This window comes from Streptomyces sparsus (assembly GCF_054776295.1).
The window spans coordinates 2,377-60,047 of sequence record NZ_BAAHCA010000001.1; the positions used below are offsets into that span (position 1 = coordinate 2,377).

The following is a 57,671-nucleotide window of genomic DNA, read 5'->3' on the forward strand; positions in this document are numbered from 1 at the left end:
CCCCCCCCCCCCCCCCCACGTCTGTCCCCGTCGTCCCGGAACGCTGCGCCGGCCGTCGCGTCCCGGCACTGCGCCGTGCTGCCGGAGCCGTGTCGCACCCGGCGGAGGTGCGACACGGATCCGGCGGGGCCCGACGGCCGGCAGTCCACGCTGCCGTCCGACGGAGCGACCCCGCGCTCCCGAGGCTGAGAGGCACGTCGAGTCCACGCGCGGCCCTAGACCTCCTGCCCGGGAAGGCTGAGACGCTGGTGGACCAGGCGGGCGAAGTGGCTCAGGGTGCGTCCGGTGGCCAGGTCCGCCGGCGCGAGACGGACGGCGAAGAGATCACGGGCGCCGACGAGGAACTGCATGCCGAGCAGGGAGTCGAGTCCGAAGTCGGTGACCGGGCGGTCGGGATCCAGGTCTGCCTGATCGGTTTGCAGGACTCCCGCGAGGAGCCGACCGAGCGTGTCGGTGATCTTCTGTACCGCCTCGTCCGCCGGCAGGTCCGCCAGCGTCCCCAGGAGCTCGTCCCGGTCGTTCGGGGAAGTGAGGGAGGAGGACGGCACCAGGCGGGCGAACCGCGGTGTGGCGAGAGCCGGCAGGAGGTGACGCACGGTTCCCCAGCGGTAGCGTCCCGCTCCGGCGACGTCGGTACCGGCGGCGACAAGGCGGCCGGCGGTCGTCAGGGCCTCTGCGGGGGTGAGGAGATCGAGGCCGCGTTCGGCCATGGACGTCCCCATGCCGCTGCGGGCGACGTAGCCGGTTTCGCCGATGGGGCCCCAGGCCGGCGCCGTACCCGGCTTGCCTGCGCTGTGCCGGACCCGTGCGAGTGCTTCCAGGTAGGCGTTGGCCGCCGCATAGGCGGCCTGACCCGGGTTGCCGATGGTGGCGGAGACGGAGGAGTAGGTGAGGAAGAGGTCCAGGTCGCGGTCCCTGGTGAGCTGGTCCAGCAGTGCCGCGCCTGCCGCCTTGGGCGCCAGCACGGCGGCGAACCGGTCGTCGGTGAGTTCGGACTGCGGTGCGTCGTCCATGTGCATCGCCGCGTGCACGACGCCGCGCAGGGGGTGTCCCGTCGCGTCCACGTTCGTGATGACCCGGCGGAGTGCGGTCTCGTCGGTGACGTCGGCGGCGTAGGCCGTGGCGTGTACGCCGCGGTCGGCGAGTTGCCGGAGCAGGGCGGATGCCTCGGGGGTGTCGGGTCCGCGGCGTGAGAGCAGGGCCAGGTGCCGGGCGCCGTGGTCGGCCAGCCAGAGGGCGGTGGCGGCGCCGAGTCCGCTCAGCCCGCCGGTGATCAGGTAGGTGCTCCCCTCGTCGAGGGTGGGGGTGCCGCGGGCGGGTTCGACGGGGACGGGTTCGTCCAGGGTGTCGAAGGTGATGATGACCTTGCCGGTGTGCCGGGAGTGTTGCAGGAGGTGGAAGGCCTCCTCGACGCGGGCCGCGGGGTAGCTCGTGTGGGGCAGCGGCCGGTAGGACCCGCAGCCGATCTGCTCGTGGAAGACCGAGACGAGACGGGAACGGAGGGCCGGGGACTCCATGACGGCGTCGAGGTTGAAGGCGGTGAAGGTGAGGCTGCGGTGGAAGGGGCGCAGCGTCATCGGGTTGTTGAGGTAGATGTCCCTCTTGCCGAGTTCGACGAACCGTCCGTTGGGGCGCAGGAGGTCGAGGTTGTGGGCGATGGCTTCGCCGCTGAGGGAGTTCACCACGACGTCGACGCCCTCGCCGCCGGTCAGCTCTCGGACCTGGGGCACGAAGTCCAGGCTGCGGGAGTCGAGCACGTGTTCGGCGCCGAGCGTGCGGAGCAGGTCGCGTTTGGTCTCCGTGCCGGCGGTGGCGATGACGCGGGCCCCCTGGTTGCGGGCGCATTGCAGGACCGCCAGGCCCACGGCTCCGGCTCCGCCGTGGACGAGTACGGTCTCCCCGCGTCCGAGGCGTGCCTGGTCGACCAGGGTGTGATGGACGGTCAGGAACGCGACGGGAAAGGTCGCCGCTTCCGCGAAGCCCATTCCCTCGGGGATCCGGACGAGGGCGGCGGCGGCGGTCGTCGCGTGGGAGGCGAGGGCCGCGGGCACGAGGCCGCAGACCCTGTCGCCCGGTTCCAGGCCCTCCACGCCTGGCCCCACGGCACGGACGACGCCGGCACCGTCCGTACCCAGACCCCGGCTGAGGGGGCTGTTCTCCACCGCCTCGGCCGGCAGCAGGCCGTTGGCCCGCAGGGGGTCGCGGTAGTTCAGGGCCACGGCCCGCATGTCGAGGGCCACTTCCCCCGGCCCGGGCTCGGGCACGTCGGTCTGCCGCCAGATCAGCCGTCGGCGCAGGCTCGGGTCGCGGGCTTCCAGGATGAACGGTGTGTCGGCGGGGACAGCGGGTGGTTCGTCCTCCGCGTGCTGGACGTGCCGAGGCACAAAACGGCCGTGCGCGGTGAGGACGATCTCGTCCTCCTGAGCGCTCTCCTCGCTCTCCGCGGCGAGGAGTTCACCCGCGAGACGGTGTGCGTCGGCGCCCGTCGCACCGCTGCGCTGCCAGGAGAGACGTCGCACGCGCAGGTCGGGTCGCTCGTTGGCGAGTGTGCGGCAGGCGGCCCAGACGGCCGCGTCGGCCGGGTGTGTGGGCTGCTCCGGGGCCGGGAACAGGCCGGTCGGGCGGGTGACGAGCCACAGCTTCGGACTGGTGCGGCCGTGCAGGCGGTCGCAGGCCGCGGTCAGGGCCCGCAGGAGGGCCGCGCGACGGGTGGTCAGGGTGACGACGCTCTGCTGCGGTCGGGATTCGGCCAGTAGCAGGACCACGTGCGGCTCGCGGTCGGTGGTCAGCACTCCGGCCCAGGCGTCGGCCTCTTCGGACGCGGTGACGACGGTGGCCTCGCCGAGAAGGTCGGCCAGCGCCAACGCGGTCTGCTTCTCGGTGTCGTCCTCGACGGCGATGACCCAGGAGGCACCGGGAACCGGCGCCGGTACCTCGGCCTCGGCGGCAACGCTGTGGGCGGCTGCGGCGAGCAGCACGGAACGGTTCTCGGGTCCGATCTGCACCGGGTCGGGAAAGCCGCACCGGCGCAGCAGCGGTACCCACTGGTCGCGGGCGAGGATGCGGGAGAGGGGACGCAGGGAATGGTCACCACGCTCCCAGAAGTCCTCCATCGTGCCGAACAGCAGGGCCTGTAGCTGAGCGTGGTGCTCCTCGGTGGCCAGCAGAAGCCCGCCGGGAGCCAACAGCGTGTGCAGATGCCGCAGGGTCGCGGCCAGGTCGTGGGTGGCGTGCACGGCGTCGCCGGCCAGGACGAGGTCGAAACCGGCTCGGGGCAGGCCCTGGCCGCTCGGGTCGGTGTTGAGGTCCAGGGTGCGGTGGTCGACGAAGTCGTAGCCGGCGAAACGGTGTTCGGCGCGGGCCAGACCGGCGGCGGTGGCGGCCGTGCAGGTGTAGCGGGTCCGGTCGGCCGGCAGCACGGGCAGTGCGGCGGCCGTCAGGGCCCGGGTTGTCGCCCCGACCTCCAGGACGCGCAGCGGACGGTCGGCGGGCCACCGGGAGACGATGTCACCGAGCAGGGCCTGCACGGCACGGTGGGTGAAGCGGTGGGCCGGGCCGGTCTCGCGGAGTTGGTCGTACGCGCTGTCTCCCGGTGGCAGCAGGTCGTGCGCGTCGACGCTGCCCCGCACCAGCTCGGCGAGGTGCCGCAGGTGCCGGTTGAGGAGCAGTGTCTCGGCACCGAACGCGGGGTGGTCCTCCACGAGGCCGCGCAGCAGTTCCTCGGGGCGGATCCCGGTTCCGGTCAGCTGCCATGCCTCTCCGGCGGGCCGGGCGAGGCCGTGCTCGACCAGCAGGGGCATCATCAGCCGGACCAGGCGGCGGTGCTGGGGCCGAAGGCCTCCGCTCACCAGTTCACGCGTCGAGAACGGGGCCGCCGGCTCGGCGAGTAGGCCGTGCAACGTCTCGGCCCAGCAGTGGGCTCCGGCCCGTTCGGCGGCGGCGGCGAACCGGAGGTGGCCGGTGTCGTCCAGGGCGGCGCGGGCGGCGGTGATGCGGGGCTCGGCCGCGCACGCCACCTCGGCGGGAGCGGGCAGTGGAGAGGGAGGTGCGGGTGTGCCCGTGCGCGGGGCGGCCCGCAGAACGGTGCGCTGGACGGCCAGGGGGGAGCTTTCCATCAAACCGCCGCGCCGGGTACGGCAGCCGTCGATCTCGACGGTGACCGTGCCGTCGGCGTCGGCGTAGGTGATGTCCCAGCAGATCTCGTTGGCGCTGCGGCAACGACGGCGCAGATGCGCGACCCCGGTGGTCGCGGGGGTGCGCCACACGCGCACGGACCCGAACACCGTCGGCAGGAAGGCGGCGGATTCCGTCGTGCGTTCGGAGAGGGCGACGGTGGCCTGCAGTGGTGCGTCGAGAAGAACGGGGTGGGCGGTGTAGGCGTCGGCGGGGTGTCGGAGCCGGTAGGAGACCAGTGCCTCCCCCTCGCCGATGTCCAGCTGCTCGATGAGCTGGAAGGCCGGTCCGCCCTTCAGGCCGATGCGCTCGCACGCCCGGTAGAAGTCCGCACCGCTGAGGCCGTTGCCGCAGCGTGCGCGGACGGCGTGGACGTCGAGGGGGGACGGCGCCGTACCGAGCAGGGTGCGGACCTGGGCCCGTACGACGGGCCGGCACTCGCCGCCGTGTTCTTCGCGGACGCTGATGGCCAGGGCGCCGTCGTCGGGGGTGACGGCGGTCTGCAGGGCGATCGGGGTCGGATCCGGCCAGGGAAGAGCCAGCGGGCGGCTGATCTCCAGGTGTCGTACTTCGACCGGGCGCTCCATGGCGCGCAGGCCGGCGCTCAGAGCCATCTCCACGTAGGCGGCGGCCGGCATGAGCACGTCGTCCCCGATCTTGTGGTCACCCAGCCAGGGCACCAGCTGCGGCTCGACGGTGCCGTGCCACACGGGGTGCGGGGCGGGCATGCGTTCGCCCACCAGCGGGTGGTCGAGCTCGCCGGAGCCGCTGGTGCCCGCGATCCGGTCGTGCGCGGTGCCGTGCCAGTACCGTTCGTGCTGCCATGGGTAGGCGGGCAGCTCGGCCACCCGGCCGGCACGGGGGAAGTGGCGCTGCCAGTCGGTGGACGTGCCGACGGCGAGCAGCGCGGCGACCGTCGCCGCGGCCTCGCGGAGACCGTCGTCGTCCCGGCGCAGGGTCGCGACGTAGGGGAGGTCCGGGTGGCGCAGGTAGGGGCGCAGCACCGGGTGCGGGCCGATTTCCACGACGCTGCCGGCGCCTTCGGCCACGAGGTGGGTGACGGCCTCCGCGAAGCGGACCGGTTCGCGGACGTTGCGCCACCAGTAGCGCGCGTCCAGTTCCGGCCCGCTCAGCGGTGTGCCGGTCACTGTGGAGACGAAGGGAATACGGGCCGTGCCGGGGGTCAGCTCGGCGAGAGCGGTGCACAGGGGTTCCTCGATGGGGTCCATGGCACGGCTGTGGAAGGCGTAGTCCAGGTCCAGGTCGCGGAAGAAGACTCCCCGGCCCTCCAGTTCCCGCCCCCATGAGGCCAGTTCGTCGGCGGAGCCGGCGACGGTCACGGCGCGGTCGCTGTTGATACCCGCGATCTCCAGGGCGTCGCCGTAGCGCAGCAGTTCCTCGCGGGCCTGTTGCTCGCCCAGTCCGACGGCGGCCATGCGGCCCCGGCCCGCGGTGGTGGCCTGGGTGCGGCTGCGTTCGGCGATGACCAGCGCCGCCTGTTGCAGGGTCAGGGCTCCGGAGATGTAAGCGGCGGCGACCTCCCCGACGCTGTGTCCGGCCACCGCCCGCGGCCGCACGCCGTGCGAAGCCAGCAGCGCGGTCAGGCCGACCTGTACGGCGAACAGGGCGGGCTGGGCGATCTCGGTCCGCTGCCAGGAACGCGGGGTGGGGTACGCCAGTTCCTTGGCCACCGACCAGCCCAGGTGCGGGGCGAGGGCGGCGTCGGCCTCCTCGACGGCCGCACGGAAGACCGTCTCGTGCTCCAGCAGGTCCGCGCCCATGCCCGGCCACTGCGAGGCGTTGCCGGAGAACACGAAGACGGTGCCGCCCTGCGCGTTCCTCCGCACGATCGCTCCGCGGGCGGGCTCCCCGGCCGCCAACCGGTCCAGCTGGCGGGCGGCGTCCTGCGGGTCGGCGGCCATGACCGCCGCGCGGTGCGGGTGGGCGCTGCGCCGTACCGTGCTGGTGTAGGCGAGGTCGTAGAACTCCTCCGGTCCTGTGGCCCGCAGGCGCTCCGCCATCCCGGTGGCCAGTTGCTTCAGCGCCTTGGGAGAGCGCGCGGAGACGACCAGCGGCAGCGGGCGGTGGGCCGGGGCCTGCTCCGGGTCGGGCCGGGGGTCGGAGGGCGGCGGGGTCAGGACGGCGTGGGCGTTCGCTCCGCCGAAGCCGAAGGCGTTCACGCCCACGGCCGCCGCCTGCCCCCGGGGCAGGCGGACGGGCTCGACCGTCGGGGACAGCCTGAGGTCGTCGAAGTCGATCGCGGGGTTGAGCGGAAGGGCGTGCAGCGACGCGGGCGCGACCCGGTGGCGCAGGACCAGGATCGCCTTGAGCAGGCCCGCCATTCCGGAGGCGGGCTCCAAGTGGCCCAGATTGGTCTTCACCGAGCCGACCGGCAGGGGGCCGCTGCGCCGGTGACGGGCCAACGCCCGGCCGATGGCCTCGGCTTCCGCCGGGTCCCCGACCTGGGTGCCCGTGCCGTGGGCCTCGAAGTACACCAGGTCGTCCGCGCTGATGCCGGCTTCCGCGTAGACCGCGCGCAGCAGCGCCTCCTGGGCCTCGGCGCTGGGCACGATCATGCCGGTGCTGCGGCCGTCGGTGTTGTTGCCGGTGGCCGCGAGCACGGCGTGGACGCGGTCCCCGTCGGCCACCGCGTCCGCGAGCCGCTTGAGGACCAGCACCGCGCCGCCTTCCGCGCGGACGAAACCGTCGGCGTCCGCGGAGAAGGCCGAGCAGCGTCCGCGTCGCGACAGCATGTTCGCGTAGGAGAATCCGGCGAAGGAGTAGGGGCTGCTCAGCACGTTGACGCCGCCGACCAGCGCGACACGGCTGGAGCCCTCGTGGAGGGTGCGGCAGGCGCGGTCGACGGCGACCAGCGCGGAGGAGCAGGCGGTGTCGACGGCCATGCTGGGCCCGCGCAGGTCGAAGGCGTACGACATCCGGTTCGCCGCGATGGAGAGCGTGGCACCGGGCATGGTGTGCGGGCTGGTGTGGTCCTGCAGCAGTGAGAGCGTCGTGCCGTAGGCGGGGTCGGAGATTCCCACGTAGACGCAGGTGTCCGACCCGGCCAGCGATTCGGCGGGAATGGCGGCGTCGTCGAGCGCTTCCGCGGCCATCTCCAGCAGCAGCCGCTGCTGCGGGTCGATGTGCCGCGCCTCCGCGGGTGAGATCCCGAAGTAGGCGGCGTCGAAGGAAGCGACGTCCGTGAGGAACCCTCCTGCGGCGGTGTAACTGCGGCCGGGACGTACGACCCCCGGGTCGACCGTCCTGTCCCTGGGCAGCCGGTCGGCGGGCATCTCGCCGACCATGTCCTGCCCGTCACGCAACGCGGACCACAGTCCGTCCAGGTCGGTGATCCCTCCGGGAAGCCGGCAACCGACCCCCACCACCGCTACGGACCGCTCACGCTGCTGCTCTGCCACGTCCCCCGCCTTTTCACTCCGATTGCAGGCTTTGCCTGAATTGAAAGACATGACGGAAGCGAAAAGCCAATATCTGCCACTCTTTAGGGTGAAGGGTGCTTCTCGGGAGGTTTTTCCGGTTCGGCACGCGACAGGTCACCGTTACGGTGACGCGGTGCCCCAACCCGCCCGTGCCCGCGTCGCAGCCGTCGCTGCCCACTTGCCGGCCCGCTACCGAACCATGGACGAGGTCCGCGAGAAGATCGCGAAGAGCGGAGCCTACGCTCCGCCACCCGGCCTACTCGAAGACCTCACCGGAGTGCGCGGCGTCCATGTGCGAGGAGACGGGGAGAACGCCTCGGACCTCGCTGCGGCCGCCGCCCGGGAGGCCCTCGACGAGGCGGGCCTGCGCATCGGCGACATCGATCTGCTGCTGTTCGCCGCCACCGCCTCGGACCTGATCGAGCCCGCCACGTCACACCTGGTGGCGGCCAAAATGGGCGCCACCTGCCCGGTCTTCGACGTGAAGAACGCCTGCAACAGCGTGCTCAACGCCATGGAGACCGCCGCCGCGTTCATCGAGACCGGCCGCTACCGCACCGTGCTCATCGCCTGCGGGGAGGCCGGCTCCCTGGTGACGCGCTGGAACGTCCCCGACCGGCAGGCACTGCTCAGAGCCCTGCCCGGATACACCGCGTCCGATGCCGGCGCCGCGATGGTGCTCACCGCCGGGCCCGCGGACGAGGACGGCCCGGGCGTCATGGCGATGCGGTTCGTCAGCAACTCCGCAGCCTGGGAGGCCTGCACCGTGTCCGGCGGAGGAACCATGCACCAGCGTTCCGTCCACGACGACCACACCACGCTGCGCCTGAACGGGGACCTGCGCCAGGGGTTGCTCGACGTACTCCCCGAAACCCTCGCCGTCGCCGGCGGCGAACTCGCCGCGGCACGCGCCGGATCCTTCGTCGCCTTCCACCAGATCGCCATGCCGCAGTACCGGCAGATGCTCGACGTGTTCTCCCTGCCCGAGAGCCTGTGCATGCCCGCGGTGGCCGAGCACGGCAACTGCGCGGCGGCTTCGCTCCCCTTGCAGTTGGTCAAGGCGCGTGAGGCCGACCGCGTCGAAGCCGGGGACGTCGTGGCGATGATCGGCGTGGCCAGCGGCTTCAGTTTCGGCCTGGCCCTCGTCCGATGGTGACCGCACGGGCCGGCCGTGCCCCGGCACTCAGCGCGACGGACCGCGCCGCGGCGCTGGAGAGGTTGTTGCCGGGCTATCCCGCGCCCAGGCACTGGCGGCGCGTGCCGGCCACCGGACAGCACTACCTCGATCTCGGCTCCGGGGAGCCGGCGCTGTTCCTGCACGGCAACCCGTCGTGGAGCTACGCGTGGCGCGGACTGGTCGACCGGCTCTCCCCGCATGCCCGCTGCCTGGCGCCGGACCTGCCCGGCTTCGGCCTGTCCCGGCATCTGAGGCCGGCCGGCGGCGTCGCCGACCCCTACCGCACCCAGCTGGAACATCTGGACCTCCTCCACCGGCACCTGGTGCGGGACGAGGGACTGCCCGAGCGCGGCTGGACGCTCGTCCTGCACGACTGGGGTGGCCCGCTCGGCATCGCCTGGGCGTCGCGGAACCCCGGGGTCGTGGCCCGTCTGGTCATCTGCAACACCGTGGCCTTCCCCTGGCCCGGCGACTTCCGGCTGCCGTTCTACCTGCGCTGGATCCGCGACCACCGCCTGGTGGCCGACGTCGTGCACCTCACCAACGGCTTCGCGCGCACCGCTGTGCGCGCCGGAGTGCACCGGCCGCTGCGTCCGGCCGAACGCCGTGCCTACCTCCGTCCCTACGCCAGGCGCTCCGAGCGACGGGCCGTCACCGACGCCGTCCGTGCCATCCCGCGCGACGACGCCGATCCCGTGTGGCGGCTGCTCGAACCTCCCGGCGCCGGCCCCGACCCGACCGCGCTGCCCATGCTCATCGGCTGGGGCATGCGCGATCCGGTGTTCACCCCGAGGCTGCTGGAGGAGTGGGCCCGCCGCTGCCCCCACGCGGCCGTCCACCGATTCCCCGAGGCCGGACATTTCGTGATGGAGGACGCCGCAGCCGAACTCGGCGACCGCATCCGTGACTTCCTGCGAGGAACCCGATGACCGTGACCGCTCCGGGCGTCATCGCCCGCCTGGCCGACCGGCCTGACGCCACCGCGCTCATCCGCTGCCGGAGGGGAACCTCCCGGACGACCAGCCACGGCGACCTGGTGCGGGGGTGCCACAGCCTCGTGCGGGCCCTGCGCCAGGCCGGTGTCCGGCCCGGCCACAAGGCCGTCGTGATGACTCGCGACGCGTACGACCTCACCGCCGTCGTGTACGCCCTGTGCTCCCTCGGTGCCGTCCCCGTCCTGATCGAGCCGCGCGCCGAGGTGCGCCGCTGCCTGCGGGAGATCGCACCGGACGTCTTCATCGGCGAACCGCTGGCCCAGCTCGGGCGGCAGGCCCTGGGGTGGGGCCGCCCCCACGTCCGCATCCCCCTGGTCACCGGCCGACCGCCGCTCGCTCCGGGCCGGCGCCTGGCGACCCGGGCACCGGGCGGCGGTGTCCCGACCCTGCGACCGCAGGAGCCGGACGGTGACGAACTGGCCATCATCGCCTTCACGTCCGGCTCCACCGGACGTCCCAGGGGCGCGGAGTACCGCTACGCCACCCTGGCGGGCCAACTCGAAGCGCTCACCACACTGCTGGACCCCCGGCCCGACGACGTACTCCTCGCGGGGTTCCTCCCGGTCGCGATGCTCGGCCCGCTCCTGGGCCTGACCACACTCGCCCCGGCCGTGAACCACCTGTCCCCGGCACGGACACCGCCGAGGGAACTCGTCGAGCCGATCCTCCAGCACCGGGTCACCAAGATCATCGCCTCACCCGCCGTGCTCACCCTGATCGCCGGCCACTGCCTCCGCCACGGCGTCACCCTGCCCTCGGTCCGGCAGGTCCTGTCCTTCGGCGCCCCGTTGCGTCTCCACCTCGCCGAAGCGTTGCGCAAAGCCGTGCCGGACACCGCCGAGATCCTCAGCGTCTACGGCGCGACCGAGTGCCTGCCCGTCTCCGCGATCGACGACCACGACCTTCGGGCCGCACGCATCCAGCCGCCCACCGGGCAGACCGGTACGTGCCTGGGCCGGCCGCTGCCCGGCATCCGGCCCCGGATCCTGGACGCGGACCCCACCGGACTCGGTGAGATCGCCGTCGCCGGCCCCACCGTCAGCCCCGCCTACCACGCACGTCCCGACGCGGACGCCGCCACGAAGAGCGTCACCGGTGACGGGGTCCTGCACCGCACGGGAGATCTCGGCCGGCTCGACGACCAGGGCCGGCTGTGGTTCCTCGGCCGCAGAGCCCACCTGGTCACCGGTACCGGCTTCACGATGACCACCGAGGACGTCGAGGCCGTGGCCGACACCGCTCCCGGCGTGCGCCGCACCGCTCTGGTCGGCGTCGGCACGGCCGTGTGCCAGCTGCCCGTCCTGTGCGTGGAGCCCCTGCCCTCGACCCCGCACGCCGCGGCCTCGGCAGCCGTACGCACCGCGCTGAAGGGCCATCCGGAAGGGCACCGCGTCGACGTCCTGCTCATGCATCCCGGCTTTCCCACCGATCCCCGGCACAACTCCAAGATCGACCGACTCCGGCTGGCGGGCTGGGCCGCCAAACGACTGCGCGGGAGGACACGATGAAGGTACTGGTCACCGGAGGAAGCGGATTCCTGGGACTGGAGATCTGCCGCCAACTGACGGCACGCGGCATCACCGCGTCCTCTCTCAGCCGCCGCCCCAGCCCCGCCCTGGAACAGCTGGGAGTCCCGCAGCACCTGGGTGATCTCGCCGACGCGAACGCCGTCTCCCGCGCGGTCGCCGGGTGTGACGCCGTCATCCACAACGCCGCCCGGGCCGGGGTCAGCGGTCCGATGCGGCTCTACCGGGCCACCAACGTCGACGGCACCCGCAACGTCATCGAACAGTGCCGTGCCCACCGGGTGCGCAGGCTCGTCCACACCTCGACCGCCAGCGTCGTCTTCCGGCCCGGTGGACTGGAAGGCGTCACCGAGGAACTCCCCCGCCCCGCCCACCACTCGGCCGCCTATCCGCAGACCAAGGCCATGGCGGAGGCCATGGTCCTCGCGGCCCACAGCCCGGAGCTGGCCACGGTCTCGCTGCGTCCGCACATCATCTGGGGACCGGGCGACCCCCACTTCGCCCCCGCCCTCGCCCGCGCCGTACGGGCCGGGCGCCTGCTGATGCCCGGTGACGGCGGCAACCTCGTCGACACCACCCATCTCCGCACCGCCGCGCACGCCCACCTTCTCGCCCTGGACCACCTGCGGCGGTCACCCGAGGCCGGCGGCCGCGCCTACTTCGTCAGCCAGGACGACCCGCGCCCCCTGCGCGAGATCACCCACCACTTCCTGCGGGCCGCGGGCATCAGCGCCCGCTGGTGTGCCGTCCCCCCACGCCTCGCGACGACCGCGGCTGCCGTCAGCGACACGTACCTGCGCCTGGTCCGCAGTACCCGCACCTTGGCACTGAGCCGCTTCCTGGTGGCGGAACTGCTGGAACCGCACTACTTCGACCTCACCGCCGCGCGCCGCGAGCTGTCCTTCGAACCGCCGATCGGCTTCGAGGACGGCCTCGCGGAACTCGCCCGGACCGCCCCGTCCGCCTTCGACAACAGCGAGGACACTCCGTGCCCGAGACCTACGACACCCTCTGTTCCGTCCTGACCGGCTCCTTCCGTGTACCGGAGGATGCCATTCACCCTCAGGCGACGCTGGAGCAACTGGGCCTGGACTCCCTGGCCCTGACAGAGGTGGTGCTCATCCTGCACGAACGCTTCGCGGTCAGGATCAGCAGCGACCACGCCGCTCTCGGCAGGACCGTCGCCGAGGTCGCCGACCACCTCGACGCGCTGCGCGCGGCCGGCCGGACGGCGGTGCCGCCCTCATGACGACACCCGTCGCCGTCACCGGTCTCGGGCTGGTCACCCCCGCCGGAGCAGACGCCGAAACCACCTGGACCGCGGTCTGCCGGGGGGTGGGCACCGCGGCCCCTGATCCGGCGCTCACCGGCCTGCCCGTGGACTTCTCCTGCCGCGTCCCCCTCCCGGCCGGCACACTCGACCAGCGCATCGGACGCGCCGCCTGGCGCATGTCGCGGAACGCGAAACTCGCGGTGCTCGCGGCCCGCGAGGCCGTACACGACGCCGGCCTCGATCCCGCGACCTGGAACGGCGCCCGGGTCGCCGTCGTCATCGGCTGCGGACTCGGCGCAGGCGCGGTACACGAGGAACAGGCCGGGCGCCTGGAGAACCTGGGCGCCGACATGGTGTCCGCGCTCACCATTCCCCAGATCCTCCTGAACATGGCGGTCGGTGAGGTCTCCATCGATCTCAGGGCCCACGGCCCCAGCCTCGCCCCGGCCTCCGCCTGCGCCTCCGGCGCCACCGCCGTCGCCGTCGCCCGCGACCTCCTGGTCTCCGGCCAGTGCGACGTCGCGGTGGCCGGAGGCACGGAAGCGACGGTCAGCCGCACGACGACCACCGGGTTCTGGCGGCTGGGCGCCCTGTCCCGACGCGCCGACGCGGTCGCCGAGGCGTCCCGTCCCTTCGCCGTCGACCGTGACGGTTTTGTCATGGCGGAAGGCGCAGGCGTCCTCGTCCTGGAACGCGAGGAGCACGCCGCCGCTCGTGACGCCCGCTCCCGCGCCCGGCTGGTGGGCTGCGGCAGCGCCTCGGACGCCCACCACCCCACCGCACCGGACCCGGGGGCCAACGGCGCCGAGTCAGCCCTGCGCACCGCCCTGGCAGAGGCTGGGCTGGCCGCACACGACGTCGACCACGTCAACGCGCACGGCACCTCCACCCCGCTCAACGACGCCGGGGAGGCCGCGCTGATCGCCCGTGTGCTGCCGCACCGCCCCAGCGTCACCGCGCCCAAGGGCGTGCTCGGCCACAGCCTGGGCGCGGCCGGAGCCGTCGAGGCCGCACTGACCGTGCTCGCCGTCGAGCACCGCACGGTGCCTCCGATCGCCAACCTGCAAGCCCCGGCACCCGGGTTCGACATCGACTGCGTCACGAAACGTCCACGCCGGCAGGACATCCGCGTAGCTGTCAGCCATTCCTTCGGTTTCGGCGGCCACAACGTCGTCCTCGCTCTGACCAGGGCTTCCTGACCGACTCCGGTGAGGCCGGAGAAGACGGCGGCAGGAGCGTTCCCGCCTCACCCCGGTCGGCCGTGACTCGGAGTGGCCCGTGATCGTTCTGTAACCGGGCCGTCTTTCGTGCTCGTCCGGAATCGACTTTCCCCCCAAGGAGTACCCCCACCATGATCTCCTCGCGTATCGTCCAGCGCGCTGCTCTCACCGCGGTGATCGTGTCAGCCTCCACGCTGACCGTGCCCGCTTCCGCGCAAGCCGCCGAGCTGCCGCCCGCGTGCCAGACGGCCCTGCTCGAGACACTCGACAAGTTCCCCGTCGTGGACTTCACGGTCCCCACGAAGGTCCAGAACACCGTGCTGGTCGAGGTCCTCAACCTGAGCGACGCCGACCAGGCGGCGTTCACCCAGGATGCCTGCACCGCCTGGAACAACTGGGCCACCGCGAACGGCAAGGCGGTGGCCGGTGACCTGGACGCCGGCTACCGGAACGCCGCCGGCCCGGTGTGCAACAAGTTCGCCCGGTCCGCCCTCGCGACGATCAAGAAGCACGCGCCCAACATCCCGGCCGCGACGCGGGACCTGGAGAAGGTCGCGAAGAAGGTCTGGTCGACCTCCATGCAGAAGCTGGAGAACCAGGCCACCAACGCCGACTGCAAGCGGGCCTACGGTGCGGTGAAGGCCGGCTGGTAGAGGTCGTCCCGGACGCGCGCCCGGCAGGGCGCGCCCTGTCCGCCGGGCGGTCCGCGTCCTTCGTCAAGCGGCAGCGTGAGCTTGGAAGAGGCTCAGTCACACGACCGCGCCGAACCGCTGGTCTCTACGGCCTCGGACGCGGGGAACCGGGACAGCAGGGCCTCCTGGAACCGGTGCACTCAACCACGCACTCGCTTCCAAGGGGCCCTGCTGCCATGCCTTTTCCCAGCCTCTTCCCACAAGAACCACCGGTCCGGGCTCGACGTGCGGAACGTCAGGTCGGCCAGCGGGCCGCATGATTCGGTTGAACCACGGCTTCTCAGGGCTGCGGAGTCCGGGTCGACTCCTCCTCGGCCGCGAGGACACAGGCCTTGATCCGGTTGCGGTCGACCTTGCCGGTGGAGGTCCTGGGCAGCGGGTCCGTCACCATCTCGATCACGCTGGGGATCGCCGCGCGTACCGTTCGCTCGGAGCAGTGCTGCCGCAGCGAGAGGCTGTTCACGCTTCCCGCTTCGGTCAGCCGGAGGCGGGCATGCAGGCGATGACCGGCGACCGGATCGGGAAGGGCGATGACGGCGGCCTCGGCGACGGCCGGGTGCTCCAGGAGGACCTGCTCCACGCCCTCGGTGCTGACCCGGAAGCCACGTACCTTCACCAGGTGGTCGGTCCGGCCGATCACGCTCAGGGCGCCGTCCTCGTGCAGGGTGACCATGTCGCCGGTGCGGTAGTAGACGAGGCCGGGCACACCGTCCGGGTGCGGGGCGAAGGTCTCCTCGTTGGGCGCGTTCACATATCCCGTGCTCTGGAACGGGGTGTTGACCAGGAGCTCGCCCTGACCGGGGCCGGTCAACGCCCGGCCGTCCTGGCCGATGATCAGCCAGCGCACACCGGCCAGCGGCCGGCCGATCGGCAGCGGGGTGCGGAGAGGCCGGCCTTGGTCCACTTCGTGGAGGAAGCTGTTGTTCGTCTCGGTACAGCCGTAGTTGTTGTACCAGCGTGCTTTGGAGAAGGTGGTGGACACCCCGGCCAGCACACGAGCGGGCATGCTGTCACCGGCGAAGATGACGTGCTCGGGCGTGTCGAGAGAACCGCTTTCCGCTGTCGCCTCTGCGAGCAGCTGGAAGAGCATCGGCACGCCCTGGACCACGGACACCGCGTGGTCGGCGACCAGATCACGCAGATAGCCGGCCGAGGCGCCCCTCCCCGGGTCGACCAGCACGACGGTGCCGCCGTACGCCAGCGTCGTCCACACGTCCAGCATGCACAGATCGAAGTTGAGGGGCGCGTAGTTGAGGACGGTGACGCCGGTCGTGATCCCGAAGGTCTCGGCCGCCCACTCGGTGAAACGGCCGACCGCCCCGGACGACAGCGGAACGACCTTGGGCAGACCGGTCGAGCCGGACGTGGTGAGCATGAAGGTCGCGGCTTCGTCGTCGACGGCCGCGGCTGGAGGGTACTGCTCGCAGCCCCCGGGAGGCCCGGCCGGGTCCACCACCCGGTCGACGGGTGGAGCGTCGGCGAGGCCGAGCACCACCGCGCATCCCGCCTGCTGGTAGAGGGCTTTCAGGGGCGCTTCGGGCAGCTCGTGCGAGGGCAGCAGGAAGGTCCGCCCGGCCATCAGGCAGCCGAGCACCAGGGCCACGGCTTCCGGTGACTTGCGTACCAGCAGACCGACGGGACGGTCGGCGTCCGGCGCGGCCTCCTCGACCTGAGTGCGTGCCCTGGCGGCCATGGCGTACAGATCGCCGTAACTGACGGGCTGGTCCTCCCAGATGAGCGCGGGGGCATCGGGGTGGGCAGTCGCGCGAGCCGTGAACGAGGCCACGAGCGAGCGGGTCACGCCGCGCCCCCCGCTTCCGCCCGCTCGGCCGTCGCCCGGATGGTCCGCACGGAACGGAAGTTCCCGGCTGTCAGCTCGGGGCCGGTCACGGTGATGCCGTGCTGCTTGCCCAGCCAGCTCGCGATGTGCAGCACCCCGAGACTGTCGATCACTCCGGTCGCCAACAGGTCGTAGTCCCGGTCGAGTTCGGACCGCTCAACGCCGGAAAGAAAGCGCTCGACCACGAACTGGGCGATCTCGTCCTCGGAGATCCTGAACGGTGTCCTCGGTTCGGTCCCGGACTCGGTGGTCATTCTTGTTTCCCCTCCTGGTGCCATGACATGGGGAGCACCGCCTTGTCTCAACGTTCGGTCTCACACTTCGACGAGCGTGCAGAACCAGTGCATGCCGGGGGAGGCGACACCCGCGAGGGCGACGAGGTCCCCCGGGACCAGCTCTCCGGCCTCCGCGTGCAGTCGGAGGGACACCAGTTGATCGGCGGCGCCCATGTGCCCGAGTCGGCGGGCGAGTTCGGCGTTGGTGCGGTTGACGGGGACACCGATGGCGTCGGCGGCGCCGTGGATCGCCCGTTGGCTGTCGTTGAAGTAGATGAGCCGGGCCAGTTCGCTCCGGTCCCGGCCGGCCCTCGTCAGGGCCTGATCGACCACGTCGGCGAACCGCTCGACGACCTCCCCGATGAACTGGCCGAAGCGCTCGGGGTCCGCGCCGAAGTGTTCGTAGACAGCGATCATCGGATCCAGGTCCCGATGCGTCCGGCCCGGGGGCGGTACGGGGTGGGCGGAACCGCCGATCTCGATACGGAACAGATCCGCGAACTCGGGATTGGTGAAGCTCGCGGAGGAGAGCCGACGGAAGCGTGGGTGCCCACGCCGCAGGACGGCGGCGGCGGCTCCGTCACTGGCGACGGTGCCGTTGAAGTCCATCCGGTTGGTGTGCGTCTCGCTGACCACGTTGACCATGGCCACCAGTACGGTGCCCGTGTCGGGCGAGAGCGCCATCGCACCCGCCGCGTGGTCGAGGGCCGTCGACCACGCGGCACAGGACTGGGTGAACAGCACGGTGGGGGTGCCATGGGCGCCGAGCGCCCTGGCCACCGCCGCGGAAGGGTCCCAGCCCAGGTACTGCGGGATGTCGGAGTGGCCGAGGACGATCAGGTCCACGTCCTCGATGCCGAGGCCGGCGTTCTCCAGGGCGGCGCGGGACGCCTCGGCCGCCAGGTCGACCGCGGTCACACCGTCGGCCACCCGGTGATAGCTCTCGTAGCCCAGTTTGGTGACGGCCTCGGGATCGGGAAGGTACTCGCCCGCGGTCCCGGCCACATCGCGTCGGGTGCCGAACGCGGTACCGGTCGCGACGATGCCCATCTCCACCGGAGTCTCCACTCGTCGTCCTTCAGGTCTCACGGGTGTCGCTTCCCCGCGCGGTGAGTACTGTTTCGAGGTCGAGCGCCCAGTGCAGCAGCCGCTCGTCATCGCCGTCACGGCCGACGCACTGGAAGCCGAGCGGCAGGGCGCCCTCGGGCCGGGCGGTGGGGATGGTGAGGCACGGGAGGCCCACGCCGCTCCACGGCAGGGACATCACCGAGTCTCCGGCGCTCTCCAGACCGAGCGGAGCCGGTCCGGTGGCGGCGGGGGTGATCCACAGGTCGACGCCGTGCTCGGCCGTGGACGCGGCCAGCCTGTCACGGAACGCCTCGCGTCGCGCCAGTGAGTTCGCGTGGTCGGACGCCTGGGCGCCCTGGCCCTGGCGGATGGCCTCGGCGGTGCGCGCGTCGTAGAGCTCCTCGTAGTTCGCGAACCAGTCGGTGTGGGCCTGGGACAGCTCGTAGAGGTTGATCACGAAGAAGTCGAAGACCTCTTCCTCGAAGTTCTCGAACATGGGGACGCTCACCACGTCGTAGCCCGCCGTGCGCAGCGCGGCCACCTGCTCGTCGAAGGCACCACGGGCCTCCGGTTCGGCGAAGCCCATGTACGGCCCCTCCGGGATGCCGAGCACCGGCCGGCCGGCGGCCGCCCGGTCGGGCCGCCAGTCGTCGCACAGACAGCTCGCCGCCAGCGCGGCGTCGGCGACCTTGGCGGTGATGACACCGACGGTGTCGAAGGTCGGGGCGACGGGGAGGACACCGTCCAGCGGAACGCGTCCGTGGCTGGGCTTGAAGCCGACCACACCGCAGTACGCGGCGGGACGGATGAGCGACCCGATGGTCTGGGTGCCGATGGCGAGCGGCACCAGACCCGCGGCGACGGCCGCGGCGGAGCCGCTGCTCGTTCCGCCCGGGGTGTGCTCCAGCCGGTGGGGATTACGGGTGGGCCCCGGCGCCGTGACGGCGAACTCGCCCGTCACCGTCTTCCCCGCGATCAGCGCCCCGGCCTTGAGCAGCCGGTCCACGACCGTGGCCTGTGCTCCTGCCAGGACCTCGGGCGGCAGCGCCGAGCCCGCCCCGGTGGGCAGCCCCTCGACGTGGATGATGTCCTTGATCCCGACTGGAACTCCGTAGAGCGGAGGCCGGTCCGCCGGCTCCGTCCCGCGCTGGGCGGCTTCCCGGGCCGCGTGGGCCAACCGGTCCGCCCGGCCGGGCTCCGCCACGAAGGACTGGACGGTGCCGTCCACTTCGCCGATGCGCTCGATGGTCCTGGCCGCGTACTTCTGCGGCTCGACGGCACCTGTCCGCAGGCTGTCGGCGGCGCCTGTCAGTGATACGGGCTGAACAAGATCTTCCATGACTTCCTTCGTGTGGTCCGGTCGGTGGGCCGAGGCCCGTCATCGCTGCTGTGTGTCTCCGAGCGTCTTGCTCCCGGGCACCGGGGTGAGGATGTCGTCCTCCGGAGGGGCCGCCGGCTGCTCGCTCTCCTCGCCGGTGGGCACGGCCCCCGGCGGGGGGAGTTCCTCCACGTCGGCCAACGGGGTGTCGAGCACCCTCAGGTACCGCCGCGCCGCGTGCAGGGTGATCGCCAGCAGGGCCATGGCTGCCGCCAGCACCAGGATGGCCCGCTCCACGCCCGCCGCGTCGGCGAGGATGCCCGCTCCCAACGGGCCGATCCACTGGACCCCTTGGATGAAGAAGCGGCTGGTCGCCGCGACCCTGCCCTGGTACTCGTCCGGGACCAGCCGGACCTCGTACGACTCGGTCACGACGTTCATCGGCACCATGCTGACCATGCCGACCATCACGACCAGGCCGATCTGCCACGGCTGGGAGACCCACACCACCACGGCGAACGAGGCCATGAAGACCCACGCGGAGATGATCAGGACCCGCCGTGCACCCAGCTTGCCCATCAGCAGCGGGCCGAGGACCGCGCCGATGACACCACCGGTGACCGCGAGCGAGGTGGCGAGACCGACCGCCGTGGGCCCGCCTCCCCGGTGCTGCACCAGCACCACGAACAGCAGGATGAAGCCCTCGGCGACGGCGTTGAGCACGGCGCCCCAGATGAGCGTGAACACCAGGTAGTTGCTGCGCCTGATCATGCGCAGGCCGTCGCCCACGTCCTTGGCCAGGCTGGGCCGCGGCCCGTCGCCGGGGCGCCGGTCCGGGCCGAGGGGCCGGCGGATCAGCAGGGAGCCCAGGGTGACGAAGAGGAAGGAGATCGCGTCGAAGAGGAACGGGATCCAGCGGCCCATCGCGTACAGCAGGCCGCCGAGCGGAGCGCCGATCAACTGGGCGACCATGTCGCGGCCCATGCCTTGGGCCGTAGCGGTCGCGACCTGCTCCTTGGGAACGATCCTGCGGAGAACCGGCATGGAGACACCGACCCGCAGTCCGGCCGCCATACCGCTGAGCAGGGCCATCGCGCCGATCGGGGTGATCGAGGGGTCGCCCCTGTACACCAGCAGGGCGACGACGCCCATCGCCACTGCCTGGACCAGCGGTACCAGGCACACGATGGCGCGGCGGGACACCCGGTCCGCCAGCGCCCCGCCCAACGCGAGGGTGGCCAACCTGCCGACCATGTGCAGGACGGTGATGACGCCGGCCTGGGCGGCGGATCCGGTCAGGTGGAGGATGAGCAGGGGGAAGGCGAGTGTCGACACGCTGGTGCCCAGCGTCGACAGGCCGTTCCCCGACCACCAGTACATGTAGTCGCGATCCCGCCACAGCGACGGGGGGCTGACCGAAGCCGTCTCGGTCTCTTCGGGACGCGCCTGCGCCATGGCTAGTCGTCCTCTGTTCTTGGTCTCCGCACTCGTCCGGGCGTGTGCCGCCGATCTCCGATGCATGCTGGTCGATGGGGATCGGGCCGGGCCAGGCAGCGCACCGGCAACTCGCGGGGCGGGAGTTGCCGCTCGATCGACCGGACTACGGTCGTGGACCTCGATGGTCCCGGCACGGGACCGGCCCGCCACGCCGTCGGATCAGCCGCCGGCGGCCGGATCGGGGCGCCGCAGCCGGAAGGGTCGCGGCATCCGCGCAACCCCTTGTTCACCAGGAGGAGGTGAGGCGTGATCGCTGAGGTGGTGCCCGCCGGGGTGCGGGCGCGGGAGGCGTTCGACGACGACGGCCCGGACTCCTCCATCACCCTCTTCGCCGCCGAACAGGCGGTGGTGGAAGGGGTGTACGACGAGCGGCGCAAGGAGTTCACCACGGTCCGCGGGTGCGCCCGCGCGGCACTGGCCGCCCTCGGGGTGGCCCCGGCGCCCCTGGTGCCCGGCCCGCTGGGCGCACCCGGCTGGCCTGCGGGGGTCGTGGGGAGCATGACCCATTGCCGAAGCTATCGCGCGGCCGCTGTCGCGCTGACCGAGGACTTCGCCGCTCTGGGCATCGACGCGGAGCCGCGGGAGCCCCTCCCCCGCTTCATGGCGGAGCGGATCGTCACGGACGTCGAGGCGGGCTGGCTCCGGCAGGACTTCCCCTCGGCTGTCGGTCTGCCACTGGACCGTCTGCTCTTCTGCGCCAAGGAGGCTTCCTACAAGGCGTTCTCGCCATGGACGGGACCCCGTTTCGGCTTTCGGGACTTCACCGTCCGACTGCGACCCGACGGCACGTTCCGCGCCATCCCCCCGGCGCCCGAAAAGCCCGTTTCATCCGCCGTTCCAGCCGAGCTCACAGGGCACTGGGCGGCGTCTTCCAGCCTCCTCCTGTCCGTAGTGGCACTTTCAAGCCACCTACATACCCGGTAACCACCTGGGTGGTTTGGCGCCGAAAGCAGGGAAAAATTAGGACAATCAGAAGCAATCACCCCGGCGAGACGCGCGAACTTCACCATCCGACAATGTCGTTTTAAGCCAATCTTTCCTGTCCGAGGGCAAATCGATGCGGTACTTTTGAGCCGTCATGAGCGTTCGTCGACTTGGCCGATGCCCCTACGGGGCCGGCCGCGCCGATCGGCCTCGGGACAGTACGGCGTTTCCTGTCCGGGTGCCCGGAAGGACGACATGACGGGGGATCCGCCGGGAAAGGGGGATGTCTCGTCGAATCCGATTCGACGCCCGGAACCGTCGACCGCCTGGCGAGCTGCGTGGGATCACGTCCCACCCCACAGCTCAGGTATCGGCCGTACACCAGACATGAAAGGCGACCGATCAGTGCAGGACACCTTGAACGCTGGTTTCCCGCCTCTTCGAAGAGGGCTGCGCACGCTACGCGGACAAGCGGGTCCATGCCGCGCCCCTACCTCCACACGCGCTCACTCCGCAAGGAACGAATAGGTACGTGCTGATGAATTCAGCACGTCCGCCGGCAGCCCTCGGCCCTGCTGGCGAGTCAAGCTGACCAGAGCCGGAGCGGTCGGAGCCATGCTGCTCAGCCGAGTTTTCTGCCGCCTTCGCATCTCCCACTCGGATGAACTTTCGAGTAGGGTCCTCCATGATTACACGGAGAGGCTTCACTGAGCCGCTCGTCAGCGCACACGCGGACATCCTGGCGCCACAAGTGCCACCGCTCGCCTGTCGGTACCACCGCTCTCACAAGAAAGGCGGCGACCGGATTTCGCATTTCGCGGATGCGCCCGACTGGCACTGTTAATCATTCACGGGGGGCTTTACATGCCGATTACGAAAGAACTCTACTCTTTCGACAGAACAGACATTCACCAACTCCGCGACTTCCTTCTCAACCAACGCAGGCTGTCCGGCTGGACGCAGGAGGAGCTGTCCGACCGCTCCGGTGTCAGTGTCCGAACCATCCGCAACCTGGAGACCGGCTCCAACACCAATCCACGTCGGACCTCCGTGAACCTGCTGCTCACCGCGCTCGGCGCAACCGCCACCGCGTTCTCCGAGCCGGCGCCATGGGACAGTGGGCGTCGGCCCGCGCTCGGGCAGCCCTCAGACCCCCGCTCCGACACGGCAGCGCTCCCGCCGTGGCAGGGCCCCCGGCCCCTGGGTGACGCGTTGGTGGGCCGTCAGGCCGACCTGGAGCACGTCCTCTCCGCCATGCAGCGCAGTCGGCTGATCGTTCTCACCGGGCCCGGTGGCGTGGGCAAGACCCGCATCGCCCTGGCCGCGGCATCGCGGCTGCGCCCGCTGTTCCAGGGCGGAGTGGCCGTCGCCGAACTGCACGACATCCCGCCCCAGCATCTGCAACCCGCCACTTCTGCAGCTGAGTTGACGCGTGTAGTGCGGCGTCTGACCAGCGACGAAGGCGGTGCGCGTGCCGGGCTCGGACGGCGGCTCCTGGTCCTGGACAGCGCCGAGCACGTCTCGCAGCAGACGGCACGGGTCGCGCGGCAGCTCCTCGACGAGCATCCCGGACTCCAGATCATCGTGACCTCGCGCCGCGCCCTGGCCGTCGGCGCCGCCGAGACCTGGGAGGTCGAGCCGCTTTCGTGCGACCAGCGGGACAGCTCGGGCACCGAGCTCCCGAGCGCGGTGGAACTGTTCCTGCGCCGGGTACGGGCCAGTCTGCCGACACTCGACCTCGGCAACCGCCTGCCGCTGGTGCAGCAGCTCTGCCGACTCCTCGACGGCATGCCACTCGCGATAGAGGTGGCCGCGCGAGGACTCAGGTCCCTCCCCCTCACCACCCTCCTGCACGACAGGACGCTGTTCCAGTTGCTCGCACACGTCGACGCCGGGGACCTGTCGCGGCACCGCACACTGTCGGACAGCGTGCGGTGGAGCTACGACCTGTTGCCTCCGCCTCACCGCGAGCTGCTCCGTGAACTGTCCTCGCTGCCCCGCACGTTCTCCCTGGACGCGATACCTGCCCAGTCGGGCGGCGGATACGGAAGCACACGCGTCGCTCATCTCCTGGCCGAACTCGCGGACGTCTCGCTGGTCCAGATCAATCGGGGGCAGCAGTACAGATACGGGGTCCACGCACTCGTGCGGCACTGGGTCACACAGGAGGAGTGCTCGACGGACCTCGGACGGTCCGCCGAGCAGGGCCGCGAGTGGCCCGCACTCGCGGGCAGCGCCTGGCGCCAGGCCATCTGACGTGCTGTCGGGACGGCGGTACGCTCATGCCGACGCCGTCCCGGCAGCCGACCTGACGGCCTGGAGTGAGAAGTGCCGCGGGCCGTCGAGGCTCGACAGCATCAGCTCCTCCAGCCACGGCAAGCAGCTCTCCTCCAGCTCGGTCGTGTGGTCCAGCCGCCGCAGCAGTCGCTGAAGCACCAGCACCAGCCATCCGCTGCCGCCCTGCGCGGCACGCTCCCGCTCGAAGGAGTAGAGCCAGGTGTAGAGGCAGGAGGCAGCCGCGTGGTGGACGCTGTGCTCGGTGGCCTGATCCTGCCCGTGCGTGGAGGCGGCGTCAGGTGCCTCGGCGGCGATCCGCGCGTAGAAGTCCGTCCGGCGCACGGAGAACTCACCGAGGACCTTGACGAGCGCGGCGCCCTCGGGCCCGGCGAGTTCGCTTTCCGCGATACGGCGGGCCTCGGCCGCCGCCGGGCCCCAGCCCCGGGTGATCTCGTCCTCACTGGCGTTGGTCAGCCGCAGCGCCCTGCCCGACGGATGCCACTGCGGGGCGTCCTCGGAACAGTCGAAGAGCTGTCGCAGTACCTCTTCCCCGCCGACGGCGGGACGGTCGGCCACCCGCGCCACCGCGGGAAGCTGTGAGGCGATGCTGTGCAGGTTGACGTGCGTGGTCCCCTCGAAGATGCTCGCGATCGCGTGGTCGCGCTGGAGCTTCTGGAAAGCGCCGGAGGCCACGCCTTCCCGCAGGTAGCTCCGGGCTCCGAGAACCCTGGCGGCCTCCTGCACCACCTCCTCGCCGAGGGTCGGGACGAGGTACTTGACCACGGACGACCACAGGCTGAGCCGGGACGGCACGACGGAGAGCGAACGCGCCACCGGCAGCGCCGTGCATTCCGCGATCAGCAGGTCCACATGGGAATCGACCAGGTGCCGCCGGATGACGGGGAGTCTGTAGATCTCCTGTCCGTAGAGCACCCGCTCACGCGCGTGACGCAGAGCGATCCGCAGCACCGAGTCCATGGTGCCGATGGACAGCGCTCCGATCGCCGTACGGGTGATCTGGAGCACCTGAAGGATCTGGACCAGTCCGGCACCGGGCCGCCCGAGGAGTGCGCCGGCGGGCACCCTGGTGCGGTCGAAGGTGATGCCGCTGAGGTCGTGGCCGCGCAACCCGACAGTCCTCACGAACGGGTGGTTGGTCCAACTGCCCTTCTCCATCTGCTCCTTGTCGAGGAGCAACAGAGAGGACCGCGAACCGCCGAGCGCCGCGTAGACCGTGACGAAGCGGCCCCGGGTCGCGTTGCCGACGGGCCACTTCTCTCCGGTCAGGAGGAAGTCGTCACCGTCTGGCTCGGCAGTGGTCTCGTTGGTGCCGAGATCGCTGCCGTGGTCGGGTTCGGACACCGCGAAGCAGGCGAGCTCCCCGTCCAGGAGGGCACCCGCGACCCGCGCGCGCTGCTCGTCGTTCCCCCACAGCCACACCGAGTTGGCGCCGAGGAGCGCGGAGCCGAACATCACCGCGAGCGTCAGGTTGCGGCGCGCGAGCGTACGGGTGAGCAGGAAGAGGTCTTCGAGATTCCGAAGCCGACCGCCGAACTCCTCGGGCACCAGGTACCCGGAGAAGCCCCACGACCTGAGCAGCTCCACCGCTCCCGGCGGAAGGCTGTCGTTCTCCTCGTGCGCGACGATCTCGGCGAAGCTGAAGGGGCCGCCCTCCGCCCCCGGGTCACCGAGCGTCCGCTCCAGATCGGCGACCAGCGCGTGAACCGGGCGCTCCACCGCGTGGCCGCTCATGCCAGGGGGCTGTCGACGCCGTAGCGGCTGAACATGCCGCTCAGGGTGTCCGCGTCCGGCAGCTCCGCCCGGCCCGCGGCCACCTCGGCGCTGACCAGCTCGATCACGTCGCTGACCCGCTCCAGCTTCATGGCGGCCTCGGGATTCAGCGCCTGGAGCGTGAACAGATCCTCCAGGTTGTAGCCGAGCTCCGCGAGGACCAGGGAGTGGAAGCCGAGGTCACCGACGAGCCGATGGTCGAGTTCGATCCGGTCCAGCTTGCGGGGCGCGACCACCTGGACCATACCGATCACCACGGGAGCGATGGCCGCGGTGCCGATGGCTGCGGGAGTGTGAGTCATGACGTCGACGCTAGGACCCGGCGATCACCGAGCCCAGGCAACGGTCCCGGCAAGCGCGCGGCAACTACGGGCTTCGTCGGGAACGCGGGACCCCGTGCGTGATCCCCACACAGCGCACTGCTCCGGCGCCGTCTCCCTCTCCCTCTCCGTCCGGCGTCTCCGCCGAAGTTGCCGCCCGGCTGCCTTGCCGGAACCGGGCGCGGCGGTGAGGCTGACCGCCATGAGCACAGCGGACAGTACACCGGCAGTCGACTGGATCAGTGCCCGGTTCACCGTCGGAAACCCTCACCTGAGGCTGATATGCCTTCCGCCCGCAGGCAGTGGCGCGGGCGCCTTCGGTGCCTGGCGACCTCACGTCCCCGAGCACCTGGAGCTGGCGCCGGTGGAGTTGCCGGGCCGCGGCTCGCGGATCACCGAGCCCGTACCGGACGATCTCGACGCACTGGTCGAGGCTCTGTTCCACGGTCTTGAGCCCGAACTGACCATGCCCTACGCCCTGTTCGGTCACAGCTTCGGTGCCGTGCTGGCGTACGAGCTGACGCTGCGGATCGAGCGGGCGGGGCTGCGGCCGCCCAGCGCCCTGCTGGCCTCGGCGTCCCGCGCGCCGCATCTGGCCCTGAGCCGGGAGCCGATCGCGGCCCGCCCCGACGACGAGTTGATCGCCTGGCTGCTGAGCAACGGCGGGCTGCCGCGCGAACTCCTGGCCTTCCCTGACTTTCTGAGCGATCTGCTGACGGCCGTCCGGGGCGACCTGGCCCTCGCCGAGGGCTACCTCGTTCCGCACCCGGTCGGCGTGAGCTGCCCGCTCTTCACCTTCGCCGGCGAGGACGACACGGTGGCCCCGGTGGCGCAGGTCAGGCCGTGGGCCGCGTACACCCCGGCGGAGCACCGGACCCGGATGCTGCCGGGCGGTCACTCGTTTCCGGGCACCCACCCACGGCAGACGATGTCAGCGGTGCTCGACGCGCTGCCGGCTCTCCGGTGAGGCTCACCGGCTGGGACGAGAGGCCGCTCAGGAAGTTCGAGTACACATGGCTGGGCGGGCCTGTCGGACGGGCCTCGGCGACCAGGTCGCACAGGCTCTCCAGGAGGGCCGTCAGCTCGGCGCGGGCCAGGAAGGCTCCGAGGCAGAAGTGGGGCCCGTAGGCGAACGACAGGTGCTTGTTGGGGGTCCGCGCCAGGTCGAACTCGTCGGGCTCGGCGAAGACCCGGCCGTCGCGGTTTGCGGAGGCCAGCCAGGTGGTGACGATGTCGCCCTCCTCGACGAACTGGTCACCGAGGAAGAGGTCCTGGGTCGCGGTCCGCCCGCTGTGCAGGGCAGGGCTCGTCCAGCGCAGCACCTCCTCGACCGCCGAGTCCGTGGTCACCTCGCCGGACTTGAGCGCCCGCCACTGGTCGGGCCGGTCCATCAGCGCCTGGAGCCCGCCGACCATCGAGAAGCGGGTCGTCTCGTGGCCGCCCATGATGATGCTGTAGCAGTTGAAGACGATCTCCTCGTGCGTGAGGGGCCGCCCGTTGATCTCCCTGGTCACCAGCAGGCTGACGACATCGTCGTACGGCTTGGCGTGCCGGGCGGCGGCCAGCTCCGAGAAGTAGAGCAGCAGTCCGTTGCGCGACGCCCAGGTCGCCTCCTCGTTGGGAAGCCCGTCCTCGGTGGACAGGGCGGAGGAGGTGAGCTCGATGATGTGCTGCCGGTCGGAGGGCGGCACGCCGAGCAGGTCGCAGATGGCGGCGAGCGGGATGTGCGCGGCCACGTCGGCGGCGAAGTCCACCTCACCCCGCTCCACCGCCTCCTCGACCAGCCGCCGGGTACCGCGCCGCACGCTCTCGACCACCACGTTGAGGGAGCGCGGTGAGAACGGCTTCAGCAGGGCGCTGCGCAGCGCCTTGTGCGGCTGGCCGTCCGTGACGGCCAGCATTCTCCCGGCCGCCGAGTCACCGCCGGCGAGCAGGGTGTCCAGCACGTTTCCCCGCTCCGAGGTGAAGCTCCCGCTGTCGCTGAGTACCGAGACGACGTCCGCGTAGCCGCTGATCACCCAGAACCCTGGACGGCCGCTGCTTTCGGGCTGCCAGTGCACCGGCGCCTCGTCCCGCAGGCGGCGCCACAACGGCCCCAGGTCGTGGTGGGCGTGCAGCAGCGGGTCGGCGAGATCAACGGCGTCGAGCGGACCCTGATCGAGTGCGGGACGGGTTTCCATGGGGCGGTTTTCCTCGGACTCGGCTACGGGCGGGCGACTACGGAACGGGGCAGAACAGGGCGGGGCGGGCTGGAGCGGACGGTGCGGGGCGGACGCCGGCGGCTGGGCGCCGTCCGAGTCAGCGCATCGGCTCGGTGGGGCCGGGGAAGAACGCCGTGGTGGCACCGGCTGTCTCCGCGCCGTCCACGGTGAACTGCTGACCGGAGACGAAGGACGCCTGCGGCGAGGCCAGGAAGTGGAACACGTCCGCGATCTCCTCGGGCAGGGCGTGCCGCCGGGCCGGGATGCGTTCGTTGACCTCGTCGAGCATCGCGTCGGTGTACTCGGCGCGCTGCATGGGTGTCAGTACGGCGCCGGGGGCGACACACGCCGTCCTGATCAGCGGGCTCAGCTCCACGGCGAAGGTCTGGCACAGCGAGGCGACACCCGCCTTGCTGGCGTTGTAGTCCGCGTAGAGGGGGTAGCCGCGCGAACCGTTGACGGACGCCGTCGCCAGGAGCACTCCGTGCCCCTCCCGCAGCATGTGCGGGACGGCGTGCCGCCACAGGGCCAGGACGCCCATCAGGTTGACGTCCAGGGTGCGCCGGGCGTCCGCCTCGGTGAGGTCGAGGATGGAGTGCCGGACGCTGATGCCGGCGTTGGCGATGACGACGTCGAGGCGGCCGCGGTCGGCGTGCACCTGGTCGACGGCCTCGGCCACGGCGGTCCAGTCGGCGATGTCGAGTATGACCGTCCGGATCTCGCCTCCGCCCTCGCGGGGGCCGTCCGCCGCGTCCCCGGTGAGTGCCTGGATGTCGAGGTTGACCACGTGGTCGCCCGAGCGGGCGAACCGCTCGGCGGTGGCGAGTCCGATTCCGCTGGACGCGCCGGACACGATGACTGTGCGCATGGTGCTTCTCCTGCTCCTTCCGCCCGATCGGCTCAGACGATGACGCGGTGGTTGCCGAGTACGTATCCGCTGATGTTGCGGCGCAGGTTGCGGCTGACGGTGAGCTTCTTCAGCCAGCGGTCGGTGCCGTCGTAGCGGGCCCTGAACGGCCGGCGGCCGTGCACCGCACGGTAGTTGTCCACGATGAGCAGGGAGCCGGGGCCCACGGCGACGTCCTGCTGCACCCGGTGCAGCTCGTCCATCAGCCGGTCGAGCGCGCCCTCGGCCTCGGTGTCCCCCGGCGCGACGTCCATGAAGGGCCGGTCGATGCGCAGGTAGGGGTTGAACCGGTCGCCGGACAGTACGGTGGTCGGGACGGCGCCGCGGATCATCCCGTACAGCTTCTCCAGCGCCGGATGGGCGGGGTCCTGGGCCTCCAACTGCCGTATGTGCTCGGTGTCCGGCATGATGCGGAACCGGTCCTCGGCGAGCACCGCGCGGTCGTGGTCGCTCAGCCGGACGTCACGGACGGAGGCGACGATGGTCGGCACCCGGTCGGGGTTGCGCAGTCCGAACAGCATGAGGTAGTCACAGCGGTTCGGGTGGAAGCCGTCCTCGGTGTGGAACTCCAGCAGGCTCTCGCTGCCGTAGCCGCTCTGCCGCCGCTCGTCGCCTCGGATCGGCAGGATGTTCTGGATGATGCGCCCCTCCTGGAGGGTCGCCCAGCCGAACGGGTCCCCCAGCACCATGCCGCACATCGCCAGCCACAGCTCCTGGGTCCGGGCCGTGTCGGAGCGGATGGCCTCTCGCCAGTGGTCCGGTGTCGGTCCGAGCAGCGCGTCGTCCACCGGGAAGCCGTGCACCAGGCACGCGGCGGACTGCTCGGTCCTGCGGTAGGAGAGGAGGAACCTGCGCAGACCGGCGGGCAGCAGTTCCTCGGCCGTGTGGGCCTGGTCGTAGAAGTCCGGCAGGTCCGGCGCCCCGTGGGCGCCGGCGAGTTGTGCGGCGGCCTCCTCGAGCTGGGTGATCTCGGTGGTGTCGAGGTGGTACTCGGCAGGAGTGTCGCCGGAATCCCTTCCCGGCGTGACCGCCGCGGTCACGTCCGGGCAGGGCACGTCAACAGTCGGGGTACTGCTTGGCATGTCGGGGGTCCTCACCTGGTCGTGACCGCTTCGGTCGTCCGTCGTTCGGTCCTGTGCGGTCCGCGCCGGGTGGCCGGGCCGCGTGGTGGTGCGCACCGGACCGGCCTGGCAGGGTCCCGGCCGTTCGTGGTCCAGTGGTGGTGCTTGGCGCGCTGTCGGTGCGGTGGTGCGTTCGGTGGTGCGTCGGCTCCGCGGGCGCGGGGCCGACTACCGCCAGTCCTCGGCGAACTCGTCGAGCTCGCCCTCGTCCAGGGTGATCAGCGGTTCCTGCGAGTCGGCCGCGTCGGCGTCCGCCGCCGGGACCAGGTCCTTGACCGCGGTGGCGAGCGCCGCCACGGTCTTGTGGGCGAACACGTCGCGCGGGGCGACGTCCAGGCCCTCCGCGTGGGCCATGGTGACGAGCTTGATGGAGACGATCGAGTCGCCGCCCAGGTCGAAGAAGCTGTCGTCGATGCCGACCCCCTCCACGCCGAGGGCCTTCTCGAACAGCGCGCACAGCAGCTTCTCGCGCTCGGTCCGTGGTGACCGGCCGCCGCCGGCTCCCGAGAAGTCCGGCGCGGGCAGAGCGGCGCGGTCGAGCTTGCCGCTCGGCGTCACCGGCAGGCGGTCGAGGGCGACGACGGCCGCGGGCACCATGTGCTCGGGCAGCACGGCGGCGACCCGGTCACGGAGCGCCACCGGATCGAGCGAGCCGGCCGCCACCGGGGCTGCGTACGCCACCAGGCGTGGTGAGCCGGGCGTGTCCTCCCGTAGGACCACCACGGTCTGCCCCACCGAGGGGTCGGCGGCGAGCACCGGCTCGATCTCACCCGGTTCGATCCGGAAGCCGCGTACCTTGACCTGCTCGTCGGCCCGGCCCAGGTACTCCAGGCCCCCGTCCGCCGTGCGGCGCGCCACGTCGCCCGAGCGGTACATCCGCGCCCCCGGCGGCCCGTACGGGTCCGCCACGAAGCGTTCCGCGGTCAGGCCGGGCTGCCGCAGGTATCCACGGGCCAGGCCGTGGCCCGCCAGGTAGAGCTCGCCCGCCACCCCGACGGGCGTCGGCCGCAGGGAGTCGTCCAGCACGTGGACCCGGGCACCGACGACCGGCCCGCCCATCGGCGGAGTGGTCCGCCCGGACAGCGGGCGGCTCATCGTCGCGATGACGGTCGCCTCGGTGGGACCGTACGCGTTGACCATGCGGCGCCCGGTCGACCAGCGTGCGACGAGCTCCGGCGGGCACGCCTCGCCGCCCACGACGAGGGTGACCCCTGGGGGCAGGGCGTCCTCGGGCAGCACGGCGAGTGAGGACGGCGGCAGCAGCAGCGCGGTCACGCCGTGTCGCGCCACCGTCCGTGCCAGGGCCGGGCCGGGCAGCAGCTCGTCGGGGTCCGCGGTCACCGCGCTCGCCCCGGTCAACAGCGCCGTGGCGAGTTCCCATACGGACGCGTCGAAGCTCGGCGAGGCGAACAGCAGCACCCGCTCCTCCGCACGGAGCGCGAGCCCGTCACGCTGCTGGGCGATCAGAGCGGCGATCCCGAGGTGGGACACCAGCACGCCCTTGGGGCGGCCGGTCGACCCGGAGGTGTAGATCAGGTAGGCGGAGTTCGCGGGCCGCAGCGGCGCGATCCGGTCGGCGTCGGTGAGACCGGCCCCGGACAGACCGGCGGTCAGCTCCGGGTCCGCACCGAGGAGTTCGGTGCCGTTCCCGGCAGCCGGTCCGGGCCCGTCGAGGCACAGCACCTCTCCCGCACCGGCCTCGGCCATGACCGCCGCGCCCTCACCGGTGGTGAGGACAAGATCCGGCCGCGCGTCACCGATCAGGTAACGGAGCCGGTCCGGCGGGTAGCCGAGGTCCAGCGGGAGGTAGGCCGCACCGGCCTTGAGGACGGCCAGGACCGCGAGGACGGACCGCGCCGACTTCGGCATCGCGACCGCCACGACGCGCTCCGGGCCCACGCCCCGGCCCACCAGCGCGCGGGCGAGCCGGTTGGCCTGGGCGTCGAGGTCCCCGTAGGTGAGGGCCAGGTCGTGGTCGTACACCGCGACGGCGTCGGGCCTGGCCCGTACCTGCTCCTCGAAGAGCTCGGGGAAGGTGGCCGTCCGCTCGTGGGCCGCCCCTTCCGCCGCGGCCAGAAGCTGACCGCGTTCCCGGTCCGTGAGCAGGTCGATCCGGCCCAGCGGTACGGTCCGGTCGTGCGCGAAGCAGGCGAGGACCTTGCGCACCCTGGCCAGGAGCGCGCCGGCTGCCTCAGCCGTGAACAGGTCGGCGCGGTAGCTGAGTTCGAGACTGAGCCGCTCGTCGGGCATGACGACCAGGCTGAACGGATAGTGCGAGGCGCCGGGGACGGGCTCCTCGTCGAGGGAGATCCGCAGGCCCGGCACCTGCTCCTGGATGGCCGCCCCGTCGAAGGGGGTGTTCTCGAACCCGATGACGGTGTCGAAGAGATCGCCCATGCCCAGGGCCCGCTGTACGTCGGGCAGCCCGAGGTGGTGGTACGGGCGCAGCTCGGCCTGGTGCGACTGGAGGTCGGTCAGGATGTGGTCGAGCGATCGTGCGGGGTCCAGCCGTACCCGTACGGCGACGGTGTTCATGAACAGGCCGACGATCTCCTCCACGCCCGCCAGCTCCGGTGGGCGCCCGGCGGTCGTCGCGCCGAACACGATGTCGTCGCGTCCCAGTTGGTGACCGAGTGCCACCGCCCAGGCGCCTTGCACGACCGTGTTGAGCGTCAGGCCCGCGCCGCGCGCCGCGGCGGTGAGCGCGGTGGTCGCCTCTTCGTCCAGGACCTCCGTCACGAGGTGGGGCACGGCCGCGGTGGCCGCCTCGGCGCCCGGGGCGACCAGCGTCGGTTCGTCGATGCCGGCCAGGGCGTCGCTCCAGGCCCGCGTCGCCCGCTCGTCGTCCTGGCGGGTGAGCCAGCCGAGGAAGTCGGTGAACTGAGCGACCGGCCGGCCTCTGTCGGCTCCGCCGCGGGCGTAGAGGGAGAAGACGTCACGGAAGAACAGCGGCAGCGACCAGCCGTCGAGCAGGGCGTGGTGGTAGGTGACCAGCAGGGCGTGGTCGTCGGTCCCGAGCCGGACCAGGGTGACCCGCATCAGCGGGGGCTCGGTGAGGTCGAAGCGGCTGACCCGGTCCTCGTCGACCAACTCCGCCAGTCGCAGGCGGCGTTCGTCCTGGTCGGCGCCGGAGAGGTCGATCTCCCGCCAGGGCACGTGCACGTCCTCGTGCACCACCTGGACGGAACGGCCCGAGGCCAGGAGCCGGAACGAGACGCGCAGCGCGGTGTGGCGGGCGAGGGCCGCGTCGAACGCCTTGCGCAGCACGGAGGGCGTCAGTGGTCCCTCGAGCCGTGCGGGCGCCTGGGCGGTGTAGACGTCGATGCCGTCGGCGGCGAGCAGGGCGTGGAAGTGCATGCCCTGCTGGAGCGGGGTGAGCGGCAGTACGTCGGTGAGCTCGTGCCCGGCGGCGGCGATCTCCGCGAGTTCGGCGTCCTTCAGCGGGAGCAGCGGCCCGGTGACGGAGCTGTCCGCCGCGTCGGGGTCCTTCTCCTCGACGTCCTCGGCCACCTCGGCGAGCCGGGCGATGGTCTTGTGGACGAAGACGTCCTTGACGGTGATGGCGAGTCCGGCGCGGTGGGCGCGGGCCGCGAGCTGCATCGAGATGATGGAGTCGCCGCCGAGGTCGAAGAAGCTGTCGTCGACACCGATACGCGGCTGCCCGAGCACCTCCGCGAACACCTCGTGCAACACCAGCTCCCGCTCCGAGACCGGAGCCCGGTACACCTCCGCCGCCCGGAACTCCGGCACCGGCAGCGACCCCCGGTCCACCTTGCCGTTCGGCGTCAGAGCGAACGACTCCACCACCATCACCACAGCCGGAACCATGTACTCCGGCAACCGCTCCGCCACCCACCCACGCAACACCACCGCGTCCGGCCGCTCCCGCGCGCCGGAGGCGGCCTGTACGTATCCGACGATGCGCCGTATGCCCTCGCCGTCGGAGGACACCGTCGCGAGCGCCTGGCCCACCGAGGGGTGAGCGGCCAGAACGGCCTGGATCTCGCCCAGTTCGATGCGGTGTCCGCGTACCTTGACCTGGAAGTCGGACCGTCCGCGGTATTCCACGACGCCGTCGGGCCGGCGGAGCCCCAGGTCGCCGGTGCGGTACATCCGGGCCCCCGCCGGGCCGAACACGTCGGCCACGAAACGCTCCGCCGACAGGTCGGGGCGGCCCAGGTACCCACGGGCGACCCCGTCGCCGGCGATGTACAGCTCGCCGACGACCCCGGCCGGCACCGGTCGCAGGAACGCGTCCAGGAGATAGACCCGGGTGTTGTCGGCGGGGACTCCGATGGCGGGCTGGCCTGCCGCACCGGGCGGGCCGCCGGGGTGCCAGAGCATCGCGTCGACCGTGCACTCCGCCGGACCGTAGAGGTTGTACACCGACAGGTCGGCCACGCCGTGGAGTTCGGCCCACAGGTCGTCGCCCACCTCCTCGCCGCCGAGCGCGAGCACACTCACCCGGTGCCGCTCCCCCGACGCCTCGAACATGCCCGCGTCGAGCATCTGCCGTGCGACGGAGGGGGTGGTGTCGACGACGTCGATCCGTGCCTCCGCCGCGTGGCGGACGAACGCCAGGGAGTCCTTGCGCTCGGTGTCACCGACGATGTGCAGTTCGTGCCCGGCGACCATCCACAGGAGCTGGCTCCAGGAGGCGTCGAAGCCGAGCGAGTTGGTGAGCGCGGCACGCAGCGGCCGGCCGCCCGCCCTGGACCGCTCGGGTTCGAAGAAGTTCGCCCGGTGGCTGTGGAACATGTTGGCCAGATTGCGGTGCTCCACGGCGACACCCTTGGGGCGGCCGGTGGAACCCGAGGTGTAGATGACGTAGGCGAGGTGGGCGGGCAGCAGCGCACCGGTGCGGTCGTCGTCCGTGAGGTCCGTCTCGTCCGCGGGCGGGACGGTCTCGTCGAGCAGCAGCGCCGGCACCGATTCGGGTACGGCGCCCACCGTCGCGGCGGAGGCCAGGACGAGGGCCGGTCCGGCCTCCGCGCAGATCGCCGCGATGCGCTCCGCGGGGTGGTCGACGTCGATCGGCAGGTACGCGGCGCCCGACTTGAGGACTGCCAGGATCGCCACCACGGCGTCCGTGGTCCGTGGCATGGCGACGCCGACGAGGTCGTCCGGTCCCACGCCGCGGGTGACGAGCAGCCGGGCCAGGCGGTTGGCGTCGGCGTTGAGCCGGTTGAAGGTGAGGCTGGTCGTGCCGTCCGCGACGGCCACCGCGTCGGGCGTCGCGCGGGCCTGTGCCTCGAACAGGCCGGGCAGCGTCCCGGCCGGCCGTTCGACGGCGCGTCCGCTCGTCCCGCGCAGGATCTCGCGTCGCTCGGCGTCCGTACGCGAGGGGAGCCGTCCGGCCTGCGCGTCGGGCCGGGCGGCGATGTCCTCCAGCAGACCGGTCAGGCGCCGCAGTACGCCCCTGGCGGCATCGGCGGTGTAGACGTCCTCGCGGTAGTTGAGTTCGAAGCGGAGCCGGCTACCGGGGTGGACGGCCAGGCTCAGCGGGTAGTGGGTGCCCTCGAACGCCTCGTCGACGGCGTCCCGCAGCAGGCCGACGTCGAGTCCGGGCACCGAGGCGCCCCGGACGGCCTGTTCCACCGGGACGTTCTCGAAGGCGACGGTGGTGTCGAAGAGTTCGGTGGCGCCCACGGCGCGGTGGATCTCGGCGAGGCCGAGGTACTCGTGTCCCATCACGGTCGTGTGGTCGTGCTGGATACGGGCCAGCAGGTCCGCCACCGGCTCTGCCGGGTCGACCCGTACCCGGGCGGGCACGGTGTTCATCATCAGGCCCACCATGCGGTCGCTGCCGGGGAGCTCCGGCGGACGGCCCGCGACGGTGTTCCCGTAGACGACGTCCTGGCGTCCGGTCAGCTCGGTCAGCAGCAGCGCCCAGGCACCCTGGACCAGGGTGTTGACGGTGAGTTCGCGGCTCCGGGCCAGGGCGGTGAGTGCCGCCGCGGCCTTCTCGGACAGCTCCGTGACGACGCGCCGCTGGCCCCGGTCCGAGGAGCCGGTGCCGGCCCCGGCCGCGACGAGCGTGGCTCCGTCGACGCCCGACAGCACGCTCTTCCAGGCCTCCTCGGCCTGGGCCCTGTCCTGCTCCCCGACCCAGCCGAGATAGTCCTGGAAGGGCACCGTCGGCACCAGCCGCTCCGCCGTGCCGCCGTCCCCGTAGATGCGGAACAGGTCACCGAGGATCAGGGGCAGCGACCAGCCGTCCAGCAGGATGTGGTGGTTGGTGATCAGCAGGATGTGCCGGTCGGGCGCGAGCCGTATCAGCGTGAACCGGAGCAGCGGAGGCTTCGCCGTGTCGAAGCGCCGGGCGCGCTCCTCGGTGAGCAGCCGGGAGAGGCGCGGTCTCAGTTCCTCCTGGCCGAAGCCGGAGAGGTCGATCTCCTCCCACGGTGTCTCGACCGCCCGCGCGACGGCCTGGACGGCCTCGCCGGAGCGGCGGCGCAGGAATCCTGCGCGCAGGCTCGCGTGCCGGCCGACCAGTGCGCCGCAGGAGGCGCGCAGCACGTCGGTGTCGAGTGCTCCGGTCAACTCCAGCGGCGTCTGGACGTTGTAGAAGTCGACGTTCCCGCTGTCGGCTTGTCCCTCCTCGTAGAGGGCGTGGAAAAGAATGCCCTGCTGCAACGGCGAGAGCGGCAGGACCGCTTCCAGGGATGTCTGTCTCACAGTGCTGTCCCCCACTGGGCTTCGAGCTCGTCGAGTTCTTCCGCGTCGATCCGCACCAGGCTCCCGGTACGGGGGGTCGCAACTCGCTTGCCGACGTCCTCGGCCACCTCGGCGAGCCGGGCGATGGTCTTGTGGACGAAGACGTCCTTGACGGCGATGGCGAGTCCGGCCTGATGGGCCCCGGACGCCACCCGTACGGCGATGATGGAGTCGCCGCCGAGGTCGAAGAAGCTGTCGTCGACACCGATACGCGGCTGCCCGAGCACCTCCGCGAACACCTCGTGCAACACCAGCTCCCGCTCCGAGACCGGAGCCCGGTACACCTCCGCCGCCCGGAACTCCGGCACCGGCAGCGACCCCCGGTCCACCTTGCCGTTCGGCGTCAGAGCGAACGACTCCACCACCATCACCACAGCCGGAACCATGTACTCCGGCAACCGCTCCGCCACCCACCCACGCAACACCACCGCGTCCGCCGCGCTGTCCGCGGCCGGGGTCACGTAGGCCACCAGCTGCCGGTGTCCCGGCCGGTCCTCGCGGACGGCCGCCACGGCCCGGTCGACTCCGGGTGCCTCGGCGAGAACGCTCTCGACCTCGCCGAGTTCGATGCGGAAGCCGCGGACCTTGACCTGGCTGTCGGCGCGGCCCAGGTAGGACAGCTCGCCGCTCGCCGACTGCCGTGCCACGTCTCCCGTCCGGTACATCCGGGTGCCGGGCGCGCCGAAGGGGTCGGCGACGAACCGTTCCGCGGTGGTTCCGGGACGGCCGAGGTAGCCGCGGGCGAGCCCGTCACCGCTCAGATACACCTCACCCGCCACTCCGGGCGGCACCGGTCGCAGCGCGTCGTCGAGCAGCCGGACGAGGGTGGCGGGTACGGGACGGCCCATGAGCGGGACGGTCCGCCCGGACAGCGCGCCGGTCTGGGTCGCGATGACCGTCGACTCTGTGGGGCCGTAGGCGTTGACCATGTGACGGCCGGGCGACCAGCGTGCGACCAGGTCCGGTGCGCACGCCTCGGCGCCGACGACCAGGTTGATGCCTTCCGGAAGCCCTCCGGCTGGCATGGCCGCCAGCGTGGACGGGGCCAGCAGCAGGCAGTCGACGCCGAGTTCGGCGACGAGTTCGGCCAGTGGTGCCCCGGGCGTGAGCCGTTCGGCCGGCGCGACGACCGCGGCGGCGCCGGTCAGGAGCGCCGTACACAGCTCCCATACGGACGCGTCGAAGCTCGGTGAGGAGAACTGGAGTACGCGGGTCTCGGGTGTCAGGCGCAGCAGGTCGCTTTGGTGGCGCGACAGCGCGGCCAGACCGGTGTGCGTGACGACGACGCCCTTGGGCCTGCCGGTCGATCCTGAGGTGTAGATGACGTACGCCGGGTGCGTGTGCCGCAGGGGCGAGAGACGGTCCCGGTCGTCGAGATCGTGGCCGTCGGTGTCGCCGGCGGCCGGTGGGGAGCCGACGGGAGCGGCCGCCTCGTCCAGGTACAGGCGCGGAACCGCGGGGGCGAGCGCGGCGTCGTCGGCCACGCGGGTCGTCAGCAGCAGCAGCGGTGCGGTGTCGTCGAGCATGTCGGTGACCCGGGACCGCGGGTAGTCGAGGTCGACCGGGAGACACGCCGCGCCGGACTTCATCACCGCCACGGTGGCTGTCAGGGCGGCGCTGCCGCGCGGCAGGGCGACCGCCACCAGCCGCTCGGGGCCGGCACCGTGTGCGACCAGCACCCTTGCCAGGCGGTTGGCGCGGGTGTTGAGCGCCTCGTAGTCGAGGGACTCGGTCGGGGAGAGCACCGCGCAGGCGTGCGGGGTGCGCCTTACCTGCGCCTCGAACATTTGGGGGAAGGTGCGCGGGACGACGGGTTCCGGGTCCTGCGGGGGGTCGCCCGCGGCGAGTGCCCGCGGGCGTTCCGCCGCGGTCGGGACCTCCACCCGGGCGAGCGGCACATCCGCGGGGGTGCCGAGGAAGCGGGTCAGGAAGTCCGTGAACCGGTGCTGGTGCGTGCGGAGTTCGGCGGGGCTGTACCGGTCGGGGTTGGCCTCGAACTCGATGCGCATGCCCCGGCCGCCCGGATCGGGGTGGCAGGTGATGTTGAGGTCGGTGACCGGTCCGCCGGACAGCGCCATCACCTCGGCCTCGCGACCGGTGAACGCGGTCTCGGACCCCGACGGCATGATGTTCACGAGCACGCCGAACAACTGCTCGTTGGTGCCGAGCATGCGCAGGTCACGCCGTAGCTCGTCGTACGGGTAGCGCTGGTGGGTCAGCAGTTCGCCCAGGCGCCGGGCGACCTGCCGCACCAACTGGGCGCGGTCGGCCGCCGGGTCGACGGTGACCCGCAGCGGAAGCGTGTTCGACAGCATGCCGGGCACGTTCTGGGACCGCGCGCCGAGCCGTGCGGTGGTGGGCACCCCGATGGTCAGGTCCCGCGCTCCCGTCATCCCGTGCAGATAGGCGGCGACCGCCGCCAGCATCGGCACCGTCCACGGCGTGCGGGCGGCCCGGCCCGCGGTGTGCAGCGCCCGCAGGTCGTCCGGCGGAAGCATCGTCGTCGTGGCGATCGCCATGCCCGCGGCGGCCATCGGGGCTCCCGGCGCCAGACTGGCCGTCTCCGGCAGGTCGGCGAAGATCCCGGCCCAGTACTCCTGGTCCGCGGTGTAGTCCGCCGACGCACGGTAGGCCGTCTCGTCCGCCAGCAGGCCCTGGAGCCGGCCCAGCGGCTCGCCTTCGGGTTCCACCCCGGCGGCCAGCGCCTCGTAGCACGTGGAGATCCGGCGCGAGTGCAGCACCGAGCCGTAGGCGTCGGACAGGATGTGATGGCTGCGCTGGTACCAGACGTGGTGATCGGTGCCGACCCGTATGAGGATGTGTGCCGACAGCGCGTCCTTCTCCAGGTCGAGCGGGGTCGCGCGGTCGCGGTCGATCAGCGTCCGCGCGGCGGCGACGGGGTCCGGCTCGCCGCTGAAGTCGTACTCCTGCCAGGTCGAACAGCCGGGTGCGACCGGCCGCTGGTACGTACCGTCCTGCCGCTCCACCAGTTCGACGTCGAAGCTTCCGCTCTCCCCCTCGGCCCGGCGGATCGCGCGTTGGAGCAGCCTGCCGTCCAGCGGCCCGCGTACCTCCATGGCGACCATGGTGTTGTAGGCCGGGTTGGCGGGGTCGAGCTGTTGGGCGAAGAACACCCCCCGCTGGGCCGCCGTCAGCGGCAGCAGACCGTTCTCGGCGCGTGAAGTCATCGGGTCGTAACCGCTCTCTCGTGCATCCCCGCGAGCCCGGAGGGCTCGGATCTCGCGACGATGCTGCATCGTCCGCCCGTGCGGAAACCAGGCAACCGAACCGGCAATCAGCGGCGTTGGCCGAAATGCCGCCCCGGCCGGGTCGAGTTACCGGCCGCTTGCCTGGTTCCCGTACGGGACGCGGGTGATGCTGCGGCGAGCCGGGCACGGCGCCACGCCTCGCGCGTGCCGGACGTGCCATGAACCACTGGAGAGGACAGGGACGTTGGGAGACCAGGACCGAGGCCTGCTCGATTGGCTGGACCAGCCGTCCACCGAGCGCGGTCTGTACTACGCGGATTCCGCGGACGGATGGGACTTCTGGTCCTACCGTGATCTGGCCGCGCTGGTGCTGAGAACCGCCGCCGCCCTGCGGGCGGAGGGGGTCGGGCAGGGCGACGTCGTCGGCCTGGTGCTGCGCTCCAGCCCGGGTTTCGTCGCCGGGTTCTTCGGCGCGCTGGCGGCCGGCGCGACGCCGTGCTCCATTCCTCCGCCCTTCGCCTTCCAGCGTGCCGACGACTACGAGAAGCACGCGAGCCATCTGTTCCGGACAGCCGCGCCCCGGTACACCATCTGCGACGACGAGTCGCTGGAGCAGATCCGTAAGGTCGCGTGCGGGCTGGGGCTCCAGGAGCCGGTCGCCTTCGACGAACTCGTGGCCGAGGCGGAGCCGCTGGAACGGCCGATGCCCCTGCCGGAGACCGCGCTGATCCAGTTCACCTCGGGGTCGAGCGGCTTCTCGCGCGGCGTGTTGATCTCCGCCGACGCCCTGCGGACCAATCTCGCCGGAATGGGGCAGTGGCTGGGCTGCGCGCCCCAGTACCCGGCGGTCAGCTGGCTGCCGGTCCACCACGACATGGGCCTCGTCGGCTTCCTGCTGAACGTCGTCGTCACCGGCTTCGACGGCTGGATGATGCAGCCGGACGACTTCATCCGCTCGCCGCTGCGGTATCTGCGCTGCATCAGCGACCAGGGCGCCGTCATGACGGCCATGCCCAACTTCGGACTGGCGTACATCCTGCGCCGGGTGAAGCCGGCCGACCTGCGGGATCTGCGCTTCGACTCGGTCCGGTGCGTGATCATCGGCGCGGAGCGGGTCGACCGTCAGGTGCTGGAGGACTTCCACGCGCTGCTGGGGCCGCACGGTCTCGACCGCGGCGCCCTGCTCCCCGCGTACGGCAGCGCCGAGGCGACTCTCGCGGTGACCGGTCTGGCCCCCGGCGAGGGGTGGTCGGCGCAGGCGCCGGACGCCGGTGACGCCGCGGCCCTCGCCGGAGCGGCGGTGGTCGGCTGCGGGCGCCCGCTGGAGGGCCGGACGGTGCGGATCCTGTCCGAGGAGGGCGAGGAGCTGCCGGACGGACGGGTCGGCGAGATCGTCGTCACCGGGGTGTCGATCGCGAGCGGGTACCTCGGTGCCACCGGGTCCGCCTCCGGTACCAGCGTCGACGACGGGGGCCTCGCCACCGGTGACGCGGGCTTCGTGCGGGACGGGCAGCTCTTCGTGATCGGCCGACTCGGCGACGGGCTGAAGGTGAACGGGAAGATGGTCTTCGCCGAGAGCCTGGAGGCCCTGCTGCACCACCGGGGCATTCCCGAGCGGCGCGTCGCCGTCCTGCTGGGCGTACGCGACGGGGTGCCGACCGGCGTCGCGGTGTTCGGCGGCGTGCGTCCCGGCTGGCGGGAGACCGCCTATGAGGTCCTCTCCGAGTGGCTCGGTGACGCGGTGCTCCAGATGGTCGAGCTGCCCCGTGGCGGCGTCTCGGTCACCTCGAGCGGAAAGCCGCGCCGGAGGGTCATCTGGAAGGCGCTCTGTGCGGGCGAGTTCGACGCGACGACACGACCGCTGACGGCGGGAGCGGAGGAGAACGCGCCGGTGACGGCGAACTGACCGGCCCTCGGCGGACGGCACGCGTGACAATAGTGTGCGGCGCACGGTATAGTGCAGCGCATGGCTACAGAAGAAATCGCTCTTGGCCAGGCCCAGGAGCTGCGTCGCGGCACGGTCGTACTGGCCTGCCTCGCGCTGCTCCGGAAACCGCAGTACGGCTACGCACTGCTGGAGACACTCAACGACGCGGGTGTCACCGTCGACGGCAACACCCTCTATCCCTTGCTGCGCCGACTCGAGAAGCAAGGCCTGCTCACCAGCGAATGGAACACCGACGAGTCCCGGCCACGGAAGTTCTACCGGGTGAGCCCCGAGGGCTCCCGGGTACGCACCTCACTGGTGCGCGAGTGGCAGGACCTCGTCGCCTCGATCTCACGGCTTACCAAGGAGAATGGATGAGCACGAACACGCTCACCGAGCGCTACGTGCATGAGGTCGTCAGGCGGCTGCCCGCGGATCAGCGCGACGACATCGCCGACGAACTGCGCACCAGGATCGCCGACACCATCGAAGCGCGCGACCCGGCCCGGCCCGAGGCGGCCGAGCGCGAGGTGCTGAGCGAGATGGGCGATCCGATCCGGCACGCCGCGCGGTACACCGACCGGCCGCTCGCCCTGATCGGCCCCGATCTCTACCCGACCTACATCCGGCTGCTGACCCTCCTGCTCACCACCGTGCTGCCGGTGATCACCGTCGTCTTCGTGCTGCTGGAGCTCGTGGACGACAACGGCCTCGGCGCGGCCGTCGGCGCCGGCGTCGAGACGGTGTTCACCGTCGGCGCCCAGATGGTCACCGCACTCACCGTACTGTTCGCCGTGGCCGAGCGTGTCGGCCACCGGAAGGGGACTCTCATCCGTACCACCGACTGGACCCCCGACGACCTGCCCGAGACCCGCGAGCCCGAGAAGGGCGGTGTAGGGGCCGTCATGACGGCGGTCTGGTACGCGCTGCTGTTCGGCCTCATCGTCTGGCAGCAGATCTCCGAGCCCTACCGGACCGACGGCACCGGGGAACGGATCGCGGTACTCGACCCGGACCTGTGGTCGGGGTGGATGTGGCCGATCCTCGCAGGGCTCGCTGGCCTCGTCGCACTCGCGATGGCCCGCGTGGTCACGCACGGCTGGACCAGCCGACTGGCCGTCCTGCACGCCGTCGCCCAGGCGCTGTTCGTGCTGCCGCTGGCCTGGATCCTCCATCAGCGGCAGTTCTTCAACCCGGACTTCCTGGCGGACGTCACCGACAACACGACGCCCGAGGTCTACACCGGAGTGGCGCTGATCGTACTGGTCGCGAGCCTGATCGCCGTCGTCAAGAGCTTCCGAGCGGCGGGGAAGTAGGACCGGAGAAGCGGGGCGAGGGACGTGAGAACGCTGCCGCCGATGTCACCTCGGGTGACATCGGCGCCAGGGCGACGGCGGCCGAACCCGGGATCAACGTGTCGCCACCATGATCTCGGGACGCACCAGGTTCTCCGCCAGCAGCAGGCTCTTGACCCGGTCCGAGAGCATGTCCAGCTGCCGCAGGACATGGATCACCTGCTGGAACAGCATCTGCCGGTAGGTGGCCATCATCGGGTTCGTCCGGGCGAACAGCAGCCCCTTCTCCACGTCGAGACCCATCCGCTCCCAGACCTCGCGCAGCATGAACCGGCGCGACATCAGCTGGATGGCCTCCAGCAGGAAGTCCTCCCGCTCACGCAGCTCGGCGGAGGTCACCTGCTTGTACATGCCGGTGAGCGCGGTGACCCCGAAGGCGATGTGCCGGGCCTCGTCGCTCGCGACCATCTTGGTGATCTGGCGGATCACCGGGTCCCCGAAGCCGCTGCTGGCGAGCCGCAGCGCGGTGATCGCCAGGCCCTCCACGACCACCTGCATGCCGAGGTAGACGATGTCCCACCGCGATTCCGACAGCAGGTCGTGCAGCAACGTCTTGAGCCCCGGATTGATCGGGTAGGAGTCGCCCAGCTTCTCGTCGACGTAACGGGCGAACGCCTCGACATGCCGCGCCTCGTCGGCGACCTGCGAGGCCGCGTAGGTCTTGGCATCCATGTCCGGCACCGTCTCGACCAGCCGGGCCGTGGTCACCAGCGCGCCCTGCTCGCCGTGCAGGAACTGGCTGCACATCCACGACTGGTACTGCCAGCGGAACTGCGTCAGCAGTTCGCGGGGCACGGGACTGCCCTCGCCGACGACGAAGGACGCGAGTCTCCCCCCGCTCTCCTCCGTCATCTCGGATCCGAACTGGATGTCGTAGTCCCAGTCGATGTCGGTGGTGGCGTTCCACTGCGAGAGCTTGTTCTTCTCGTAGAGGTTCCACACCCGGCTGTCGCGTTCGCCGTAGTCCCAGTTCAAGCACGCCTTGAACATCGCGTCGACCTCCATGAGGTCCGCGGTGACGTTGTCCAGTGTGAAGAAGGTCGATTCGGCCGAGTCGGTCGTGGCGGCCGACCCACCAGGAGCGGCCGTCAAGCCGGTCACCGAGCCTGGAAATGTGGTCATTGGATTGCGGTCCACCCCTCGGGCACGGAACAGGACTGACGGTCGTGGAGTCTGACGTGCCGCGGAACCGCTCTCCAGGCACCCGCGGGGCAACTTGGCGGCAGACCGGTTGCCGGTCCCCATGCCTGGTCCCGCTGCCACCCGCCGAACCATGATGACCGGCAGGGGCTGCCGCCCCGAACGAACGCCGGCCGACCGAAGGGGCGGGATGCGCATGACTGCCGCCGCACCACCCACCTGCTCAGGGAGCTCGTCCGGCTCACGAAGCGCACCAGCTCCCCGCGCCGACTCCCCCTGGATCGTGGGCCGGGTCAGCGTGCCACGCCCCCGGATGCGGCTGTTCTGTCTGCCGCAGGCGGGCGGCAGCGCGGCCTCGTTCGCCCCGTGGCGTCTCGCCCCTCCCCCCGGCGTGGAGCTCGCGACGGTGGAGCTGCCGGGCCGGGGCGCACGCGGCGCGGATCCGCTGCCGGACACCCTGGAGGAGCTGGCCGACGCCGTGATCGACGGCGTCTCGGACGAGTTCGACCTGCCGTACGCGATCTTCGGCCACAGTTTCGGCGCGCTACTCGGCTACGAGATCACCGTCCGGATCGCGCGGCGCGGCCTCACCCCGCCGCGCGCACTGCTGGTGTCCGCGGCACGGTCGCCGCACACCCCGGTGCGCCGGCGCGTGTCGGACCGGGACGACGCCGGGCTGCTCGCCTGGCTGGACGGGTTCGGCGGCATCCCCTCGGAGATCACCCGCTACCCGGCGTACCTGCGGTACGCGCTGCGCACCGTCCGCCGCGACCTCGCCCTCACGGAGGCCTACCTGGCCGCCGGGCCGGGGCGGGTCGACTGCCCACTGCACGTCCTCGGCGGTGCGGACGACCCACTGATCGGTGAGGCGCAGCTGGAGCGCTGGCGGGACTGCGCGGCGGGCGAGTTCTCCCTCCGGCTGCTGCCCGGCGGCCACGACTACCTCTTCACCGGGGCACCCGCGGCGCTCGACGCCCTCGAGACAGCGCTGCGCTGAAACCGGCCGAGCTCCCCGCCACCGAGTCGCTCACGCGGCAGCGCGGAGCCCCCGCACCTGCCGGTACGGCCCGGCCGAAAGGCGGGAGCCGGACGGGGAAGCTGCCGGTCGGCTGCCTGTCCCCGCACTCGGGCCGTGCGGCAGCATCGCGCTGTCGGCCGCGTCAGCGTGTCCCGCACACCACCCGCCGCACCACTGTCAACACCGACCGCTCACGGGGAAGACCGCACAGTGAACGAAGCGACAGAGTCACCGATCGAGATGGCGCTGCCCCTCACGCCACTGCAGGAGGGCATGCTCTTCCACGCGCTGTACGACTCCGAGACCGTGGACGTCTACAACATCCAGGCCGGCTTCGAGCTGACCGGGGACATCTCGGCCGAGCGGCTCCGCGCGGCCTGCGCCGCCACGCTCCGGCGCCACACCGTTCTGCGGGCCGGCTTCCGGCTGCGTGCCAACGGGAAACCCGTGCAGTTGGTACGCCGCGTCGTGGACACACCGTGGACGGAACTCGACCTGTCGGCGGAGCCCGAGTCCGAAGTGCAGGCCAGGTTGCTGGCCTTTCTCGAGGACGAGCGGCTGCGCCGCTTCGATATGGCGGCGCCACCGCTGATGCGGTTCGCGCTGATCCGGCTGGCACCCGACCGCCACGCCTTCGTCATGACATACCATCACATCCTGCTGGACGGCTGGTCCCTGCCACTCGTACTCCAGGACCTGCTGGCGTTCTACCGGAGCGACGCCGACGACACCGACCTCGGCCCCGTCACCTCCTTCTCGGACTTCCTCAGGTGGCTCTCCCGCCAGGACCGGCCCGCCGCGGAACAGGCATGGCGGGACGCCCTGCACGGCCTGGACGAACCGACACTCGTCGCCCCCGGCGCGCCCCTCGCGGAGGCGATGCCCGGGTTGACCTTCGTGACGCTGCCCGAGCACACGACGGAGGCGCTGACGGCGACCGCCCGGCAGTACGGCCTCACGCTCAACACCGTTGTGCAGGGCGCCTGGTCACTGCTCCTCTCCCTGCTGACCGGGCGCAACGACGTGGTCTTCGGCCAGACCGTGCACGGCCGCCCGCCACAGCTCCCCGGGGTCGACTCAGTCGTGGGCCTGCTGATGAACGCGATCCCGGTACGGGTGCGGATCGCCCCCGAGGATTCGATGGCCGCCCTCTTCGCCCGGATCCAGGACGAACAGGCGGCCCTCGCCCCGCACCACCACCTGGGGCTGACCGAGGTGCAGCGGCTGGCCGGGCTCGGCGCGCTCTTCGACACCTCCACCGGCTTCGGCAACGCGCCTTTCGACTGGGAGGCCGTGCAGGACGGTCCGGCCGGCCTGCGGGTGACCCTGCTGGAAGGGGACAAGGAAGCGGCCGGACAGCAGGAGATCACCGGGTCGACGCACTACCCCCTGAGTGTCTTCGCCGTCCCCGGCCCCAGCCTGCGGCTCGAACTCAACTACCGCACCGACTTGTTCGACGCCGAACGCGTCGAACTGATCGGCTCCCGGTTGAGGTTGCTGCTGGAAACCTTCACCGAAAGACCCACGACGCCGGTCGCCGCCGTTCCGCTGCTGACCTGCGTGGAGCGGGAGCAGGTGATCGCCGGGTGGGGAGGCCGCCGAGCGGAGTCCGGGCAGGTCCCCGCCCGCGTACCGGCGACACTCACCCAGCGGTTCGAGGACCAGGTGCGCGCCACACCTGACGCCCCGGCCGTGGCGGACGGGGAGCGGTCGCTCAGCTACCAGCGGCTCGACGCGGCGGCGAACCGGCTGGCCCGGCTGCTGCTGGCCCGCGGGGTGAAGCCCGGCGACTTCGTCGCCGTGGCGCTGCCACGCGGCATGGACCTGATCGTGGCGCTGCTCGGCACGCTGAAGGCGGGAGCCGGATACCTGCCGATCGACCCCTCCTATCCCGCCGAGCGCATCTCGTTCATGCTCGACGACGCCTCCCCGTCCGTCGTCGTCTGCGCCGGCACCACCCGCCCGTCGCTGATCACGCACCCGTCGGTCGTCCCGCTCGCCGACCCCGCCGTCCAGGAGGAGCTGGCGCTGCTGCCCGAGCACCGCGTGGAGGACAGCGAACGCGGCGCGCCGCTGCGGCTCGCGGACGCCGCGTACGTGATCTACACCTCGGGGTCGACCGGCCGGCCCAAGGGCGTCGCCGTCGAGCACCGTACGGTCGACAGCTACCTCGCCTTCGCCCGCACCGCCTACCCCGGCCTCGCCGGACAGGCGCTGGTGCACTCACCGCCCTCCTTCGACCTCACCGTCACCGGCATCTTCGGCCCGCTGACCTCAGGCGGCCTGGTGCGCGTCGTCGACCTGGAGGACTTCGACGCCCCGGCCGACGCCACCCCGCCGCCCACCTTCGTCAAAGCCACGCCCAGCCACCTGCCGGTACTGACCGCGTCGTCCGACTGGTACTCACCGACCGGGGAACTGGTCCTGGGCGGTGAACAGCTGAACGGCGAGGCGCTGGCACGGTGGCGCGAGACCCACCCGGGCGTGACCGTCGTGAACGAGTACGGACCCACGGAGGCCACCGTGGGATGCATGGAGTACCGCCTGGAACCCGGCGATCCGCTGCCGACGGGTGCGGTGCCGATCGGCCGTCCGGTCCCCGACGCCCGCGTCTACCTCCTGGACGGTTTCCTGCGTCCCGTCCCGGCGGGCCTCCCCGCCGAGCTGTACATCGGCGGTGACGTACTCGCCCGCGGTTACGTCAACCGGCCCGGGCTCTCCGCGGCCCGCTTCGTCGCCGACCCCTTCGGCCCGCCCGGTTCCCGGATGTACCGCACCGGTGACATCGCGTGCTGGCGGCCTGACGGCATCATGGTCTACCGCGGCCGGTCCGACGACCAGGTCAAGGTCCGCGGCTTCCGGATCGAACTGGGCGAGGTGGAGACCGTCGTCGCGGCCGACCCCGCCGTCGCACAGGCCGCGGCAGCCGTGCGGGAGGACCGGCACGGGAACGAGCGGCTGGTGGCGTACGTGGTACCGGCGGTCGACCCGTCCGCGGACCCGGCCACGCTGGCGGACCGGATCGGGGCGCGGCTGCCCGCGAGCATGGTCCCCTCGGCGTTCGTCACGCTGCCCGCACTGCCGATGAGCCCGAACGGCAAGGTGGACCGGGCCGCGCTGCCGGCCCCGGAGGAGGCGCGCGAGTCCGGGCAGCGACCGCGGCGGGACCACGCGCGGGACGAGAGCGTCGAGGCCCATCTCGTCGAGTTGTTCACCCAGGTCCTCGGCGTGGACAGCGCCGTGCCGGCGGACGACTTCTTCGACCTCGGCGGCGACTCCATCATCGCCATCCAACTCGTCGTCCGCGCCCGCGCCGCGGGCTTCCACCTGACCCCGAAGCACGTGTTCACCCACCGCACCGCGAGCGCGCTCGCCGCCTTCCTGGTGGCGAGCCCGACCGGCACGGCGGACACCGCGGACGGCGGCTCCGGCGCGGCCGGCCCGGCGGCGGACTGGCCGGCGGACGTCATCCCCGCCACGCCCATCATGCTCTGGCTGCGGGAGCAGGGCGCAGAGACCGACGCGTACCACCAGTCGACACTGCTCCGGGTGCCGGCCGCACTCGGCGCCGACCTGCTGGCAGCCGCCGTACAGGCTCTCGTCGAGCGCCATCAGTCGCTGCGCGCACGCCTCCAGGAGGACGGGGCGCTGACGCTGGACCCGGTCGACCCCGCGAAGGTACGGAACTCGGTACGCCGGGTGGACGTCGTGGGTCTCGCCCCGGAAGGCGTCCGTCGGCGGATCGCCGCGTGCGCCCGGGAGGACGCCGACGCCCTCGCCCCACGCGCCGGCGCCATGCTGCGGATGAGCTGGTTCGACGCCGGCGAGGGCGCCCAGGGCAGGTTGCTCGTCACCGTCCACCACCTGGCCGTCGACGCGGTCTCCTGGCACATCCTGCTGACCGACCTGTACGGCGTCTGGCAGGACCTGGCAGCGGGCACCGTCCCGCGGACCGGTCCGGTACCGCTCCCGATGAGGGAGTGGAGCCTGCTGCTCCGCGCGGCAGCGGAAGCACCCGCCCTCAGGGACGAACTGCCGCACTGGCGCCGGACTTTGAGCAGAGCCACGGGACCGGGCGACGGCAGGCTCGCCGACGTGGAGCTCTCGCCGTCGCACGACGTCTACGCGACAGCCGGTGAACTCTCCCTCACCCTCCCGCCGGACCTGACCGCCCCACTGCTCACCACCGTGCCCGCCGTCTTCGGCACCCACACGAACGAGGTCCTGCTCACCGCACTCGCGGTGGCCGTCGCCGCCTGGCGACGTGACCGTTCGCCCGGTGCCGGCGACAGCACCGCCGTACTGATCGACGTCGAGGGCCACGGCCGCGAACAGCTCGCCGAGGACGTCGACCTGTCCGGCACCGTCGGCTGGCTGACCACGCTGTACCCGGTACGCGTCGACGCCAGGATCGCCGACTGGGCGCCGGACGACGATCAGGCCGGGGCACGCCTCGGCGAGGCCGTGCGCCGGGTCGCGGCCCAGTTCGAAGCCATTCCCCGGCGCGGCGCCGGCTTCGGCCTGCTGCGCTACCTGAACCAGGAGACAGCCGCCGAGCTGGCGGCCCGCCCCGCACCCCAGATCGGGTACAACTACCTCGGGAGACAGGGCGGTGCGGGAACCACCGACTGGAGCGTGGCCCCCGAGTCGGATGTGCTGCCCCTCGGCGCGGACCCCCGTATGCCCATGGCGCACGTCGTCGAACTGACCGCGGCGGTCAGCGACGGCGCGGAAGGGCCGCGCCTGAACACCCACTGGCTGTGGGCCCGCCGACTCCTGTCCGACCAGGACGTCACCGAGCTGGGCCGGCTCTGGTTCGCGGCCCTGCGCGCGCTGGTGGAGCACGGGACGAGCACGGAGGCCATTGTCCCGCGGCAGACGACCCCGGCCGCCCTCCCACGGGAGGGCGAGCCGCTGGGCGGGGAACCGCTCGACCGGCACGACACCGAGCTCGCCGGTCTCGGCGCCCGTATCGGCCAGCCCGCCGTCCAGGCCCTGCCGATGACGCCGCTCCAGGAGGGGCTGCTCTTCCACGCCCGGTACGACAGCCGGGACCTCGATGTCTACAACGTGCAGATCTCGCTGGAGGTAAGGGGCCCGCTCCACGCCGAGCGGTTCCGGGAGGCCTGCGACGCGCTCCTGGAACGGCACCCGATGCTGCGGGCGGCCTTCCTGCAGAAGCGGTCGGGGGAGCCGGTGCAGGTGATCCCGGAGCGGACGGCCATGCCCTGGCACACCCACGACCTGGCCGGCCTCGACCCGCGCGAGCAGGCCGACAGGCTGGCGACGGTGCTGGAGGCCGACCGGCGGCAGCGCTTCGACCCGGCCGACCCGCCGCTGATGCGCTGCACCCTGGTCGGCCTGAGCGAGGACAGCCAGCAGATCGTACTGACCATGCACCACCTGCTGGTGGACGGCTGGACCACTTCGCTGCTGCTGCGCGACCTGCTCGCTCTGTACGAGAACGGCGACGCGAGCGGGCTGCCCGCACCCGGTCACTACCCCGACTACCTGCGGTGGCTGGCCGAGCAGGACCGTGACAAGGCGCGTACGGCCTGGCTGGAGGCGCTGGCGGGGCTGCGGGAACCCACGCTGAGCTGCCCCGGCACGGACACCGCACGGGTACGAGTCCTACCGGAGCGGACCGTCGTCGCCCTTTCCGAGACGGACACCTCGGCGCTGCTCGACATATCGCGCCGCCACGGTGTCACGCTCAACACGCTCGTCCGGGTCGCGTGGGCGCTGTGCCTGCACCGGCGGACCGGGCAGCTGGACATCACTTTCGGAGCCACGGTCTCGGGCCGGGTGGCCGAACTCCCCGGCGTCGAGGAGATGGTGGGGGTGTTCATCAACACGGTGCCGGTGCGGGTGCGTCTCGACCCGGCCGAGCCGGTGGCCGAACTGCTCGAACGCCTCCAGGGCGAGCACGCCGAACTCCTCGAGTACCACTACCTCCCGCTGAGCGACATCCAGCGCACGGTGGGACTGGGGACCCTGTTCGACAGTTGCGTCGTCTTCGAGAACTTCCCGACCGCCGAGACCCTGCCGAGCGGTCCGGACAACGGCCTGCGACTGACGGACGTCGTCGGCCACGACGCCTACCACTATCCGCTCAAGCTGATGGCCGCACCCGGCCGGCAGCTGGAGCTGGAGATCAGCTACCGCCCGGACCTGTTCGACGCACCACTCGGGCAGCAGGTGGCCGATCGTCTACGGGAACTGCTGATCGAGCTGCCCGGAGCGCTGGCCCTCCCGACGGGCCGGTTCCTGGAACACACTCCCGCGCCACCGGCCGGACCGGGGCAGCAGATGATGTGCGAGCTGATCGCGGAGGTACTGGGACGCGACTTCGTCAGCGCGGACGAAGACGTGTTCGAACTCGGCTGCGACTCCCTGACGGCCCTGCGGCTGGCGGGCCGGATCGAGACGGAGCTTGGACGGCCCGTCGACGTGGAGGCCGTCTTCCGCTGCCGTACCGCCCGCTCCCTCGGCGCCGCACTCACCTGAGGCCCGCACAAAGCCCGTCACGAACCCTGAGAGCAGAAGGACTGAAGCCATGACGAACCCCTTCGACGACGAGGACGGCACCTTCCACGTGCTGGTAAACGACGAGCGTCAGCACTCCCTGTGGCCCGCGTTCGTCGAGGTCCCGGCCGGCTGGGACGTGGCTGTGTCGGACAGCACCCGGCAGGCCTGCCTCGCCTACATCGAGGAGAACTGGACCGACATCCGGCCCGCCTCCCTCGCCGCGACCGACGCGGCATGATCGAACGCTCCGGCAGAGAATAGGTGGCTGTACATGCCGAACGACTTCCCCCCGGCCGTCAACTCGTGGAACGAGTGGGACACCCTCCGGGAAATGGTGGTCGGCTCCGCCGACAACGCCTGCTTCGAACCGGCCGAGCCAGGCAGCCGGCCCGCGATACGCAACGCTCCCGACAAGCCTTTCCCGACGGGCCCGAAGTCCAAGGAGGCCATCGATCTGGCCAACGAGGAACTCGCCGGTCTCGCCTCGCTTCTGGAGTCCCAGGGCGTGACGGTACGCCGCCCCGAGACGCACGACTTCTCCGCCCCGGTCACCACCCCCGACTTCGAGGTCGAGAACCAGTACTGCGCCGTCTGCCCGCGCGACGTGATGATCACCATGGGTAACGAGATCATCGAGGCGAGCATGTCGCGCCGGGCCCGCTACTTCGAGTACCAGCCCTACCGCAAGCTGGTCTACGAGTACTGGAACGCCGACCCGCGGGTGGGCTGGACGACCGCGCCCAAGCCGTCGATGAAGGACGGCATGTACCGCGAGGACTTCTGGGACTGGCCGCTGGAGAAGCGCCACGCGAAGATGCACTCGTTCGAGTTCTGCATCAACCAGGACGAGGTGGTCTTCGACGCCGCCGACATGAGTCGGCTGGGCCGCGACATCCTGGTCCAGGAGTCGATGACCACCAACCGGGCGGGCATCCACTGGCTCAAGCGCCACCTGGAACCCCGCGGCTTCCGCGTCCACCCCGTGCACTTCCCGCTGGACTTCTTCCCGTCCCACATCGACTGCACCTTCGTGCCGCTGCGCCCCGGCCTGATCCTCACCAACCCGGAACGGCCACTGCGCGAGGGCGAGGAGAAGATGTTCCTCGACAACGACTGGCAACTGGTCGATGTGCCCCAGCCCGTCCTGTCCAACGACGAGATGCCGATGTACTGCCAGTCGTCGAAGTGGCTCTCGATGAACGTGCTGAGCATCTCGCCGACCAAGGTCATCTGCGAGGAGCAGGAGAAGCCCCTCCAGGACCTTCTCTCCTCGTTCGGTTTCGAGGTCTTCCCGATCCCGTTCCGCAACGTCTTCGAGTACGGCGGCTCCCTCCACTGCGCCACGTGGGACATCCGCCGTGACGGCGACAGGCAGGACTACTTCCCCGCCCTCCGGTACGAGCCGCTGTTCTGACCGTTCCACCCGAACGCGAACAGCGGGCGCCGTGGCCGTCGGAGTTCCGAGGACCTCGGACAGGGGCACCCACGGCACATCCGTCGCAGCGACCCCGAAGCCTGCGTACACCCGCTCGAACCACTGACCCACACCAGCAGAGGCGGCCCCGGACACCGACCGGGGCCGCCTCTCGCATGGCCGCGCCACGGAACAGCGTCGCGGCCGGCGTCGCCGTGCAACCGCCGCACGCATACGTCGGCGGGAGGGCACACGCACCTGCTCCGGCCACCCGCACTGGGGCTGACCCCTGACGTGAACGCCCTGCACACCACGACGGGAGTGGTCGCAGCCACGCCGAGCCCGACAGGCGGGACTCGCTGAGCCTTCTCCCACACGGTCAGGTGGCGAGTTGAAGGGCGACGACGGCTCGGACGACGGCGGTGATCCGGGTGGAGCTGCAGCGGAGCTTCCGCAGGAGGCGCCTTCTTCCGCCCGGCCGTCATGGCCTGTTGCAGCGTGGGCGCCCGATCGGCCAGGAGGTCGACGGCCTCGCGTGTGCAGCGGTGAACCGTCGCGATCCCGGCGCCGAAACACGCTGCGAGGCGGGCGTGGGTGCCCGCCGCAGCGAAGGTGGGCCAGGACGAGCGGGGTTTGCCGGCCACAGGTCAGGCGACGGCGGTGGCCTGCGAGGAGACGGAGAGGTGCCGCAGGGTGCGGCTGGACAGACCGCTGCCGGACGGGTGGACAAGCACGCGAAAGCTCCTGACGGACTGGTGCTCTTGGCCTCGAACCCGTCGCCGCTCCCTGAAGGGAACTGGGACGCATCGCTGCAGTTCAGAGGCTCCCAAGCGAGCCCCTCGATCTCAAATCGGACTTGAGTCTGGGCTCAAGTTAGACTAGAATCGCCGGCGTGAAGCGAAGAGACCTCATGAAACGGCTGAAGCAGATCGCAGCTGAGAAGGAGGTTGACTTCACAGGGCCGGAAGGCAGCGGACGCGGTCGGCACGAGACGTACAAGATCGGCGCCGTCAAAGTCCATGTCCCCCGGCACTCCGAGATCGCGGAGGGCACCGCCGCATCGATCATCCGGACGGCCGAGGAGGCGTAAGCCCCCTCGGCCGTCCGGGCCAACCGTCTCCACGTCATCGAACTGAGCGAACAAGGGGCGCACTGAATGACCACGCACAAGGCAACAGCAGAGCGTCAGGGACGCTTTTGGGTCGTGAGCGTCGACGGCCTTCCAGAAGGAGAGCAGAACGTCACGCAGGGCCTCACCTGGACCGAGGCCCACGAGAACGCGCGGGATCTGGTCAGTCTCGTTCTGGGTATCGAGGACGATCCGGCCGCCTACACCGTCGACCTCGTCCCGGCCGACCCGGCGATGTTCGAGGTGGTGCGGGAGGCCGAAGAAGCCGACGCTGCCGCGCAAGAGGCGGAGAGGCGCCGCCGCGTAGCGATGACACGAGCAGCAAAGACACTTGTCGGCCTCGGGCTGACACAGGCCGAGGCCGGTCGCATGCTCGGCGTCACACACCAGCGCATTGCCCAACTCGCACCCAAGGCATCGAACAAGGGCGCCAAGAACAAGCATCTTGCCGCCTGACGGGCATGACGTGAGTGGTGGTTCCACTGACACGTCCGGCTCGCCGCATGGCTGACGAGCTCGCCTTTGCTGTTAACGATGTACCGGTGCCTCAGCGGTCCTACTGGATCGATTAGGCGTTCGCCACACCACTTCACCCGCCCCGTCCTCACCGCTACACCTCCCGAGTACAGAAGACGCCGCCCGCCCGCGTCCCCGCATCAGGGCGTAGGCAGCCGTGCGCTCCCCCGTCCCGACACCTCCGAGCCCACTGTGCACAAGCAAGGTCAGCAACCCGCACCTTAGAGGGCGGTTCGTGAGCATTTGAGTTGATCTGCTATCGCCTGATGGTGTGGTGGCGGGGCGGAATCTGCCGGTCCGCGGTTGCTGATCTGGTGATGTGATCGGGTGAGTGAACGCAAGCCGTACCCGAGTGACTTATCGGACGAGCAGTGGGCGTTGATCCAGCCGGTGATCACCGCGTGGAAGGACCGGCACCGTTCGGTCAGCGGCCACCAGGGTGCCTACGACATGCGGGAGATCGTGAACGCGATCCTCTACCAGGGGCGGACCGGCTGCCAGTGGGCCTATCTGCCGCACGACCTGCCGCAGAAGAGTGCGACCTACTACTATTTCGCCGCCTGGCGGGACGACGGCACTGACCAGGTCATCCATGAACTCCTGCGCTGCCAGATCCGTGAACGCGCACGGCGATTAGAGGACCCGGCCCTGGTGGTCCTGGACACCCAGAGTGTTCATGTGGCCGCCGGGGTCCCCGCCTCCACGACCGGCCATGATCCGGCCAAGCGGGTGCCCGGCCGCAAGCGCGGCTTGGCCGTGGACGTCCTCGGCCTGGTCATTGCGGTCGTCGTCCTCGCCGCGAACACCCACGACAACGCCGCGGGCATCGTCCTGCTGGACCGGGTCGCCGAGCACGCCGGCGGCACCGTCCGCAAAGCCCTGGTTGACCAAGGCTTCAAGAACCAGGTCGTTGCGCACGGTGCCGGCCTGGGCATCGACGTCGAGATCGTCGCACGCAACCCGCAGGTCAAGGGGTCCGTGCCGCAGCCGAAGCGGTGGAGGGTCGAGCAGACCTACGGGATCCTGATACTGCACCGGCGCCTGGTCCGCGACTACGAGCACTGCCCCTCCTCCTCCGCCTCCCGCGTCTACTGGGCGATGACCCACGTCATGATCCGACGCCTCACCGGCACGAACACCCCCACCTGGCGCGAAGAACGGGCGGTGGCAGCGTGAACATTCAACCCCTTCTCGACGCTCTGGACCTTCAGGAAGACGCCGCCCGGGCCCTGACGGACGGCCTCCGTGCACAGATCGACGACCTGCAGACCCGACTGCGGGAGGCCGAGACGCACCTGGAGCACCTCGCGACCACCGCAAGACCGTCACCGGCCTCGCCGACCGGCTCCCGGCCGTAGCGCCGGACCTGCCCGAGCACCCGGACTACCCGCGCATCCTCGACGCCTTCAACCACGCGACCGGGCCGCTACGGGCCAAGGACGTCTGCGAAGCCCTCGGCCACAAGCTGCTGCCGAAGAGCGTCGAGGGCACCCGCGCCAAGCTGAAACGCCTGGTCAAACTCGGCATCCTCACCGAGGCCGGCACCGGCAGCTTCGCGAGAAAGCCGTAGCCGGACACCTATGTCCAGCAATCGCCGGCCACAATCTGGCGTGCGTACTGGTCCTCCGGGCCGATGTCCGAAACTACCCTCTGAGCTTCTTGCACCCGACCCGTCTCGCACATCAGCCGAACAAGGACGTACAGGGCGTCACGGTCGCCGTCTTCGGCGCGGCCACACAGCGCCGCCTCCATACCCCGCTCCCGAAGCGATCTGTTAAGTCTTCGACGTGCGTGGTTATCCGTGTGGGCGCGCTCCGTAAGTTCTGAAATCCGTTCCGCTCGGACCAGTAGATCCATGTGCCACAGATGGTTGTCGTGCATGTCCGGATCGTCGGAGAAGCATTCGGCGTGAGCGCTAACGAGCGCGATCGCCTCGTCCCAATCTCGAAGTTGTTCCGCCGCCCGAGCTCGCTCCAACCAGTCCACAAGACGAGTATCGCCTGTGGCCGGACAGCGCCTGTCGAAGTAGCCGCTGATGAGCACCCTTCAAGACAAGAAACACTCAAATGCTCATGAACCGCCTTCTTAGGACTCGGGGATGACGCCCGGATCGCCTACGCCCCCGGGTCTGGCGACCTGAACAGAACGGCAAGAGCCGTGTAACGGGCGACTGTTGAGCACTGTTCTGGAAGGGCTGGAGGTTGCGATGCCCCCGGCTGCTCGGCGGTCGGCGGCCGAACCCCCTGCACCGATGGAGCTGCGGTGCCCGTCGCGGTTGACGGGGCCATGAATGGTGATCCGAACGGAGAAGTACCGCGTAAAAGATCTTGACCTGCTCTCATCACGTGTGCCAAAATCAGCGCGCCGTGGGGATCTTCGACACTCCGCCCCAGGCCGCATAGCGCCCTTCACGGCATGTGCCGTGCAGGGTGTCCTTCTTCTCAGCAGTGTCCGCGGTGCCCCGCCCTGGGCTGTCACCGCCAGCATCAACGCGTCACGCGCCACCGCACCTCACCGCGCCACGTCTTCACACCGCGCCACCGCACCTCACCGCGCCACGTCTTCGACCGCCCCACCGAATCCCGGGCGACTTCAGCCCGGGCATTCGTGCGCCACCACGTACCGCTGACTCCACCGCGCTTCGAGCATCCCGAGGAATCGCCATGGGCAAGATCGCCGTACT

General features: G+C 71.2%; 36 protein-coding genes and 3 pseudogenes (1 of these 39 running past the window's edge). 22 read left to right on the plus strand and 17 right to left on the minus strand.

All coding sequences use genetic code 11. The annotated features are described in order from the left end of the window. Positions 1–215: 215 nt before the first annotated feature. Entirely contained in the window at positions 216–7,592 is a 7,377-nt protein-coding gene (locus ACYVE9_RS00010; protein ID WP_461025568.1) for an SDR family NAD(P)-dependent oxidoreductase, read from the minus strand. Positions 7,593–7,746: 154 nt separating this feature from the next. On the opposite strand from ACYVE9_RS00010, the gene ACYVE9_RS00015 reads away from it, so the two are divergent. From ACYVE9_RS00015 to ACYVE9_RS00045, 7 genes are all read left to right on the plus strand, one after another. Further along, the gene (locus ACYVE9_RS00015) at positions 7,747–8,769 is read left to right on the plus strand and encodes a 3-oxoacyl-ACP synthase III family protein (RefSeq protein WP_461025569.1); all 1,023 of its coding nucleotides are present in this window, start codon (positions 7,747–7,749) and stop codon (positions 8,767–8,769) included. After that, the gene (locus ACYVE9_RS00020) at positions 8,763–9,719 is read left to right on the plus strand and encodes an alpha/beta fold hydrolase (protein WP_461025570.1); all 957 of its coding nucleotides are present in this window, start codon (positions 8,763–8,765) and stop codon (positions 9,717–9,719) included. The genes ACYVE9_RS00015 and ACYVE9_RS00020 overlap by 7 nt, the downstream gene beginning before the upstream one ends. Then, positions 9,716–11,293 (plus strand): AMP-binding protein, encoded by a 1,578-nt coding sequence (locus ACYVE9_RS00025; protein ID WP_461025571.1) that lies wholly within the window; start codon positions 9,716–9,718, stop codon positions 11,291–11,293. Before ACYVE9_RS00020 ends, ACYVE9_RS00025 begins: the two co-directional genes overlap by 4 nt. Next, positions 11,290–12,336: an NAD-dependent epimerase/dehydratase family protein gene (locus ACYVE9_RS00030; protein ID WP_461025572.1), complete on the plus strand. Its 1,047-nt coding sequence runs from the start codon at positions 11,290–11,292 to the stop codon at positions 12,334–12,336. Before ACYVE9_RS00025 ends, ACYVE9_RS00030 begins: the two co-directional genes overlap by 4 nt. Then, positions 12,300–12,560, plus strand: a complete 261-nt coding sequence (locus ACYVE9_RS00035) for an acyl carrier protein (RefSeq protein WP_461025573.1) — start codon at positions 12,300–12,302, stop codon at positions 12,558–12,560. Before ACYVE9_RS00030 ends, ACYVE9_RS00035 begins: the two co-directional genes overlap by 37 nt. Further along, positions 12,557–13,783, plus strand: a complete 1,227-nt coding sequence (locus ACYVE9_RS00040) for a beta-ketoacyl-[acyl-carrier-protein] synthase family protein (protein WP_461025574.1) — start codon at positions 12,557–12,559, stop codon at positions 13,781–13,783. Before ACYVE9_RS00035 ends, ACYVE9_RS00040 begins: the two co-directional genes overlap by 4 nt. A 152-nt stretch (positions 13,784–13,935) precedes the next feature. Then, positions 13,936–14,457: a hypothetical protein gene (locus tag ACYVE9_RS00045; protein WP_461025575.1), complete on the plus strand. Its 522-nt coding sequence runs from the start codon at positions 13,936–13,938 to the stop codon at positions 14,455–14,457. A gap of 319 nt (positions 14,458–14,776) precedes the next feature. Here ACYVE9_RS00045 and ACYVE9_RS00050 read toward each other — a convergent pair whose 3' ends face one another. Genes ACYVE9_RS00050 through ACYVE9_RS00070 form a run of 5 tightly spaced genes read right to left on the minus strand, consistent with a single transcriptional unit; the run spans position 14,777 to position 20,452 of the window. Beyond that, on the minus strand, positions 14,777–16,297 hold the full coding sequence (locus ACYVE9_RS00050; RefSeq protein ID WP_461025576.1) for an AMP-binding protein: 1,521 nt from the start codon (positions 16,295–16,297) through the stop codon (positions 14,777–14,779). Continuing rightward, positions 16,294–16,590 carry an acyl carrier protein gene (locus ACYVE9_RS00055; protein WP_461025577.1) on the minus strand — a complete coding sequence of 99 codons (297 nt, stop codon included), beginning with the start codon at positions 16,588–16,590 and terminating at the stop codon, positions 16,294–16,296. Before ACYVE9_RS00055 ends, ACYVE9_RS00050 begins: the two co-directional genes overlap by 4 nt. A gap of 60 nt (positions 16,591–16,650) precedes the next feature. Continuing rightward, entirely contained in the window at positions 16,651–17,679 is a 1,029-nt protein-coding gene (locus ACYVE9_RS00060; RefSeq protein WP_461025578.1) for a 3-oxoacyl-ACP synthase III family protein, read from the minus strand. A 10-nt stretch (positions 17,680–17,689) separates the two neighbouring features. Beyond that, the gene (locus tag ACYVE9_RS00065) at positions 17,690–19,018 is read right to left on the minus strand and encodes an amidase (protein WP_461025579.1); all 1,329 of its coding nucleotides are present in this window, start codon (positions 19,016–19,018) and stop codon (positions 17,690–17,692) included. A gap of 39 nt (positions 19,019–19,057) precedes the next feature. Continuing rightward, positions 19,058–20,452, minus strand: a complete 1,395-nt coding sequence (locus ACYVE9_RS00070) for an MFS transporter (protein ID WP_461025580.1) — start codon at positions 20,450–20,452, stop codon at positions 19,058–19,060. A gap of 288 nt (positions 20,453–20,740) precedes the next feature. Between ACYVE9_RS00070 and ACYVE9_RS00075 the strand changes: the two genes are divergently transcribed. Together ACYVE9_RS00075 and ACYVE9_RS00080 are read left to right on the plus strand one after the other, a co-directional pair. After that, positions 20,741–21,418 (plus strand): 4'-phosphopantetheinyl transferase family protein, encoded by a 678-nt coding sequence (locus ACYVE9_RS00075; protein ID WP_461025581.1) that lies wholly within the window; start codon positions 20,741–20,743, stop codon positions 21,416–21,418. Positions 21,419–22,282: 864 nt separating this feature from the next. Then, a complete protein-coding gene (locus ACYVE9_RS00080; RefSeq protein ID WP_461025582.1) occupies positions 22,283–23,674 on the plus strand; it encodes an ATP-binding protein in 1,392 nt (463 codons plus the stop codon). A gap of 24 nt (positions 23,675–23,698) precedes the next feature. Here ACYVE9_RS00080 and ACYVE9_RS00085 read toward each other — a convergent pair whose 3' ends face one another. Beyond that, positions 23,699–25,447 carry an acyl-CoA dehydrogenase family protein gene (locus ACYVE9_RS00085; protein ID WP_461025583.1) on the minus strand — a complete coding sequence of 583 codons (1,749 nt, stop codon included), beginning with the start codon at positions 25,445–25,447 and terminating at the stop codon, positions 23,699–23,701. Next, entirely contained in the window at positions 25,444–25,788 is a 345-nt protein-coding gene (locus ACYVE9_RS00090) for an acyl carrier protein (RefSeq protein ID WP_461025584.1), read from the minus strand. Before ACYVE9_RS00090 ends, ACYVE9_RS00085 begins: the two co-directional genes overlap by 4 nt. A 220-nt stretch (positions 25,789–26,008) precedes the next feature. On the opposite strand from ACYVE9_RS00090, the pseudogene ACYVE9_RS00095 reads away from it, so the two are divergent. Beyond that, positions 26,009–26,683: pseudogene (locus ACYVE9_RS00095) on the plus strand (thioesterase II family protein); the annotation flags it as partial. On the opposite strand, the gene ACYVE9_RS00100 reads toward ACYVE9_RS00095, so the two are convergent. From ACYVE9_RS00100 to ACYVE9_RS00120, 5 genes are all read right to left on the minus strand, one after another. Further along, positions 26,643–27,986: a cytochrome P450 gene (locus ACYVE9_RS00100; protein WP_461025585.1), complete on the minus strand. Its 1,344-nt coding sequence runs from the start codon at positions 27,984–27,986 to the stop codon at positions 26,643–26,645. The pseudogene ACYVE9_RS00095 and the gene ACYVE9_RS00100 overlap by 41 nt on opposite strands. 118 nt (positions 27,987–28,104) lie before the next feature. Continuing rightward, positions 28,105–28,875 (minus strand): SDR family NAD(P)-dependent oxidoreductase, encoded by a 771-nt coding sequence (locus ACYVE9_RS00105; protein ID WP_461025586.1) that lies wholly within the window; start codon positions 28,873–28,875, stop codon positions 28,105–28,107. Positions 28,876–28,907: 32 nt separating this feature from the next. Beyond that, on the minus strand, positions 28,908–29,996 hold the full coding sequence (gene gntD / locus ACYVE9_RS00110) for a guanitoxin biosynthesis L-enduracididine beta-hydroxylase GntD (RefSeq protein ID WP_461025587.1): 1,089 nt from the start codon (positions 29,994–29,996) through the stop codon (positions 28,908–28,910). 207 nt (positions 29,997–30,203) lie between these two features. Next, a complete protein-coding gene (locus ACYVE9_RS00115; protein WP_461025588.1) occupies positions 30,204–36,713 on the minus strand; it encodes an amino acid adenylation domain-containing protein in 6,510 nt (2,169 codons plus the stop codon). Next, complete coding sequence (locus tag ACYVE9_RS00120) at positions 36,710–39,940, minus strand: amino acid adenylation domain-containing protein (protein WP_461025589.1); 3,231 nt, start codon at positions 39,938–39,940, stop codon at positions 36,710–36,712. The genes ACYVE9_RS00115 and ACYVE9_RS00120 overlap by 4 nt, the downstream gene beginning before the upstream one ends. 265 nt (positions 39,941–40,205) lie before the next feature. On the opposite strand from ACYVE9_RS00120, the gene ACYVE9_RS00125 reads away from it, so the two are divergent. Genes ACYVE9_RS00125 through ACYVE9_RS00135 form a run of 3 tightly spaced genes read left to right on the plus strand, consistent with a single transcriptional unit; the run spans position 40,206 to position 43,204 of the window. Beyond that, positions 40,206–41,867 (plus strand): AMP-binding protein, encoded by a 1,662-nt coding sequence (locus ACYVE9_RS00125; protein ID WP_461025590.1) that lies wholly within the window; start codon positions 40,206–40,208, stop codon positions 41,865–41,867. A gap of 60 nt (positions 41,868–41,927) precedes the next feature. Further along, positions 41,928–42,266, plus strand: a complete 339-nt coding sequence (locus ACYVE9_RS00130; protein WP_018961692.1) for a PadR family transcriptional regulator — start codon at positions 41,928–41,930, stop codon at positions 42,264–42,266. Further along, positions 42,263–43,204 (plus strand): HAAS signaling domain-containing protein, encoded by a 942-nt coding sequence (locus tag ACYVE9_RS00135; protein WP_461025591.1) that lies wholly within the window; start codon positions 42,263–42,265, stop codon positions 43,202–43,204. Before ACYVE9_RS00130 ends, ACYVE9_RS00135 begins: the two co-directional genes overlap by 4 nt. A 93-nt stretch (positions 43,205–43,297) precedes the next feature. On the opposite strand, the gene ACYVE9_RS00140 is transcribed toward ACYVE9_RS00135, so the two are convergent. Next, positions 43,298–44,365, minus strand: a complete 1,068-nt coding sequence (locus ACYVE9_RS00140; protein WP_461025592.1) for a ferritin-like domain-containing protein — start codon at positions 44,363–44,365, stop codon at positions 43,298–43,300. Positions 44,366–44,696: 331 nt separating this feature from the next. Between ACYVE9_RS00140 and ACYVE9_RS00145 the strand changes: the two genes are divergently transcribed. The 4 genes from ACYVE9_RS00145 to ACYVE9_RS00160 all read left to right on the plus strand — a co-directional run bounded on the left by ACYVE9_RS00145 (position 44,697) and on the right by ACYVE9_RS00160 (position 53,343). After that, complete coding sequence (locus tag ACYVE9_RS00145) at positions 44,697–45,380, plus strand: thioesterase II family protein (protein ID WP_461025593.1); 684 nt, start codon at positions 44,697–44,699, stop codon at positions 45,378–45,380. 231 nt (positions 45,381–45,611) lie between these two features. Further along, positions 45,612–51,908 (plus strand): amino acid adenylation domain-containing protein, encoded by a 6,297-nt coding sequence (locus ACYVE9_RS00150; protein WP_461025594.1) that lies wholly within the window; start codon positions 45,612–45,614, stop codon positions 51,906–51,908. A 49-nt stretch (positions 51,909–51,957) separates the two neighbouring features. After that, entirely contained in the window at positions 51,958–52,167 is a 210-nt protein-coding gene (locus ACYVE9_RS00155) for an MbtH family protein (protein ID WP_461025595.1), read from the plus strand. Positions 52,168–52,200: 33 nt separating this feature from the next. Beyond that, positions 52,201–53,343 carry a glycine amidinotransferase gene (locus tag ACYVE9_RS00160; protein ID WP_461025596.1) on the plus strand — a complete coding sequence of 381 codons (1,143 nt, stop codon included), beginning with the start codon at positions 52,201–52,203 and terminating at the stop codon, positions 53,341–53,343. Positions 53,344–53,722: 379 nt separating this feature from the next. On the opposite strand, the pseudogene ACYVE9_RS00165 reads toward ACYVE9_RS00160, so the two are convergent. Continuing rightward, positions 53,723–53,806, minus strand: a pseudogene (locus ACYVE9_RS00165) (IS5/IS1182 family transposase); the annotation flags it as partial. Next, positions 53,805–54,077: pseudogene (locus ACYVE9_RS00170) on the minus strand (transposase family protein); the annotation flags it as partial. The pseudogenes ACYVE9_RS00170 and ACYVE9_RS00165, both read right to left, overlap by 2 nt. Positions 54,078–54,235: 158 nt before the next feature. Here ACYVE9_RS00170 and ACYVE9_RS00175 point away from each other — a divergent pair. The 4 genes from ACYVE9_RS00175 (at position 54,236) to ACYVE9_RS00190 (ending at position 56,346) form a co-directional block, all read left to right on the plus strand. Next, complete coding sequence (locus ACYVE9_RS00175; RefSeq protein ID WP_352329917.1) at positions 54,236–54,433, plus strand: hypothetical protein; 198 nt, start codon at positions 54,236–54,238, stop codon at positions 54,431–54,433. Between the two features lie 66 nt (positions 54,434–54,499). Beyond that, complete coding sequence (locus tag ACYVE9_RS00180; protein WP_461025597.1) at positions 54,500–54,928, plus strand: type II toxin-antitoxin system HicB family antitoxin; 429 nt, start codon at positions 54,500–54,502, stop codon at positions 54,926–54,928. Between the two features lie 387 nt (positions 54,929–55,315). Next, the gene (locus tag ACYVE9_RS00185; RefSeq protein ID WP_461025598.1) at positions 55,316–56,164 is read left to right on the plus strand and encodes an IS5 family transposase; all 849 of its coding nucleotides are present in this window, start codon (positions 55,316–55,318) and stop codon (positions 56,162–56,164) included. After that, positions 56,161–56,346 carry a hypothetical protein gene (locus ACYVE9_RS00190; RefSeq protein ID WP_461025599.1) on the plus strand — a complete coding sequence of 62 codons (186 nt, stop codon included), beginning with the start codon at positions 56,161–56,163 and terminating at the stop codon, positions 56,344–56,346. The genes ACYVE9_RS00185 and ACYVE9_RS00190 overlap by 4 nt, the downstream gene beginning before the upstream one ends. Positions 56,347–56,566: 220 nt before the next feature. Here the strand turns inward: ACYVE9_RS00190 and ACYVE9_RS00195 are convergent, their stop codons facing one another. Continuing rightward, positions 56,567–56,974 carry a hypothetical protein gene (locus ACYVE9_RS00195; RefSeq protein ID WP_461025600.1) on the minus strand — a complete coding sequence of 136 codons (408 nt, stop codon included), beginning with the start codon at positions 56,972–56,974 and terminating at the stop codon, positions 56,567–56,569. 677 nt (positions 56,975–57,651) lie between these two features. On the opposite strand from ACYVE9_RS00195, the gene ACYVE9_RS00200 reads away from it, so the two are divergent. Continuing rightward, positions 57,652–57,671, plus strand: the 5' end (the start) of a protein-coding gene (locus tag ACYVE9_RS00200) for a cysteine hydrolase family protein (RefSeq protein WP_461025601.1). It continues 571 nt past the right edge of the window; 20 of the gene's 591 nt are visible here — the first part of the coding sequence; the start codon lies at positions 57,652–57,654; its stop codon lies off the right edge, out of view.

Bases quoted from the DNA above. Each gene is read 5' to 3' on its own strand.
- ACYVE9_RS00020 (WP_461025570.1), top strand. From the start codon at position 8,763: ATGGTGACCGCACGGGCCGGCCGTGCCCCGGCACTCAGCGCGACGGAC.
- ACYVE9_RS00025 (WP_461025571.1), top strand. From the start codon at position 9,716: ATGACCGTGACCGCTCCGGGCGTCATCGCCCGCCTGGCCGACCGGCCT.
- ACYVE9_RS00030 (WP_461025572.1), top strand. From the start codon at position 11,290: ATGAAGGTACTGGTCACCGGAGGAAGCGGATTCCTGGGACTGGAGATC.
- ACYVE9_RS00040 (WP_461025574.1), top strand. From the start codon at position 12,557: ATGACGACACCCGTCGCCGTCACCGGTCTCGGGCTGGTCACCCCCGCC.
- ACYVE9_RS00045 (WP_461025575.1), top strand. From the start codon at position 13,936: ATGATCTCCTCGCGTATCGTCCAGCGCGCTGCTCTCACCGCGGTGATC.
- ACYVE9_RS00055 (WP_461025577.1), bottom strand. From the start codon at position 16,590: ATGACCACCGAGTCCGGGACCGAACCGAGGACACCGTTCAGGATCTCC.
- ACYVE9_RS00065 (WP_461025579.1), bottom strand. From the start codon at position 19,018: ATGGAAGATCTTGTTCAGCCCGTATCACTGACAGGCGCCGCCGACAGC.
- ACYVE9_RS00070 (WP_461025580.1), bottom strand. From the start codon at position 20,452: ATGGCGCAGGCGCGTCCCGAAGAGACCGAGACGGCTTCGGTCAGCCCC.
- ACYVE9_RS00080 (WP_461025582.1), top strand. From the start codon at position 22,283: ATGCCGATTACGAAAGAACTCTACTCTTTCGACAGAACAGACATTCAC.
- ACYVE9_RS00085 (WP_461025583.1), bottom strand. From the start codon at position 25,447: ATGAGCGGCCACGCGGTGGAGCGCCCGGTTCACGCGCTGGTCGCCGAT.
- ACYVE9_RS00090 (WP_461025584.1), bottom strand. From the start codon at position 25,788: ATGACTCACACTCCCGCAGCCATCGGCACCGCGGCCATCGCTCCCGTG.
- ACYVE9_RS00100 (WP_461025585.1), bottom strand. From the start codon at position 27,986: ATGGAAACCCGTCCCGCACTCGATCAGGGTCCGCTCGACGCCGTTGAT.
- ACYVE9_RS00105 (WP_461025586.1), bottom strand. From the start codon at position 28,875: ATGCGCACAGTCATCGTGTCCGGCGCGTCCAGCGGAATCGGACTCGCC.
- gntD (WP_461025587.1), bottom strand. From the start codon at position 29,996: ATGCCAAGCAGTACCCCGACTGTTGACGTGCCCTGCCCGGACGTGACC.
- ACYVE9_RS00120 (WP_461025589.1), bottom strand. From the start codon at position 39,940: ATGACTTCACGCGCCGAGAACGGTCTGCTGCCGCTGACGGCGGCCCAG.
- ACYVE9_RS00130 (WP_018961692.1), top strand. From the start codon at position 41,928: ATGGCTACAGAAGAAATCGCTCTTGGCCAGGCCCAGGAGCTGCGTCGC.
- ACYVE9_RS00135 (WP_461025591.1), top strand. From the start codon at position 42,263: ATGAGCACGAACACGCTCACCGAGCGCTACGTGCATGAGGTCGTCAGG.
- ACYVE9_RS00140 (WP_461025592.1), bottom strand. From the start codon at position 44,365: ATGACCACATTTCCAGGCTCGGTGACCGGCTTGACGGCCGCTCCTGGT.
- ACYVE9_RS00145 (WP_461025593.1), top strand. From the start codon at position 44,697: ATGCGGCTGTTCTGTCTGCCGCAGGCGGGCGGCAGCGCGGCCTCGTTC.
- ACYVE9_RS00155 (WP_461025595.1), top strand. From the start codon at position 51,958: ATGACGAACCCCTTCGACGACGAGGACGGCACCTTCCACGTGCTGGTA.
- ACYVE9_RS00160 (WP_461025596.1), top strand. From the start codon at position 52,201: ATGCCGAACGACTTCCCCCCGGCCGTCAACTCGTGGAACGAGTGGGAC.
- ACYVE9_RS00180 (WP_461025597.1), top strand. From the start codon at position 54,500: ATGACCACGCACAAGGCAACAGCAGAGCGTCAGGGACGCTTTTGGGTC.